Source organism: Providencia huaxiensis (assembly GCF_002843235.3).
In the GTDB taxonomy this organism is placed as follows: domain Bacteria; phylum Pseudomonadota; class Gammaproteobacteria; order Enterobacterales; family Enterobacteriaceae; genus Providencia; species Providencia huaxiensis.
Window position 1 is genome coordinate 4,439,969 of sequence record NZ_CP031123.2, and the last position, 57,671, is coordinate 4,497,639.

General features: G+C 41.7%; 51 protein-coding genes (2 of these 51 running past the window's edge). 40 read left to right on the forward strand and 11 right to left on the reverse strand.

All coding sequences use genetic code 11. The annotated features are described in order from the left end of the window. Together ycaC and dusA are read left to right on the forward strand one after the other, a co-directional pair. Positions 1-574, forward strand: partial view of an isochorismate family cysteine hydrolase YcaC gene (gene ycaC, locus CYG50_RS22125; protein ID WP_004260919.1) — the 3' portion only. The gene continues 53 nt to the left of window position 1, outside the view; only the last 574 of its 627 coding nucleotides appear in the window; the start codon falls outside the window, past its left edge; it ends in the stop codon at positions 572-574. A 213-nt stretch (positions 575-787) separates the two neighbouring features. Further along, complete coding sequence (gene dusA, locus CYG50_RS22130) at positions 788-1,789, forward strand: tRNA dihydrouridine(20/20a) synthase DusA (RefSeq protein ID WP_102139111.1); 1,002 nt, start codon at positions 788-790, stop codon at positions 1,787-1,789. Between the two features lie 54 nt (positions 1,790-1,843). Here the strand turns inward: dusA and CYG50_RS22135 are convergent, their stop codons facing one another. Then, positions 1,844-2,827 (reverse strand): quinone oxidoreductase, encoded by a 984-nt coding sequence (locus tag CYG50_RS22135; RefSeq protein ID WP_102139110.1) that lies wholly within the window; start codon positions 2,825-2,827, stop codon positions 1,844-1,846. 212 nt (positions 2,828-3,039) lie between these two features. On the opposite strand from CYG50_RS22135, the gene dnaB reads away from it, so the two are divergent. From dnaB to CYG50_RS22150, 3 genes are all read left to right on the forward strand, one after another. Further along, a complete protein-coding gene (gene dnaB / locus CYG50_RS22140; RefSeq protein WP_102139109.1) occupies positions 3,040-4,452 on the forward strand; it encodes a replicative DNA helicase in 1,413 nt (470 codons plus the stop codon). Positions 4,453-5,014: 562 nt separating this feature from the next. Continuing rightward, positions 5,015-6,097: an alanine racemase gene (alr, locus tag CYG50_RS22145; protein ID WP_102139108.1), complete on the forward strand. Its 1,083-nt coding sequence runs from the start codon at positions 5,015-5,017 to the stop codon at positions 6,095-6,097. A gap of 102 nt (positions 6,098-6,199) precedes the next feature. Continuing rightward, positions 6,200-7,393 (forward strand): amino acid aminotransferase, encoded by a 1,194-nt coding sequence (locus tag CYG50_RS22150; protein ID WP_102139107.1) that lies wholly within the window; start codon positions 6,200-6,202, stop codon positions 7,391-7,393. Between the two features lie 87 nt (positions 7,394-7,480). Here the strand turns inward: CYG50_RS22150 and uvrA are convergent, their stop codons facing one another. Continuing rightward, positions 7,481-10,315 carry an excinuclease ABC subunit UvrA gene (gene uvrA, locus CYG50_RS22155; RefSeq protein WP_102139106.1) on the reverse strand — a complete coding sequence of 945 codons (2,835 nt, stop codon included), beginning with the start codon at positions 10,313-10,315 and terminating at the stop codon, positions 7,481-7,483. Positions 10,316-10,723: 408 nt separating this feature from the next. Between uvrA and CYG50_RS22160 the strand changes: the two genes are divergently transcribed. Further along, positions 10,724-11,245: a single-stranded DNA-binding protein gene (locus CYG50_RS22160; RefSeq protein WP_102139105.1), complete on the forward strand. Its 522-nt coding sequence runs from the start codon at positions 10,724-10,726 to the stop codon at positions 11,243-11,245. 281 nt (positions 11,246-11,526) lie between these two features. Here CYG50_RS22160 and CYG50_RS22165 read toward each other — a convergent pair whose 3' ends face one another. Both CYG50_RS22165 and CYG50_RS22170 read right to left on the reverse strand, forming a co-directional pair. Beyond that, positions 11,527-11,934: a helix-turn-helix domain-containing protein gene (locus tag CYG50_RS22165; RefSeq protein ID WP_102139104.1), complete on the reverse strand. Its 408-nt coding sequence runs from the start codon at positions 11,932-11,934 to the stop codon at positions 11,527-11,529. A 242-nt stretch (positions 11,935-12,176) separates the two neighbouring features. Further along, entirely contained in the window at positions 12,177-13,349 is a 1,173-nt protein-coding gene (locus tag CYG50_RS22170) for an MFS transporter (RefSeq protein ID WP_102139103.1), read from the reverse strand. Positions 13,350-13,680: 331 nt separating this feature from the next. On the opposite strand from CYG50_RS22170, the gene ivbL reads away from it, so the two are divergent. From ivbL to CYG50_RS22190, 4 genes are all read left to right on the forward strand, one after another. After that, entirely contained in the window at positions 13,681-13,770 is a 90-nt protein-coding gene (gene ivbL / locus CYG50_RS22175) for an ilvB operon leader peptide IvbL (RefSeq protein ID WP_241098802.1), read from the forward strand. A gap of 103 nt (positions 13,771-13,873) precedes the next feature. Next, on the forward strand, positions 13,874-15,571 hold the full coding sequence (gene ilvB, locus CYG50_RS22180) for an acetolactate synthase large subunit (RefSeq protein ID WP_102139101.1): 1,698 nt from the start codon (positions 13,874-13,876) through the stop codon (positions 15,569-15,571). Positions 15,572-15,573: 2 nt separating this feature from the next. Next, a complete protein-coding gene (ilvN, locus tag CYG50_RS22185) occupies positions 15,574-15,858 on the forward strand; it encodes an acetolactate synthase small subunit (RefSeq protein ID WP_102139100.1) in 285 nt (94 codons plus the stop codon). 193 nt (positions 15,859-16,051) lie between these two features. Continuing rightward, positions 16,052-16,714: an alanyl-tRNA editing protein gene (locus CYG50_RS22190; RefSeq protein ID WP_102139099.1), complete on the forward strand. Its 663-nt coding sequence runs from the start codon at positions 16,052-16,054 to the stop codon at positions 16,712-16,714. Here the strand turns inward: CYG50_RS22190 and CYG50_RS22195 are convergent. Then, positions 16,711-17,268 carry a helix-turn-helix domain-containing protein gene (locus CYG50_RS22195; RefSeq protein WP_102139098.1) on the reverse strand — a complete coding sequence of 186 codons (558 nt, stop codon included), beginning with the start codon at positions 17,266-17,268 and terminating at the stop codon, positions 16,711-16,713. The two genes, CYG50_RS22190 and CYG50_RS22195, sit on opposite strands and share 4 nt — an antisense overlap. Before the next feature lie 211 nt (positions 17,269-17,479). Here CYG50_RS22195 and CYG50_RS22200 point away from each other — a divergent pair, with 211 nt between their 5' ends. Beyond that, positions 17,480-18,232, forward strand: a complete 753-nt coding sequence (locus tag CYG50_RS22200; RefSeq protein ID WP_102139097.1) for a sulfite exporter TauE/SafE family protein — start codon at positions 17,480-17,482, stop codon at positions 18,230-18,232. 94 nt (positions 18,233-18,326) lie between these two features. After that, on the forward strand, positions 18,327-19,610 hold the full coding sequence (locus CYG50_RS22205) for an MFS transporter (protein ID WP_333968679.1): 1,284 nt from the start codon (positions 18,327-18,329) through the stop codon (positions 19,608-19,610). A gap of 45 nt (positions 19,611-19,655) precedes the next feature. Here the strand turns inward: CYG50_RS22205 and CYG50_RS22210 are convergent, their stop codons facing one another. Then, positions 19,656-21,344 carry an ArnT family glycosyltransferase gene (locus CYG50_RS22210; protein WP_102139096.1) on the reverse strand — a complete coding sequence of 563 codons (1,689 nt, stop codon included), beginning with the start codon at positions 21,342-21,344 and terminating at the stop codon, positions 19,656-19,658. A 605-nt stretch (positions 21,345-21,949) separates the two neighbouring features. On the opposite strand from CYG50_RS22210, the gene CYG50_RS22215 reads away from it, so the two are divergent. The 3 genes from CYG50_RS22215 to CYG50_RS22225 all read left to right on the forward strand — a co-directional run bounded on the left by CYG50_RS22215 (position 21,950) and on the right by CYG50_RS22225 (position 26,164). Then, positions 21,950-23,296, forward strand: coding sequence for an NCS2 family permease (locus tag CYG50_RS22215; protein ID WP_102139094.1), 1,347 nt, complete (start codon positions 21,950-21,952; stop codon positions 23,294-23,296). 261 nt (positions 23,297-23,557) lie between these two features. Beyond that, positions 23,558-25,207 (forward strand): Na+/H+ antiporter, encoded by a 1,650-nt coding sequence (locus CYG50_RS22220; RefSeq protein ID WP_102139093.1) that lies wholly within the window; start codon positions 23,558-23,560, stop codon positions 25,205-25,207. A 57-nt stretch (positions 25,208-25,264) separates the two neighbouring features. Further along, positions 25,265-26,164, forward strand: coding sequence for a carboxylate/amino acid/amine transporter (locus tag CYG50_RS22225; RefSeq protein WP_116068790.1), 900 nt, complete (start codon positions 25,265-25,267; stop codon positions 26,162-26,164). Here the strand turns inward: CYG50_RS22225 and metR are convergent. Beyond that, positions 26,049-27,005, reverse strand: coding sequence for an HTH-type transcriptional regulator MetR (metR, locus tag CYG50_RS22230; protein WP_102139092.1), 957 nt, complete (start codon positions 27,003-27,005; stop codon positions 26,049-26,051). The genes CYG50_RS22225 and metR overlap by 116 nt on opposite strands. Before the next feature lie 108 nt (positions 27,006-27,113). On the opposite strand from metR, the gene metE reads away from it, so the two are divergent. Next, complete coding sequence (gene metE, locus CYG50_RS22235) at positions 27,114-29,387, forward strand: 5-methyltetrahydropteroyltriglutamate--homocysteine S-methyltransferase (RefSeq protein WP_102139091.1); 2,274 nt, start codon at positions 27,114-27,116, stop codon at positions 29,385-29,387. A gap of 56 nt (positions 29,388-29,443) precedes the next feature. On the opposite strand, the gene CYG50_RS22240 is transcribed toward metE, so the two are convergent. Then, positions 29,444-29,833 (reverse strand): YidB family protein, encoded by a 390-nt coding sequence (locus CYG50_RS22240; RefSeq protein WP_102139090.1) that lies wholly within the window; start codon positions 29,831-29,833, stop codon positions 29,444-29,446. 382 nt (positions 29,834-30,215) lie between these two features. On the opposite strand from CYG50_RS22240, the gene ltnD reads away from it, so the two are divergent. From ltnD to tatC, 17 genes are all read left to right on the forward strand, one after another. Next, entirely contained in the window at positions 30,216-31,124 is a 909-nt protein-coding gene (gene ltnD / locus CYG50_RS22245) for an L-threonate dehydrogenase (protein ID WP_102139089.1), read from the forward strand. After that, positions 31,121-32,398, forward strand: a complete 1,278-nt coding sequence (gene otnK / locus CYG50_RS22250; protein WP_102139088.1) for a 3-oxo-tetronate kinase — start codon at positions 31,121-31,123, stop codon at positions 32,396-32,398. The genes ltnD and otnK overlap by 4 nt, the downstream gene beginning before the upstream one ends. Next, complete coding sequence (gene otnC, locus CYG50_RS22255; protein WP_004260842.1) at positions 32,391-33,032, forward strand: 3-oxo-tetronate 4-phosphate decarboxylase; 642 nt, start codon at positions 32,391-32,393, stop codon at positions 33,030-33,032. The genes otnK and otnC overlap by 8 nt, the downstream gene beginning before the upstream one ends. A 10-nt stretch (positions 33,033-33,042) precedes the next feature. Continuing rightward, positions 33,043-33,822 carry a 2-oxo-tetronate isomerase gene (gene otnI, locus CYG50_RS22260; protein WP_102139087.1) on the forward strand — a complete coding sequence of 260 codons (780 nt, stop codon included), beginning with the start codon at positions 33,043-33,045 and terminating at the stop codon, positions 33,820-33,822. Between the two features lie 12 nt (positions 33,823-33,834). Continuing rightward, entirely contained in the window at positions 33,835-34,602 is a 768-nt protein-coding gene (locus CYG50_RS22265) for a DeoR/GlpR family DNA-binding transcription regulator (RefSeq protein ID WP_004260836.1), read from the forward strand. A 63-nt stretch (positions 34,603-34,665) separates the two neighbouring features. Continuing rightward, complete coding sequence (denD, locus tag CYG50_RS22270) at positions 34,666-35,625, forward strand: D-erythronate dehydrogenase (RefSeq protein ID WP_102139086.1); 960 nt, start codon at positions 34,666-34,668, stop codon at positions 35,623-35,625. A 10-nt stretch (positions 35,626-35,635) separates the two neighbouring features. Then, positions 35,636-37,012 carry a GntP family permease gene (locus tag CYG50_RS22275; RefSeq protein ID WP_094961394.1) on the forward strand — a complete coding sequence of 459 codons (1,377 nt, stop codon included), beginning with the start codon at positions 35,636-35,638 and terminating at the stop codon, positions 37,010-37,012. Between the two features lie 289 nt (positions 37,013-37,301). After that, the gene (gene udp / locus CYG50_RS22280) at positions 37,302-38,060 is read left to right on the forward strand and encodes a uridine phosphorylase (protein WP_042848832.1); all 759 of its coding nucleotides are present in this window, start codon (positions 37,302-37,304) and stop codon (positions 38,058-38,060) included. Between the two features lie 273 nt (positions 38,061-38,333). Beyond that, positions 38,334-39,116 carry a tyrosine-protein phosphatase gene (locus CYG50_RS22285; RefSeq protein ID WP_096865127.1) on the forward strand — a complete coding sequence of 261 codons (783 nt, stop codon included), beginning with the start codon at positions 38,334-38,336 and terminating at the stop codon, positions 39,114-39,116. A 149-nt stretch (positions 39,117-39,265) separates the two neighbouring features. Next, on the forward strand, positions 39,266-39,796 hold the full coding sequence (locus CYG50_RS22290) for a DedA family protein (protein WP_102139085.1): 531 nt from the start codon (positions 39,266-39,268) through the stop codon (positions 39,794-39,796). A gap of 107 nt (positions 39,797-39,903) precedes the next feature. After that, positions 39,904-41,259, forward strand: coding sequence for a DNA recombination protein RmuC (gene rmuC, locus CYG50_RS22295; RefSeq protein WP_102139084.1), 1,356 nt, complete (start codon positions 39,904-39,906; stop codon positions 41,257-41,259). Between the two features lie 75 nt (positions 41,260-41,334). Next, positions 41,335-42,090, forward strand: a complete 756-nt coding sequence (ubiE, locus tag CYG50_RS22300) for a bifunctional demethylmenaquinone methyltransferase/2-methoxy-6-polyprenyl-1,4-benzoquinol methylase UbiE (protein WP_102139083.1) — start codon at positions 41,335-41,337, stop codon at positions 42,088-42,090. Between the two features lies 1 nt (position 42,091). Then, on the forward strand, positions 42,092-42,745 hold the full coding sequence (locus CYG50_RS22305; protein WP_102139082.1) for a ubiquinone biosynthesis accessory factor UbiJ: 654 nt from the start codon (positions 42,092-42,094) through the stop codon (positions 42,743-42,745). Then, complete coding sequence (ubiB, locus tag CYG50_RS22310; RefSeq protein ID WP_102139081.1) at positions 42,732-44,366, forward strand: ubiquinone biosynthesis regulatory protein kinase UbiB; 1,635 nt, start codon at positions 42,732-42,734, stop codon at positions 44,364-44,366. The genes CYG50_RS22305 and ubiB overlap by 14 nt, the downstream gene beginning before the upstream one ends. Positions 44,367-44,480: 114 nt before the next feature. After that, on the forward strand, positions 44,481-44,762 hold the full coding sequence (gene tatA / locus CYG50_RS22315; RefSeq protein WP_102139080.1) for a twin-arginine translocase TatA/TatE family subunit: 282 nt from the start codon (positions 44,481-44,483) through the stop codon (positions 44,760-44,762). Positions 44,763-44,765: 3 nt separating this feature from the next. Beyond that, on the forward strand, positions 44,766-45,308 hold the full coding sequence (gene tatB, locus CYG50_RS22320; protein WP_102139079.1) for a Sec-independent protein translocase protein TatB: 543 nt from the start codon (positions 44,766-44,768) through the stop codon (positions 45,306-45,308). Positions 45,309-45,311: 3 nt separating this feature from the next. Beyond that, a complete protein-coding gene (tatC, locus tag CYG50_RS22325; protein WP_004260806.1) occupies positions 45,312-46,079 on the forward strand; it encodes a Sec-independent protein translocase subunit TatC in 768 nt (255 codons plus the stop codon). Between the two features lie 94 nt (positions 46,080-46,173). Here the strand turns inward: tatC and rfaH are convergent, their stop codons facing one another. After that, positions 46,174-46,668 carry a transcription/translation regulatory transformer protein RfaH gene (gene rfaH / locus CYG50_RS22330; protein WP_102139078.1) on the reverse strand — a complete coding sequence of 165 codons (495 nt, stop codon included), beginning with the start codon at positions 46,666-46,668 and terminating at the stop codon, positions 46,174-46,176. Between the two features lie 165 nt (positions 46,669-46,833). Here rfaH and pepE point away from each other — a divergent pair, with 165 nt between their 5' ends. The 3 genes from pepE to fre all read left to right on the forward strand — a co-directional run bounded on the left by pepE (position 46,834) and on the right by fre (position 49,999). After that, positions 46,834-47,559 (forward strand): dipeptidase PepE, encoded by a 726-nt coding sequence (pepE, locus tag CYG50_RS22335; protein ID WP_102139077.1) that lies wholly within the window; start codon positions 46,834-46,836, stop codon positions 47,557-47,559. A gap of 252 nt (positions 47,560-47,811) precedes the next feature. Next, the gene (ubiD, locus tag CYG50_RS22340; RefSeq protein WP_102139076.1) at positions 47,812-49,287 is read left to right on the forward strand and encodes a 4-hydroxy-3-polyprenylbenzoate decarboxylase; all 1,476 of its coding nucleotides are present in this window, start codon (positions 47,812-47,814) and stop codon (positions 49,285-49,287) included. A 10-nt stretch (positions 49,288-49,297) separates the two neighbouring features. Further along, on the forward strand, positions 49,298-49,999 hold the full coding sequence (fre, locus tag CYG50_RS22345) for an NAD(P)H-flavin reductase (protein ID WP_102139075.1): 702 nt from the start codon (positions 49,298-49,300) through the stop codon (positions 49,997-49,999). Between the two features lie 254 nt (positions 50,000-50,253). On the opposite strand, the gene fadA is transcribed toward fre, so the two are convergent. Together fadA and fadB are read right to left on the reverse strand one after the other, a co-directional pair. Beyond that, positions 50,254-51,420 carry an acetyl-CoA C-acyltransferase FadA gene (gene fadA, locus CYG50_RS22350; RefSeq protein ID WP_102139074.1) on the reverse strand — a complete coding sequence of 389 codons (1,167 nt, stop codon included), beginning with the start codon at positions 51,418-51,420 and terminating at the stop codon, positions 50,254-50,256. A 4-nt stretch (positions 51,421-51,424) separates the two neighbouring features. After that, positions 51,425-53,617 (reverse strand): fatty acid oxidation complex subunit alpha FadB, encoded by a 2,193-nt coding sequence (gene fadB / locus CYG50_RS22355; RefSeq protein WP_102139073.1) that lies wholly within the window; start codon positions 53,615-53,617, stop codon positions 51,425-51,427. 257 nt (positions 53,618-53,874) lie between these two features. Between fadB and pepQ the strand changes: the two genes are divergently transcribed. The 4 genes in view from pepQ to hemG are tightly spaced (at most 60 nt apart) and all read left to right on the forward strand, a layout consistent with a single transcriptional unit that may run on beyond the window. Then, positions 53,875-55,209, forward strand: a complete 1,335-nt coding sequence (gene pepQ / locus CYG50_RS22365; RefSeq protein ID WP_102139072.1) for a Xaa-Pro dipeptidase — start codon at positions 53,875-53,877, stop codon at positions 55,207-55,209. Further along, positions 55,209-55,823 (forward strand): IMPACT family protein, encoded by a 615-nt coding sequence (locus CYG50_RS22370; RefSeq protein ID WP_102139071.1) that lies wholly within the window; start codon positions 55,209-55,211, stop codon positions 55,821-55,823. The genes pepQ and CYG50_RS22370 overlap by 1 nt, the downstream gene beginning before the upstream one ends. Positions 55,824-55,851: 28 nt before the next feature. Then, a complete protein-coding gene (gene trkH, locus CYG50_RS22375; protein ID WP_096865118.1) occupies positions 55,852-57,303 on the forward strand; it encodes a Trk system potassium transporter TrkH in 1,452 nt (483 codons plus the stop codon). Between the two features lie 60 nt (positions 57,304-57,363). Continuing rightward, on the forward strand, positions 57,364-57,671 hold the 5' portion of the coding sequence (gene hemG / locus CYG50_RS22380; protein WP_102139070.1) for a menaquinone-dependent protoporphyrinogen IX dehydrogenase. The gene runs 217 nt beyond the window's last position; only the first 308 of its 525 coding nucleotides appear in the window; the start codon lies at positions 57,364-57,366; its stop codon lies beyond the right edge, outside the window.

The window sequence follows — 57,671 nt, forward strand, 5'->3', positions numbered from 1 at the left end:
TGACCATCAAACGGGTTTATTATCACTGGTTCGCGACCAAGACCCCGATAAATTCAAGAATAGCGTGTTAGCGTTAGCGGATCTTGCCAAGTATTTTAACTTGCCGACTATTTTGACGACATCTTTTGAAGATGGTCCTAATGGCCCGTTAGTGCCTGAGTTAAAAGAAACTTTTCCTGATGCCCCTTTCATTGCCCGCCCAGGCCAAATCAATGCATGGGATAACGAAGAGTTCGTCAAAGCTGTCAAAGCGACAGGTAAAAAACAGTTGATTATTGCCGGTGTTGTGACAGAAGTGTGTGTGGCATTCCCTGCATTATCAGCCTTAGAAGAAGGCTATGAAGTTTTTGTTATTACTGATGCTTCAGGTACATTTAACCCAATCACACGTGATGCCGCGTGGGATAGAATGTCAAAAGCAGGGGCCCAATTGATGAGCTGGTTTGGTGCCGCTTGTGAATTACACCGTGATTGGCGCAATGATGTGGAAGGGTTAGGTACGTTGTTCTCAAACCATATCCCTGATTATCGTAACTTAATGACCAGCTATGCACTGCTTTCTGCGAAAAAATAGTGTGTGACTGAATATTAAAATGACATAATTGGTTTGGAAATCCTCGATATGACATTGCTCATATCGGGGGTTATTTCGTTAAATTAGCTGAGTTCAGCCGCTCGTTTTCGTCATCATCGCACTTAGTTCGCTCTATGCTATAATAGCCTGCTGTTTTTGCTTGGCTCCTTACTTTTTGGGGCTATCCATTTGATTTCAATACACAAGACCACCATGCATCAAAATACCTCAAAACAAGGCTACACCAACCTAAACCGATTTTCCGTTGCGCCGATGCTCGATTGGACAGATCGCCATTGCCGTTATTTTCATCGTTTATTAAGCAAAAACACCTTGCTGTATACTGAAATGGTCACAACAGGGGCGATTATTTTCGGAAAAGGGGACTATCTTGCCTTTAGTGAGGAAGAACATCCGGTAGCACTACAGCTCGGTGGTAGCGACCCAGCCGCATTGGCACAATGTGCCAAGCTGGCGCAAGAACGTGGTTATGATGAAATTAATTTAAATGTCGGATGCCCATCAGATCGCGTACAAAATGGGCGTTTTGGTGCCTGTTTAATGGGTGATGCCCAATTGGTTGCTGATTGCGTGAAAGCCATGCAAGACGTGGTTTCTATCCCGGTGACCGTAAAAACCCGTATTGGTATTGATGAGCAAGACAGCTACGCGTTTTTATGTGATTTTATTGAAACCGTTTCTGATAAAGGCGGTTGTGAGATGTTTATTATCCATGCGCGTAAAGCATGGCTATCCGGCCTTAGCCCAAAAGAAAATCGCGAAATCCCACCATTAGATTACCCGCGAGTTTATCAATTAAAACGTGATTTCCCACATCTGACGATGGCCATTAATGGCGGTATTAAAACATTAGAAGAAGCCAAACAGCATCTTCAACATTTAGATGGTGTGATGGTGGGGCGTGAAGCTTATCAAAACCCGTCTATTTTAACAGCGGTTGATAACCAATTGTTTGGTGAGCACTTTCCTATCACCAATGGTGTTGATGCAGTTAGGGCGATGTACCCTTATATAGAAAATGAATTAACAAAGGGCGCCTATTTAGGTCATATGACGCGGCATATGTTAGGGATTTTCCAAGGTATTCCTGGTGCGCGCCAATGGCGTCGGCATTTAAGTGAAAATGCGCATAAAAAAGGGGCGGATCTAGCCGTTGTTGAGCAAGCTCTGGAGTTTGTCACTCGCGGTGAATAGCTACATATGGGAAAAAAAGCGCCAATTGGCGCTTTTGGGCTGTCATATGGCTGATTATGGAATTAACAAACTCGAACCTTGGGTTTTTCTCGATTCGATAGTGACATGCGCTTTTTGTGCATCTTTTAAAGCAAAAATTTGTGATTGCGGTACATCCACATTCACTTTACCGCTTAAAATCATATCAAATAAGGCATTACTAGCTTGGTCTAGCTCAGCACGGTTAGTCACATAAACGCCTAACGATGGGCGAGTAACGTATAACCCGCCTTTTTGGTTTAAGATCCCCAAATTCACGCCAGTAACAGGGCCTGAGGCGTTACCAAAGCTAACCATCAAGCCACGGCGTTTGAGTGAGTCTAATGAGGCAAGCCATGTGGATTGACCAACAGAGTCATACGCTACATTCACTTTTTCGCCATTCGTGATTTCTTTCACGCGAGCTGCAATGTCTTCTGTTTGGTAATTGATGACTTCCCATGCTCCGGCATCTTTGGCTCTTAACGCTTTATCTGCAGAACCCACTGTGCCTATCATCTTAGCGCCTAGTGCATTTGCCCACTGGCAAGCTATCAGCCCAACACCGCCTGCAGCGGCATGGAACAGAAAGACTTCGTCACGTTTCAGTTGATATGTCTGATGGAATAAATAATAAACCGTCATACCTTTTAATGAGCTGGCTGCGGCTTGTTCAAACGTAATACCATCTGGGAGGTGAGCGACCGCATTTTCAGGAACATTGTGGACTTCGCTATAAGCACCTAGTGGGCCTTGCGCATAAACGACACGGTCACCGGGCTTGAAACCTGTGACATGAGCACCGGTTTTTACAACAACACCCGCTGCTTCTGTACCAAGACCACAAGGCAGATTAGCGACAGGGTATAAACCACTGCGGACATAGGTGTCAATAAAGTTAATCCCGATAGCACGGTTTTCAATTTGAATTTCGTTATCTGCTGGATTTGCTGGGGAGTAATCTACCAAGTTAAGGACGTCAGCGCCGCCATGTTGCGCGAACTCAATACGTTTTGCCATGACAATCTCCAATAAGAACCATTCATTTTAATTACAATAACAATCGTTTTATCATAACGCCATGTTTCAATCAGAAGAATTATAGGTTTGTGCTTTCAGTGATGTATTTTATCTTGTGATGACTTTGCGTAAAGATGCAAAGAAAACCACAAAAAAATAAGATTGGCGTATACTAAGCGCAGATCGTTAATTATAGACTTGGATATTAATGTATGGCTAAAAAACCCTCATCAAATTTCAAAGCGGATGCCCCACGAGACCACCAAATGGAAGGGTTAAAACTTCCACCTCATTCTCTCGAAGCGGAGCAGTCTGTTTTAGGGGGGTTAATGTTAGATAACGAGCGTTGGGATACCGTTTCTGAACGTGTGACTCATGCTGATTTCTTTAGCCGACCCCACCGCACTATTTTCTCGCAAATGCAATTTTTGCTTGAGCAAGGCAAACCTATTGACCTTATTACTCTATCGGAATCACTAGAACAACAGGGTGAATTAGATAGCGTCGGTGGTTTTGCTTATTTGGCTGAGCTATCTAAAAATACGCCAAGTGCGGCGAATATTAATGCTTATGCAGACATCGTCCGCGAACGTGCGATAGTTCGCGATATGATTTCTGTTGCTAATGAAATTGCGGATGCAGGTTATGACCCACAAGGGCGAAGCAGTGAAGACCTCCTCGATTTAGCCGAAACTAAAGTTTTCCAAATTGCCGAATCAAGAGCGAATAAAGATGAAGGGCCGAAAGGCATTGAAGCCATTTTGTCGGAAACTGTTGAAAAAATTGAGCAACTTTACCAGCAGCCTCACGACGGTGTTACTGGGGTTTCAACAGGTTACCAAGACCTCGATAAAAAAACTGCAGGTTTACAAGGTTCTGATTTAATTATTGTGGCCGCTCGTCCATCGATGGGGAAAACCACTTTTGCAATGAACTTGTGCGAAAACGCGGCGATGACGGAAGAAAAACCGGTTTTAATCTTCAGTTTAGAGATGCCAGGTAACCAAATCATGATGCGTATGTTGGCATCATTATCCCGTGTTGACCAAACCCGTATTCGTACTGGGCAACTTGATGATGAGGATTGGGCGCGAATTTCAAGCACGATGGGTATTTTGATGGAAAAGCGCAATATGTACATCGATGACTCTTCGGGCCTGACTCCCACAGAGGTTCGTTCACGTGCGAGGCGTATTTACCGTGAACATGGTGGTTTAAGTTTGATCATGATTGACTACCTACAATTGATGCGAGTTCCTGCGCTTTCTGACAACCGTACGTTAGAAATTGCCGAAATTTCACGTTCACTTAAGGCGTTAGCGAAAGAATTAAATGTACCGGTGGTGGCACTGTCTCAGTTGAACCGAAGCCTTGAGCAACGTGCTGATAAACGCCCAGTTAACTCGGATTTACGTGAATCAGGGTCTATCGAGCAAGATGCGGACTTGATTATGTTTATCTACCGCGATGAAGTTTATCACGATAATAGTGAGCTCAAAGGCGTTGCTGAGATTATATTAGGTAAACAGCGTAACGGGCCAATTGGTACAGTGCGGTTGACGTTTAATGGGCAGTGGTCGCGCTTCGATAATTATGCGGGGCCGGCTTATAACGACGAGGACTAAATACTCCTCATAAATACTCGTCATATTTCGCGCTGTCGCGGTGTTGGCTTCATTCCCTAATCCTAGTCACATACTTGTGTATGCTCCTAGGATTAGCTCAATCGCCGCCTAGCGACAACGCAAACTATTTAGAGTATTGGATTAGAGTATTGGAATCGTCATATTTCGCGCTGTCACGGTGTTGGCTTCATTCCCTAATCCTAGTCAGATACTTTTGTATGCTCCTAGGATTAGCTCAATCGCCGCCTAGCGACAACGCAAACTATTTAGAGTATTGGATTAGAGTATTGGAATCGTCATATTTCGCGCTGTCGCGGTGTTGGCTTCATTCCCTAATCCTAGTCACATACTTTTGTATGCTCCTAGGATTAGCTCAATCGCCGCCTAGCGACAACGCAAACTATTTAGAGTATTAGAACTAGCGTATTAAAATTAAATGATCCATAAAAATAATATCGAATGGAAATTGATATTTTTTAGCGTATAACAAATAGAGAACATATTGGGCTGCCAAAGGGCAGCTTAATTTTTAGCGGGTTTAGAGAAAAAGAACGAGGAAACAATGAAAGCGGCAACCGCATTGATAAACCGCCGCGCTCTGCGACACAACTTGCAACGGGTGAAAGAAATTGCACCAAATAGCCAAATGATTGCAGTTGTCAAAGCAAACGCTTATGGTCATGGGTTAGTAGGGGTTGGTCAGGCAGTAGAAGAGCTGGTGGATGGCTTTGGGGTGGCAAGGCTCAACGAGGCGCTATTGCTGCGGCAACATGGTGTGGTAAAACCGATTGTGTTACTGGAAGGTTTTTTTGAGCAGTCTGACTTGTTGTTGATGGCAGAAAACCAGATTGATACCGTGATCCACTGTATTGAACAACTTGAAATGCTAGAGGCCACCAAATTGCCTTATCCTCTTAAAGTTTGGATGAAATTAGATACAGGCATGCACCGCCTAGGTGTCCTCCCTAAAGATGCTGAAGGCTTTTATCAACGTTTACAACGCTGCCAACAAGTTCAGCTTCCTATCAACATTGTTAGTCATTTTTGCCAAGCGGATACCCCCCATTTACCGACAACTGAAAAACAAATTGCCTGCTTTAAACAGTTTATTGCTGATAAAGAGGGGGAAAAATCCATTGCGGCCTCCGCGGGGATTTTACTTTGGCCAGAAGCTCATTATGACTGGGTACGTCCAGGGATCATGATGTATGGCGCTTCGCCACAAGAGGGGAAAAGTGCACAAGACTTCGGTTTACTTCCCGCGATGACACTAAAATCAACATTAATTGCGGTTAGGAAACATGCGGCAGGGCAATGTGTAGGTTACGGTGAAACATGGTGCAGTGATAAAGAGACTCTGCTTGGTGTTGTTGCAATCGGCTATGGTGATGGTTATCCACGTAACGTACCTTCAGGTACACCCGTGTTAATTAATGGACGAAAAGTGCCTATTGTTGGGCGAATTTCCATGGATATGACCGTGGTGGATTTAGGGTTAAATGCCAATGATAAAGTGGGTGATGACGTTATTTTGTGGGGAAATCAACTACCGGTTGAAGAAATTGCCACACAAACGGGTATTATCAACTATGAGTTGCTGACAAAGTTAACCTCTAGAGTTGCAATGGAATATGTAGACGAATAGCCAGCAAAGGGTTATTTTCAGATAACAACGTAAAAATGGCGCTAAATAGGGCAAATCATCGCTTGGTTTATTTAGCGTAAAATAATGATTAGGAGATGTCCTGTGTTCGAACATGTTGATGCTTATCCGGGCGACCCAATTCTGTCGTTAATGGATGAATTTAATAAAGACACTCGTGAAAATAAAATTAATTTGAGTATCGGTCTTTACTATGATGGTGAAGGGAAAACCCCTGAACTGGCGACAGTCGGTACGGCAAAAGCAGCGTTAAATAAACTGCCAGCAAGCGCATCACTGTATTTGCCTATGGAAGGTTTGAAAGATTACCGTACTGAATTGCAAAAATTAGTATTTGGTGAGGATTGCCCACTAATTGCACAGGAGCGTATTGCTACTGTGCAAACCATTGGTGGTTCTGGTGCATTGAAAATTGGTGCAGATTTTTTACATCAATATTATCCAGATTCCGAAGTGTGGTGTAGTGACCCAACTTGGGAAAACCATGCCTCTATTTTTTCAGGTGCGGGTACAAAAGTGCATTATTACCCATACTTTGATGAAAAAACTAAAGGCGTTAAATTTGATGAAATGTTAGCAACATTCAAAAAATTACCTGCTAATAGCATCATCCTAATGCACCCGTGCTGCCATAACCCAACAGGCTCCGACTTGACTCCTGCACAATGGGATGAAGTCACAAAGGTGGCATTAGAGCGTAAACTGATCCCATTTTTAGATGTTGCTTATCAAGGTTTTGCAGAAGGCATTAATGAAGATGCTTACGCTATCCGAACGATGGTTAAAGCTGGCTTGCCTGTGTTCGTTAGCAATTCATTCTCTAAAATCTTTGGTATTTACGGTGAACGTGCCGGAGGGCTATCCGTTATTTGCGAAAACCCAGATGAGCGCGACCGTGTATTAGGTCAGTTAAAAGCGGGTGTTCGTCGCTTATACTCAAGCCCGCCATCGAATGGCGCAAAAATTGTTGCAGCGGTATTAACCAATAGCGCAGAAAAAGCCAAATGGTTAGCAGAAGTGGAAGAGATGCGTTTGCGTATTTTAGACATGCGTACGGTACTGGTTGATGAGCTGAAAAAAGCATTACCAAACCACAATTTCGACCACTTGTTAAAGCAACGCGGTATGTTCAGTTACACTGGTTTTTCTAAAGAGCAAGTTGCTCGCCTGAAAGACGAGTTCGCGGTTTACTTGGTTGGAACTGGCCGTGTTTGTATGGCAGGCGTCAATCGCCATAATGTTAAACGCATTGTGGAAGCATTTGCTGCGGTTAGCTAATAACTCTTAGCTATCGTAATAATTATCAGGGAGCAAAATACTCCCTGATAATCTTCTTACTTATTTATTTTTTTATAGCCTTTCTACTTAGTAGCCGCGTTCTAAAATCGTTTTTAAGAACCTTGCAGTGTGAGATTTTTTGCACTCAGCCACTTCTTCTGGTGTGCCGGCAATTAAAATTTCACCGCCACCGCTCCCTCCTTCAGGGCCTAAATCAACAATCCAGTCTGCCGTTTTAATCACATCAAGGTTGTGCTCAATCACTACAATGGTGTTTCCTTGGTCACGAAGTTGATGTAAAACGACCAAAAGTTGCTGGATATCAGCAAAGTGCAGGCCTGTTGTCGGTTCATCCAATATATAGATAGTTTGCCCTGTTCCGCGTTTGGATAGCTCTTTGGCTAATTTCACACGTTGTGCTTCACCACCGGATAGCGTCGTTGCTGATTGGCCGAGACGGATATAGGATAAACCAACGTCCATCAGAGTTTGTAGCTTGCGAGCAAGGGCAGGTACGGCATCAAAGAATTCACGAGACTCTTCGATGGTCATATCCAGCACTTCATGGATATTTTTACCTTTATATTTAATTTCTAGTGTTTCGCGGTTATAGCGTTTGCCTTTACATTGGTCACAAGGGACATACACATCAGGTAAGAAGTGCATTTCAACCTTAATGACGCCATCACCTTGGCAAGCTTCGCATCGGCCGCCTTTAACGTTAAAGCTAAAGCGCCCTGGGTTATAACCACGAGTTCGAGACTCAGGCACACCAGCAAATAATTCACGAACAGGTGTAAAAACACCGGTATAGGTAGCAGGGTTGGAACGTGGTGTACGGCCTATTGGGCTCTGGTCAATATCAATGACTTTGTCAAAGTGCTCTAAGCCTTCTACATCCAAATAAGGGGCAGGGGTGATGGTGGTCGCCCCATTTAATTGGCGTTGAGCAATAGGGAATAGCGTATCGTTTATTAGTGTTGATTTACCTGAGCCAGACACACCAGTGATGCAGGTAAATAACCCGACAGGGACTTTTAATGTCACATTCTTCAGGTTATTGCCCTTTGCCCCAAACACCGTCAGCATTTTATCTTTATTAATTGGAACGCGTTTTTGTGGAATGTCAATTCTGCGCTCACCGCTTAAAAATTTACCAGTGAGTGAATCTGGGTTTGCGACAATATCTTCCAGTGTTCCTTGGGCAACAATTTGCCCACCATGCACCCCTGCACCGGGTCCGATATCAATCACATGGTCTGCAGCGCGGATCGCGTCTTCGTCATGTTCAACGACGATCACGGTATTTCCTAGATCACGAAGATGGATCAATGTTTCAAGTAAGCGATCATTATCCCGTTGGTGTAAGCCAATTGAAGGTTCATCAAGAACATACATCACTCCCACTAAACCAGCACCAATTTGGCTTGCTAAACGAATGCGTTGTGCTTCACCACCAGACAAGGTGTCAGCAGAACGTGAAAGTGTCAGATAATTAAGCCCAACATTGACGAGAAATTTCAGGCGATCGCCAATTTCTTTTAAAACTTTTTCTGCGATTTGAGCGCGCTGACCTGTGAGTTTTAGGTTCTGGAAAAATTCCATTGCGTGGCCAATGCTGTAATCTGCGATTTCAGGCAATGTCGTATTTTCAACAAATACAAATCGTGCTTCTTTACGTAAGCGAGTCCCATGGCAAGAAACACATGGACGGTTACTGATATATTTCGCTAATTCTTCACGGACAGCCGTTGATTCTGTTTCTTTATAACGACGCTCCATATTATTGAGCACGCCTTCAAAAGGGTGTCGGCGCACGGTGATGTCACCACGATCATTACGGTATTTAAACTCAATCGTTTCTTTGCCTGAGCCGTATAAAATAATTTTTTGAATGGCAGGGCTCAGAGTGTCATAAGGGGCTTCCACATCAAATTTATAATGCTCAGCTAATGACATCAGCATTTGGAAATAGTAAAAATTACGGCGATCCCAACCCCGAATTGCACCACCCGCGAGTGAGATTTCAGTATTTTGAATGACTCTTTCGGGGTCAAAAAACTGCTGAACACCTAAGCCATCACAGCTCGGACAGGCGCCTGCAGGGTTGTTAAAAGAAAATAGGCGAGGTTCAAGTTCCACCATGCTGTAGCCGCAAACGGAACAGGCAAAATTGGCAGAAAAAACCAGTTCTTCTGCATTGGCGTCATCCATATCTGCAACAATTGCGGTACCGCCAGACAGATCTAATGCAGTTTCAAAGGATTCAGCTAAACGCTGAGCAATGTCATCACGAATTTTAAAACGATCGACAATCACTTCAATCGTATGTTTTTTCTGTAATTCGAGCTTTGGCGGGTCGGATAGATCGCAAACTTCTCCATCAATTCGGGCGCGGATATAACCTTGACTGGCTAAGTTATCGAGTAACTTAACGTGCTCCCCTTTACGTTCTTTAACGACAGGCGCAAGTAGCATCATTCGGCGATCGGTAGGCTGAGCCAGAACATTATCGACCATCTGGCTAACAGTTTGAGCAGCAAGTGGTATGTCGTGATCAGGGCAGCGAGGTTCACCAACACGTGCAAATAATAACCGCAGATAGTCATGAATTTCTGTGATGGTTCCGACCGTCGAACGTGGGTTATGTGAAGTGGATTTTTGTTCAATCGAAATCGCAGGGGATAACCCTTCAATATGATCGACATCCGGTTTTTCCATTAAAGAAAGAAACTGGCGAGCATAAGCAGATAAAGATTCAACATAACGGCGCTGACCCTCTGCATACAGGGTATCAAAAGCTAAAGATGATTTCCCTGAACCAGATAACCCAGTAATAACAATGAGTTTGTCGCGAGGGATGATGAGATTGATGTTTTTCAGATTATGCGTGCGTGCGCCGCGGACTTCGATATTATCCATTTACCACTTCCCGGATGATTTGATATTGAACAATCGCAAGAGACTATTATCACATATTTATGGCTGAATGGATATACAGTATTTCCTATTCGTCATATTTCAAACCGTGGCGGTGTTGGCTGCTCTCTGCGATATCTTCGCTTGCCGCCTAGCCACTGCTTGAACTATTTAGAGTAAGATTTTAATAGTGAAACAGAAAAACAGCGATCTGAATTTATCGAAAAGATAGATGCTGTGCGAATTATTTTATGTCTATACTGAAAATTGGCACGGTAGAATTTCACCAAAAGTTGGAAAGCGTTTCGCAATAACGCTCAGTAGTTTCAATTTCGTGGTGCAAAAAAGCGAGGTCGTGGTAAACTTCACGGCTAATCCAGAGATTAAAATTCAATGCATCAGGAGTAATAAATGGCCAGCAGAGGCGTAAATAAAGTAATTCTTATCGGTAACCTAGGACAAGATCCAGAAATCCGTTATATGCCTAACGGCGGAGCTGTGGCAAACCTGACTCTGGCAACTTCTGAAAGTTGGCGTGACAAGCAAACCGGTGAGATGCGTGAAAAAACCGAATGGCACCGCGTGGTTATCTTCGGCAAACTTGCTGAGGTAGCCGGTGAATACCTGAAAAAAGGTTCACAAGTCTATATCGAAGGTTCTCTGCAAACACGTAAATGGCAAGACCAAAGTGGTCAAGACCGTTATTCGACAGAAGTTGTTGTGAATATCGGTGGATCAATGCAAATGTTAGGCGGCCGTGGCGGTGATGCACCATCACAAGGTCAAGGCGGCCAAGGCGGTTGGGGCCAACCTCAGCAGCCACAAGCAGCACAGCAATTTAGTGGCGGCGGAGCCCCTGCAGCACGCTCATCAGCGCCTGCTCCACAAACCAATGAACCACCAATGGACTTCGATGACGATATTCCGTTCTAATTTATTTACTAATTAGAATACATAAATAAAATAAAGGCTTCTTTGTGGAGCCTTTATTGTTTAATAAATAATAAAATTAAAATCATATATCCAGAAAATTATTTTTTATTAATATGGTAAACTAAATATAAAACTAAAACCTTAAGGCTTTATTAATTTTAAATTAAAAGTTTCTTAAATGAATAGAAAATAAAAAAGCCCCAGTAATTAACTTACATAGGGCTTTGTATTGGTAGTGTTATTAAAAAAGGAAATATAAATTTTATTTTCATATTAGCGTATCAAGCTACTTTAGGTTCCAGTAGTAATGGGTCATTTTGACTTTCACCGGACAGTCGGTAGATTGACGGTGATGTACCTAAATAAGCTCTAAATCGCTTTGCAAAAGATTGCTGGGAGTCAAATTGGTATTTTAATGCAATATCAATAACCTGAAGTTCAGTGGAGCATAGGTCTTTAGCGGCTTCACAGATCCTCCTTCGGCGAATATATTCACCTAAAGGCATACCAACGACTTTTCTAAATACTCTTTGTAAATGCCATTTTGTATATCCTGATTTTAGTGCGATATCATCAAGTAATAGACGACTGGTTAAGTTCATTTCAATCCAAACTAATATTTCATTAACAACTGTAGATTGAAATTCTGTGTATTTCCCATTGCAGGGAACAGGGATTTCTTTATACATAATATCTTCCTATTAGTTACTTTTTAATCTTATCCCTCATTCAGTCAATAGCCAATAAATAAATAGTAAACAAAGTTGAATACAGTTTGTTAATTGGCAAAATAGACAAAATACCGATTTTTAATTAGTTTATAGCCAGTGGAGTTTATCTTAAGGAGATATATTCATCATGATATCGATTAATAATAGATAAAACTATTAGGCTCTCTGAATATAAAACCACCGTACAGTGATGTAACTTTTCATTGGCGTTTGGGGATATATTTTTTTAGCTTCCAAAAACTAATTAAAATGGTGGTGGAAATGACTACAGATAGGGCATTCATCGTCTGCCAACCGAATATAAAGAAAAGAACTCCTGCCCCTAAGCTACCTATTCCTCCGAAGAAATAGATAAGAAAGTCGGTCATTCCTTGCACTTTAGCGCGTTCATGAGCTTCATAGGTATGTGGTAATAAGTTAGTGGTGCTAATTAAAATTAAATTCCAGGCGACACCGACAAAAATACCAGCCAACAAATAATTGTAAAAATGGTTACCTAGCAGGTTCATAGTAGCTGATAAAATTAACAATATGATACCGCAGAAAATAATGCGTTTTGCCCCTAAATGATGGATTAATGTTCCAGTGAAAAATGATGGTGCAAACATACCTAATACATGGAATTGAAATACAATCGCAATAGAGGAAAAGGCGAAATCATGTTGTTTCATGGATAACGGTATTGAGGCAAAGGTGAAAACCACAATGGCATATCCAACCGCGCTAACAATGGCGATTAATTTTAAAATAGGTTGTGAATACAATGCACTGTAGTTGCGTTTGACTAACGCTTCATCCGATGGTGTTTTCTCTATTTTCTTTAATGGCACAACTAATAATAGAATAAATGCGATCACATAGATGGCGGCTAACGTGATGAATGGCCCTGCAAACGGGTGCTCTGCAAAAAATCTTTGGGTAGTAATGGCTAATGTTGGGCCGATTAAGGCGGCGGCGATACCTCCGCTCATGACAAGGCCAATAGCTTTTGCTCGCAAAGAAATTGGTGCTTCTTCGATAGCAGCAAAACGGAATTGTTGTGCAGTACCAATAGCAATACCAGTGAAAAATAACCCGATGGAAAAATAAACTAAATGGCTTTCTATCACGCCCAGAATAGAAAAGCCTGCGCCGATTAACCCACCGATATTACCAATAATAAAGCCTACTCTTCTCGAGTACTTTTGCATTAAAAACGCGATCGGAATAGTTGCTAAGATTAAGCCAACGTATTGGCTTACCAGTGGAATTGTCGCATACGTTGGGTTGATAGCCAGTTTTTCGCCAATAACCACTGCTATAGAAAGGACAATAGCATTTCCTGTGATAAATAATGCAAGTGTGATGGTTAACCACCAAACGGATTTTGGCATATATCCCTCTGTTTATTAATTAAAAATCAATTAGTTAATGTTTCCATCAAGGGCAAACCCCCTTGAGTTGGAGTAAAGGATACAACTTAAAGTTAACTTTAAGTCAAGGTTTTTGCTGGGATTTTGAATGGTGATTAATTCTATATTTTTTTATTTTTCTAGATAATATCTCTACTGGAATGGGGTGTGATGAATGTCGCAATTACCATTCCTTTGGAATAAAACAAGAAAAAATGATTGTCATGCTACGAAATTTATGTTTTCTTAAGAAAAGAAACTGAAAAATAATAATCAATAAATTAGACAGACTAAACAGGAAGAACCCGTGAACATGACTATTCATCATTCCAACCTACTACTAACCGCGCCACGTGCCGCGGTGGTCGTGCGTGTGGTGGTGGTCGTGGGCTTAGCGCCGTAACGGGTACAAATCAACGTAGATTTAGAAACCCCGCCGGCGCAAACCGAGCGGGGTTTTTTATCACTTCTCGCTCGAGTCCGCAGGCTAGCAAAGGATAATTATGATGAGCGAATCGGGCACCACAACACCACATAAAACCCGCTTTACGGGTGCAGAATTAATCGTACATTTACTGGAAAAACACGGTATTACCATCGTTTCTGGCATTCCTGGGGGAGCGGCTTTGCCTTTTTATGATGCATTAGGGCAAAGCCAGAAAATCCGTCATATACTGGCTCGCCATGAGCAAGGAGCAGGTTTTATTGCTCAGGGAATTGCGCGTACCACAGGAAAAGCCGCAGTTTGTATCTCTTCAAGTGGGCCTGGGGCAACAAACTTAGTGACTGCTATTGCCGATGCAAAACTGGATTCTATCCCGCTGGTTTGTATTACGGCTCAAGTTTCTTCGTCAATGATTGGCACAGATGCTTTCCAAGAGGTTGATACCTATGGCATTTCGATTCCAGTGACGAAACATAATTATTTGGTTCGTAATATCAATGAATTGCCACAAGTGATTTGTGATGCTTTTCGTATTGCAGAGTCAGGCCGCCCTGGACCTGTTTGGATTGATATTCCAAAAGATGTTCAAACTGCCACAATTGAACTAACTGAAATACCAGAAGTATTACCGAAAGATAAAGCTCCTGCTTTTGACATGGAAAAAGTTCTGCAAGCGGCTGAAATGATTAATAACGCGAAACGTCCAGTATTGTATTTTGGTGGTGGGGTGATTAGCTCCGATTCTACAGAAACGGCAATCGCATTTGCGGAAAAAGCCTCATTACCAACAACCATGACCTTAATGGCACTTGGTACTATCCCGATGAGGCATCCGTTATATTTAGGTATGTTAGGTATGCACGCTGCGGCAAGTACTAACATGATAATGGAAGAATCGGATCTATTGATTGTTATTGGTGCACGCTTTGATGATAGGGCGATAGGCAAGGCAGAGAAATTTTGTCCTAACGCGAAAATCATCCATGTGGATATCGATAAAGCAGAAATCAGCAAAATTAAGCGCCCAGATATCGCTATTCATGCAGATGCGGGGCAAATATTGGAGCTGTTATTGCCTTTGGTTGAACGTAATGAGCGTGCTGATTGGATGGCGCAAGTAAATCAATTAAAAGAGAAATATCCACTGAATTTCAGTGATGCGGATAACCCGCTGAATCACTATGGCTTAGTTCTGTCTACAGCACGTGCGGCAGGTGAAGATGCAATTGTGACAACGGATGTTGGTCAGCATCAAATGTGGGCAGCTCAAGCTTATCCTCTGTCTCGTCCACGTCAATGGCTGACATCAGGCGGGTTAGGTACCATGGGGTTTGGTCTGCCTGCTGCGATAGGCGCGGCGTTAGCAAAACCTGAAAAAACGATAGTGTGCTTTTCTGGTGATGGCAGTCTGATGATGAATATTCAAGAACTGGCAACCGCAGCGGAACATCAGTTAAATATCAAAATCATTTTAATGAATAACCAAGCATTAGGAATGGTTCATCAACAACAAGATTTATTTTTTGAAAACCGCATATTTGCTGCAGCTTATCCGTACCAAACTGACTTTATCAAAATTGCGGCAGGGTTTGGTTTGCAAACTTGCGATTTAAATAATGAAGCAGACCCTGAAATGGCGTTAGAAGCGATAATGAATACCAAAGGTCCATGTTTGATCCATGCCTTGATTGATGTTAATCAGAAGGTATATCCAATGGTTCCACCGGGTGCAGCTAACATTGATATGATTGGAGCGTAATTATGGTATTTGAACATCATCCGATTGCTTTAGAGCTAATTGTTCGTAACCACCCAGGTGTAATGTCACATATTTGTGGTTTATTTGCCCGTAGAGCATTTAACGTTGATGGCATTCTCTGTATGCCGATTAAAGATAAAGATGAAAGCCGTATATGGCTATTAGTACAAAAAGATGAGCGCTTGTCGCAAATGATTAACCAAGTTGAAAAACTAGAAGATGTTCGAGAAGTACGCTTTAGTGATGATTTGCGCCTCTTCGAAACAATGGAAAGTTATTTGCAGTAATTCTGAGATTAAGTTTATGACCGAATAGCCCATTCAACTGTGTGGGCTATTTTTGTTTGATATTTAATCATAGTGATAAATAGGGTTTCCTAAAGCGAACGAAGGTGGTATAAATTCAGTTGCTGAACAATAATTTTTCGAATGTATTGTGGGTTTCTATTTGGTGAATTGAATAACAAACAGGTATGAATCTATGCAAAATAACATCTATTTATCGAACACTTATCAGTATGAAATCGAAACTTCCTTACTGGCGCAAGGGGAAGATGATGAGGGGCATTGGGTTGCTTTAAAAGATAATATTTTCCACCCACAAGGTGGTGGGCAACCCATGGACACAGCTTGGGTGAATGACATTGCTGTTCGTATTAGGAAACAGTTGGGTGGCTTGATTGTGGCATACTTACCAGAACATGTCATTTTGAGCCAAGATAGCAATGTGGTTGCAAGGGTCGATAAGGAAAAACGTCAGCGTTATGCGGCGCTACATACTGCTGGTCACTTGTTGAATTGGGAATTACGTCGCTTTGGTTGGCTTGCACAAAAAGGCCATCACTTTCCTGATGAATCACGGGTGGAATTTAGCATGATGGAAGGGGATGTCACGCCTTTTGAAGAGCTAGATAGCCAATACATTGAAGATATTGTTAACCAAAGCCTTCATAGTGGGCGAGCCGTTGCAATAAAGCAAAAGGGAGATTTGCGGATCAGCTATATCGACCAAACTGAAGAAATGCCTTGTGGTGGAACACATGTTTCTTCGCTAGATAACATTCAGCATTTTTCAATTAAGTCGATGAAATTTAAAAAGGGGACGTTGCGCATTAGTTATGATGCACAACATGCCGCAATTTAAACGCTATCACTAAGGTGAGAGTAAGTCATGACGACGGTTGCTTGCAGCTCTCCCTCCATACAGAGATAACTATGTGGGAAATCACCACTGAAAGCATAAAAATCTCCCGCTTCTAAGACGATATTTTGGTCGTCATGTAGCCGTAACATGAGTGAGCCAGAATTCACCATAATGTGTTCGTGGGTTCCACTCATATGGGCGGGGCTATTAATGATAGCGCCTCTCTTCATGGTTAATTGCCAAATTTCAGAGATATTTCCCATGCTAATGCGAAACTTAAACTGTTGTGAATACTCTTTTTCATTGGGAGTGGCTTTGAGAAAATAGGGATAGGCCTCATGTTGCCGTGTAAACAGATCGCTTAGTGGAAAGCGCAGGGCAATGGCAATCGACTCTAATGTATCAATGCGTGGGTTTGAATCGCCAGATTCCAACTTGGATAAAGCCGCTTTCGAGATCCCCGATAGACGAGATAGCTCGTTTAGTGAAAGATCTCTTGCTTGCCTAAGTAAACGAATTTTCTGCCCGATTTTTAAATTAATTTTTTTATCCACAATGTGTCTTTACCTGAATTTTAATTTATTGTGCTAGTTCTGTATCACTCAGTGAAGCAAATTATACACTCTTAGTTGTATATTGTATTTAAAGTGGCTATTTTGTTTTTTGATATAGATTTGAAATTTAAAACCCTACAAAAATAAAACTATTTTCTGTATTTGAAAGAACCTATAGTGAGGACGTTAAAAAACGTCTGGAGTTAAGGTCATGCCGTTTGAATTATTATCATTAGAAATGGCGATTTGTTTCTCAACGCTACTTTTTGCTTATTTGGTTTTTGGTATGGCGGGGTTTGGTTCGGCCCTCATTGCAACCCCTGTGTTAGCCATGTATTTGCCATTAAATATGATTGTTCCAATTCTTGCGCTAATTGATCTAACCGCCGCAGTTTTGAACTTATTTAAAGATGGCAAAAATGCGGATTATCAGGAAATTAAATGGATAATTCCATTAATGATAGTAGGGAGTTTAGTTGGCGCTGCGATTTTATTAAAAACACGCCCCGATATACTCGTATTATTACTTGGGTTATTTGTTGTTGGTTATGTATTACATGCATTCTTTTCTAAAAAATCAAAATTACCCTTTTCAAAGGCATTGGTTGTCCCATTTAGTTTAGTGGGCGGTGTTTTTAGTGCTTTATTTGGTAGTGGTGGTTTTATCTATGCCATGTATTTATCGAGCCGAATTGAAGATAAACAACGTTTTCGACTCACTCAAATGACGTTAATTGGGTTTAGCACGCTAACTCGAGTGGTGATATTTTTGGTGATGGGAGTGTATCTCAATCTGGATATTTTATTGATTGCCTTAGCGTTTTCTCCTGCTATGTTAATCGGTACGTGGGTTGGGCGGCATATAACATTAAAAATTTCACGTGAAAGTTTTTTAAAATTTATTAATGTCATTATTTTATTATCAGGTATTGCTCTGCTTTATCGATATTTCTTCGTCCTTTAAGTATTTAGAATATTAAAAATAGTTTTATAAAGATAAATAGCAGAATATATAGGTCGTGTTACAATCATTGCGAACATTATTGGTTTTACTAATAATGATGTGGTTTTTTATTTCTCATAACAATCTATTTTATGGAGTTAAAGTCTGTTATTTTGTTAAAAAGAAACAGATTAATTTCAACATGAGCTCTGATAATCAGCGTTTACAACATTTTCGTCGTTCCCCATCCTTTGCTATTTTTACCATCACAATGAGTATTGCTGTCATTGGTATCGTTATTGGGCTAAGTATTCCAATGGTAGCGCTTAGGCTAAATAATTATGGTATCAATGAGTTGTATATTGGCATTATTTCAGCGGCACCTGCATTAGGCATGTTTTTAATTGCACCTGTCGTTCAACGTATTGTGCGTTGGTCAGGTAAGCGAAAAGCAATGCTATTGGCAACGATTGTTTCTGCCATTAGCTTATTACCATTATTGAGCACATTACCTCTTTGGTTATTATTTCCGTTACGGTTAGTAACAGGCTTGGCGAGCGGTGTGCTGATTTGCTTGGGTGAAACGTGGATTAACGAATTATCGCCTGAAAATAAACGGGGCCGTATTTTGGCAATTTACACCACTGTATTCACAGTAAGCCAGCTACTCGGGCCTTCCTTTATTGCTTATTATGGTGTGGAAGATAAATCCCCTTTATTGATTTGTACGTTGATCCATTTAATCTCTGTGGTGCTATTTATTTTAATGGACCAAAAAGTCGGTGACCGTTTAGCCGAAAATGCCGAAAAATCTAATTTTTCAATTGTTCAATTTGTGAAAATTGCACCGGGTATTTGTGGCGGAATTTTATTTTTTGCCTTTTTTGATGGAACCATTTTATCGATATTCCCAATCTATGGCATGGGAATGGGTCATACAGAAGCGGTTGCCGCATTAATGATCAGCGCTATTCTTGCTGGGGATGCCATTATGCAACTTCCTTTCGGCTGGCTAGCAGACCATATGAATAGAGAAAAATTGTACCGAATCTGTGGCATTATCACACTTGCAGCCAGTCTATTATTGCCTTTCCTTATAACTCAACCTTATCTGATTTGGGTATTACTGTTTGTCTTAGGGGCGACAGCAGGGGCAATTTATACTATTGCGTTGGTGCAAATCGGCCAATATTTCAAAGGGAACGAGTTGATCATTGCTAATGCTGCGGCTGCCATGCTGTGGGGAATTGGTAATTTATCAGGGCCACTACTTGCGGGAATTGCGACTTCAATCTCACCTGTAGGCTTACCGGTGTTATTGGTTCTGTCTGTGACTGTATTTTTATGGTTCACACGAGAAAAATACAGTGCCCAAAAAGTTGAGCAAGTTACCCAATAAGCTCATTTGCGGTGCTCTACTCAGCCAGCGAGCACCGCAAATAAATTACTCAATAACTTTATACACAACGAGGTTTTCTCTGAATTCATCCGGCCGATGATTGTGCCAGAATAATTCCATGCCTTGCGGTGCAGGTTTAATCGTTTTTGAGAGTACAATTAGCCAGCGGCATTGTTCCGGTTTTTCAAACCGATCTTGGCGTTGGTGTAATACCCCCGCGTAGTAGTAGAGCATCGGTGCTTCAGATTCACCAATATTATCAGATGCCATACAATCATTTTCTGTAAATTGGCCAGTTAAATGCTGGTCTAAATCGACAAAAACCCCTTCGAAACCTTTTGCATAGTCTATCCACCCCAAAAATAAGGTTAAAATTACCCCCCAAACAGCACATAAGCCTAATAACCAGTTTTTCATCATATGAAAAGCAGGTGGCATAAAGTTTGGAATAATTTTATTGCGTAAAAACCATACCAATGTAATCAACAGAGCACAGATGAATACAACGGGAGAAAATGCCATTTGGTAGCTCATAGGGAGCCAGCGGCCAAATGGAGCTAGCCATTCTTGTTGATAGCCAGCCAAAGAGATGAAGTAGCAGGCCCATAAAAAAAGAATAAGTACAGACCACAAAACAGCTGCAAAGCGGGCAATATTATTGAGGAGCTTTTCTGGGAAACAAAATAGTGTCTGGCTTCCTAATATGGCCATGGGGGCAATAAAAGGCAGTAAATATAACGCCCGACCAGAAGCTGAAATCTGTAAAAAAACGATACCTAGTAAAGGAAATAGCGCCAATAGAAACTCGTTAGAATTAAATAAACGCTTAACCGGATGCCTTAGAAAATAAGCAACAGCCAGTAAACCAGAAGGAAAGGCAAATAAGGAAACTGCCGCAGGGATCCGGGTTAAATTAGCTTTTGCCCCTAATTTTTCAACCGAAAAACCAAAGAAGCGGCCGATATTATTTTCCCAAAACCACACGATAAACAAATCAGGGTGTTGAAGGTACAGTTGGATAGGCCAAGGTAAAATCGCGATAAAGGCAATTAACCCTGCAGTTAAGCTGTATAACCAAAATTGCTTAGTTCGGCATTGAGCGAGAAAAATTGGCGATAAAAATAGGCAGATCCAGAGAACACCAGGGATAAAAACACCTTTTGACAACATGGTGACGATGGTTCCAAGGGATAACCAAAGTGCAGACATGTGCATTTTTTGTTGTTGTATCAGCCCTAATAACCCATACAAGCCAATAGTCGTCCCTGCCATCAGCGCAACATCGGTAAACATATCATGGCTATGCCTGATAACACCGGGGGCACAAGCATACAGTGCAAAAGCGACCCAAATACGGGTATCGGTGAAGTCTTTGGCATGGAAAAAACGGCGCGCCAAAAGAATAAAAAATGAAAAATTGATCACCGAAAAAAATAAGCTTGCACTACGGGCGGCATCATAAAGTGGGATAAAACTTGAAAACAAATGAGAGGTAATTGCTGCAACCCAATAATAAAGCGGAGGTTTTTCCATAAACGGCTCGCCCGCATTTGTGGGGACTAACCATTTACCTGTTTCATACATAGTTTGAATAATACCAAAACTATAATTTTCATCTTGCTTCCAAGGGCTATGACTATATATTCCTGGTAATAAATACATAGCAAGAAAACTAATGAAAAGTAATAAAATACTCCGCTGTAATATGATTAATGGTGCATTTTTATTTGGCATTTTAATGTGTTTTTACTGGATTAAATTGAAACTATAACTGCAGTTGATAATAATTGAGATTATATACTTAAATATATATTTACTCAGTGAGTGATGGTTATTTTTTTATAAAAAACAATAGGGAACGTATTTTTAGGTACGTTTTTAAATAACGCATATTACCACCAATAAATAAATTTTCAGCTATTCGTTTTGTAAGAAAATAATCTAGGATTGTATCAAAAAAATAACCGTACTTTTTAAACAGACACTATATGAAAGGTATTTAGCTATTTTTACGTAAGGTAAATGTAACTAAAAAGAATTGTTATTTGAAAATAATGTTCATTACATAAGAACCTGGGTATTTAGATGTTAAAAAACAGTTAGTGGGTAAGAAATGCTAAAAATACTTGATCATTCCCCCTGTTTAGAATGATAATTGCTCCCCTCACAATATGTTTTATTCTAGTTTTAAAGCCAAACGATTGCGCAGCTGTTTTTATTGGGTTTTTTTCCCAGTTAGTTTGTTTTTTCTGAAAAACGTAATCGTTTACGTCGATATATAGATTAGTTGTTAGCAGTACTTGAGTGCTTTCGTTTTCCATTAACAGCAGAGGTATACCATGTCAGGCCAACAGGCTTCATCCAGTTGCAAATTGGATTCATTTTTCAAGATAACAGCGCGCGGCTCTTCAGTTCGCCGTGAAATCATTGCAGGGTTAACCACATTCTTAGCGATGGTTTATTCTGTCATCGTTGTACCTGGCATGTTAGGGCAAGCAGGGTTCCCTCCAACTGCGGTATTTATTGCAACCTGCTTAGTGGCTGGCTTTGGCTCTTTATTAATGGGGTTATGGGCCAATTTACCGATGGCGATTGGTTGTGCGATTTCACTCACTGCATTTACTGCATTCAGTCTGGTGTTAGGGCAGCAAATTAGTATTCCTGTGGCACTAGGCGCTGTATTTTTAATGGGGTGTTTGTTCACCATCATTTCTGTTACAGGTATTCGTAGTTGGATTTTACGCAATATGCCAATGGGTATTGCACATGGTACAGGTATTGGTATCGGTTTATTTTTACTGTTAATCGCTGCTAATGGGGTGGGTTTAGTGATCAAAAACCCAAATGCAGGCCTGCCTGTTGCTCTGGGTGAATTTACGTCTTTCCCTGTCTTGATGTCACTCATTGGGTTAGCGGTCATTTTTGGTTTAGAAAAACGTCGCGTTCCGGGTGGTGTGCTCCTTGTTATTATTGCGATTTCAATTATTGGTTTAATTTTTGATCCTGCTGTGAAATATCAGGGCTTCTTCAAGTTGCCTTCATTGGGTGATGACGGGCTCTCATTGGTTTTTAATATGGATATCATGGGTGCATTACAGCCAATGGTATTGCCAAGCTTGCTTGCATTAGTGATGACGGCAGTTTTTGATGCGACAGGTACTATCCGCGCAGTGGCGGGACAAGCGAATTTATTGGATAAAGACGGCCAAATTATTGATGGTGGTAAAGCATTAACAGCAGACTCCGTGAGCAGTATTTTTGCGGGGGCGATTGGTGCATCACCTGCGGCGGTATATATTGAATCTGCGGCAGGTACCGCTGCGGGTGGCCGTACCGGTTTAACCGCAGTGGTGGTTGGCGTACTATTCTTATTGATTCTCTTTTTATCGCCACTCTCTTATTTGGTGCCTGCCTATGCAACGGCTCCTGCATTGATGTATGTTGGGCTTTTAATGCTCAGTAATGTTTCTAAGCTTGATTTTGATGATTTTGTGGATTCAATGTCTGGCTTATTATGTGCGGTGTTCATTGTTCTGACTTGTAATATTGTCACAGGTATCATGTTGGGCTTTGCCGCTTTGGTTATCGGCCGTATTTGTGCAGGTGAATGGCGCAAATTGAATATTGGTACTGTCATTATTGCGGTACTTTTAGTGGCATTTTACGCTTCAGGATTAGCAATCTAAAGTGAATTGCTTCAAGAAGGTGGCCAATGTTGCCACCTTTTTAACTTATTGTATTAATTAATCGTAAAGTCTTAATTTTTTCCCCGAAAATGGATGGCTAGGGATAAAATAGAGAGAAGGCAGTTAATCAAGTGGCTGTGTATGACTTCCACTGGTGGCTGGCTTGGTCTCAATTATCATGGTCTGGACGGTGCTATCTCTTACTATGCGGCGGCAGGCAATTCTTGGTTCTAGTCGCTAGGTTAATTCAGTAAGGGCAACATGGAAATTTTCTTTACTATTCTTATTTTGATTTTAGCTGTCTCTGTTTCAGGGGTGGCCGCTAAAATTCTTCCTATTCGTATTCCTCTTCCTCTCATTCAAATCGCTATTGGTGCGCTATTGGCTTGGCCACAATTTGGCCTACATGTCACCTTTGACCCAGAACTTTTTATGGTTCTGTTAATCCCACCTTTGCTGTTTGTTGATGGATGGAAAACGCCAACCCGTGAGTTCTTTCAAAACGGTCGAGAAATTTTTATTTTAGTGTTGGTTCTCGTATTGGTTACGGTTATTGGGATAGGTTATTTAATTTACTGGTTGATGCCCGGTATTCCATTGATTGCTGCGTTTGCTCTAGCGGCTGTATTATCGCCCACCGATGCCGTTGCATTATCTTCCATTGTTGGAAAAGGGCGTATTCCTAAACGGATGATGAGTGTGCTAGAAGGAGAGGCATTGATGAATGATGCCTCTGGTCTGGTTGCATTAAAATTTGCGGTAGCAATTGCCATGGGAACCATGGTGTTTAGCGCCTCTGGCGTTACCATTGAATTTTTCAAAGTTGCGGTTGGCGGGCTACTCGCAGGTATCATCGTGACTTGGCTATACAGTAAATCATTACGTCTAATGAGCCGCTGGAGCGGTGATGACCCTGCAACCCAAATAGTATTTATGCTATTGCTGCCATTTGCATCATACATGATTGCGGAACATATTGGTTTTTCAGGTATTTTAGCTGCCGTTGCGGCGGGTATGACCATTACAAAATCGGGGGTTATCCGTAACGCTCCATTAGCGATGAGGCTACGTGCTGATAGCGTTTGGTCGATGCTTGAATTTGTCTTTAACGGGTTGGTTTTCATCATGTTAGGGCTTCAATTGCCCGGTATTTGGGAAACGTCTGTTATCCAAGCGGATCTCGACCCAAGCGTAGAAACGTGGATGCTATTTGCCGCGGTGGCAATTATCTATTTTGCTTTACTGCTATTGCGTTTTTGTTGGCTATGGCTGATGAAAAGGTTTAGCCGTTTGTTCTTAAAGAAAAGGCCACTGCAGTTTGCGAACTATACCGTGCGTGAGCTTTGGCTTGCCTCTTTTGCAGGGGTACGCGGGGCGATCACCTTAGCGGGTGTGCTCTCTATCCCGTTATTTTTAACGGATGGCTCGCCATTCCCTGCACGTTACCAGTTAGTATTTATTGCCGCGGGGGTTATCTTATTTTCCATTTTTGCAGGTGTGGTCGCTTTACCGCTTCTGCTGCGTAATTTTAAAGTGGGCGACAAAGAAGCCGATGCCAATGAAATCCGCATGGCAAAAGCCGCAATGGCTGAAGTAGCGATTGTCAGCTTAAATAAGATGCAGGAACGTTTATCTGCTGACGTTGATGAAAAACTCGACTCAGAAGATATCAGTGAAGTTGCTTCCCGTGTGACGGGTTATTTAAGACGACGTACGGCAGGGCAAGATGAAATTGACCATAATTTGCTGATAGAAGACCTTGAACGACGTTTTCGTTTAACGGCTTTACGTGCAGAGCGTGGTGAGCTTTATCACTTGCGCGCCACCAAGAAAATCAGTAATGAGACGCTACAAACGCTGTTGGTCGATCTGGACTTATTAGAAGCCGTCTTGATCGAAAAAGAGCATTAAAACCAAAAAGCGAGTATTCTAGCCAACATTCTTAAGTTTGGGGCGAAATACAGCATTATGTGGTTACTTGTTATCACGACGCTGCTTTGGGCAGCGTCGTTTAGTCTTATCGGCGAATACCTTGCGGGCCAAGTAGATAGTTGGTTCTCAGTATTAGTGCGGGTTGCACTGGCTTCGCTGGTTTTTTTACCTTTCCTACGTTGGCGCCAGTTTAGCGCTAAAGTGATTTCGCTCTATATGCTAGTGGGCGCTTGCCAACTTGGCATCATGTACCTGTTTGTATTCCATGCTTATCAATACCTTACTGTTGCTGAATTTTTGCTTTTTACAGTGTTAACACCGCTATACGTCACGTTAATTTATGACTTATTAGAACGGCAGAAGCTGCGTAAAGGCTACCTGTTTAGCTCATTATTAGCGGTGATTGGTGCGGCAATTATTCGTTATGACCACTTGAGTGAATCTTTTTGGTTAGGTTTACTTTTTGTGCAATTAGCAAATATCTTTTTTGCGATTGGACAGGTGGGGTATAAACGTCTGATGGAGATACATCCGATCCCTCAACATCAGGCTTTCTCATGGTTTTACCTTGGTGCAACGCTAGTTGCATTGCTTGGATGGCTGCTATTTGGTAATAAATCGATGATGCCGACAACGACTCTCCAGTGGGGCGTCTTATTGTGGCTGGGTATTGCAGCTTCAGGCATTGGCTACTTTATGTGGAACTATGGCGCAACCAAAGTGGATGCCGGAACCCTTGCTATTATGAATAACATGATGGTCCCAGCGGGGTTATTAGTGAATTTTGCTATCTGGCAACAACACCCGGATTGGCTGAGTTTTACCATAGGATCGAGCTTAATAGTTGCTTCTCTTTGGGTGCATAAGCGTTGGATCCTTTCGCGGCCTTCACATAAGACAAGTACTCCACAGCGTGATCCGTCGTCGCCTCAGTAAATGCTTCAATAGCTGGCTGGCGCTGTTCTCCTTCACGGCAGGCCGCGTACAGCCGGCTCCACAAACCGCTACCCAAGGTTTTGGTTTTTATTAGCCCTTGTTTTTCAAATGAATCAACCGCCCAGTGAGGAAGTGCAGCGATACCCATTTTAGCAGCGACCATTTGGATTAAAATTAATGTGTTATCGACATTTTTTACGTTAGGTGACACACCCGCAGGTTGCAGAAAATGGCGCCACACATCGAAGCGATCCCGTTGTACTGGATAGATAAGCAACGTTTCATCTGCCAAATCATGGGGGTCAATATGTGGTTTCTTGGCTAGGGGGTGGTCGTTCGCCACAATCAACTTCACTTCATAATCAAACATTGGCGTATAGTGGATGCCTTGATCTGGCAAGATGTCAGAAGTCATCACAATATCCAATTCCCTTGAGAGCAATTCAGGTTGTGGGTCGAACGCCACCCCAGATTTAAAATCCACACTAACTTGTGGCCAAGTTTGTCTGAATTGCTGTAGTGCAGGGGTCAACCACTGAATGCAGCTATGGCATTCAATCGCGATGCGTAACGCACAAACCCCAGGCTCATTACATACTCGAATGGCATCTTTTACTAATGGCAGGACTTGTTGTGCCAACTGTAATAAGACTTCCCCTTGTGGCGTAAAGCGCAAAGGTTGGCTTTTACGAATAAATAACCGGAAACCTAGCCGATGCTCTAAATCACTAAATTGGTGTGATAAAGCAGACTGTGTCTGGTGCAAGTGTGTTGCTGTTGCCGCTAATGAACCGTATTGGCTGAGCGCTTGCAATGTTTTTAAATGTTTTAGTTCGATCATGAGAAACCTTCACGGTGACAATGAAAAATTTGCGCTTGTGCTTTATACAGTACCTGTTGATTATGGATGTGTAAACATCTAGACGGCTAAATATTTTAAGGGGTCAATATGTCTGTTATAAATCATACACTTGGTTTTCCACGTGTCGGTCTAAAAAGAGAGCTAAAACGTGCACAAGAAGATTATTGGGCAGGCAAGATTGACCAAGCCGCGCTATTAGAAACCGGTTATCAGTTACGTGCGCGCCATTGGCAACAACAAAAAAGTGCAGGTGTTGAGCTATTACCCGTTGGTGATTTCGCTTGGTATGACCAAGTGCTGGCAACCAGTTTGCTATTGGGCAATGTGCCGCCACGCCATCAAAATGAAGATGGTTCGATTGATTTAGATACCTTATTTCGTGTTGCTCGCGGTCGCGCACCAACGGGCAAACCCGCTCCCGCAGGTGAGATGACGAAGTGGTTTAATACGAACTACCACTACATCGTGCCTGAATTTCAAAAAGGGCAACAATTTTCCCTGTCTTGGACACAACTGTTTGATGAAGTCGATGAGGCATTAGCATTAGGCCACAAGGTAAAACCCGTTATCATTGGCCCTATAACCTACCTCTGGTTAGGTAAAGTGAAAGGTGAACCGTTCGACCGCTTATCATTATTGAATGAATTATTACCTGTATATCAGGAGATCTTGTCTCGCTTAGCAGAAAAAGGCCTTGAGTGGGTACAAATTGATGAGCCTGCATTAGTGTTAGATTTGCCAGAGCAATGGCAGCAAGCTTATCAGCACGCATATCAAGCGCTGTCAGGTCATATAAAGCTGTTGTTAACCACCTATTTTGATGGTGTGAGCCACCATTTAGACTTGATTAAGCAATTGCCAGTGCAAGGTTTACATGTTGATGTGGTCGCAGGCGCTGATGATATTGAAAAACTACATCAAGTGCTGCCCGCAGATTGGGTATTATCACTGGGAATTATTAATGGCCGTAATGTATGGAAGGCGGACTTAGGTGAAAAATTTTTACAGGTGAAACCGCTCTTAGGTCAGCGTGATATATGGGTAGGAACGTCATGTTCATTACTGCATAGCCCAATCGACTTAAATGATGAGACGCGTTTAGATACCGAAGTAAAAAGCTGGTTCGCTTTTGCTATCCAAAAATGCGAAGAACTTGCTCTGTTAACTAAAGCGTTAAATCAGCCAACAGACAGTCACATTGCTGAATTAGAGACATACAGTGCACCTATTCGAGCGCGTAAAACATCAACTCGAGTGAATAATGCATCAGTGGCTCAGCGTCTGGCTGCAATCAGTGAAGGGGATACTGAGCGTTATAGCCCATATCCACAGCGAGCAGCGCGCCAACGTCAACGCTTTAACTTACCATTATGGCCGACCACCACGATTGGTTCTTTCCCACAAACCAGTGAAATTAGAACGCTACGTTTAGATTTCAAAAAAGGAAATGTGGATAAAACCTACTATCGCACCAATATTAGTGAACATATTAAGCAAGCTATTAAAGAACAAGAAATTTTAGATATCGACGTTCTTGTGCATGGCGAAGCTGAACGTAATGACATGGTGGAATACTTTGGTGAGCACTTTGATGGTTATGTATTTACCCAAAATGGTTGGGTTCAAAGCTATGGCTCACGTTGCGTTAAGCCCCCAGTGATTATTGGTGATATTAGTCGCCCAGAAGCGATAACCGTGGAGTGGGCAAAATACGCTCAGTCCTTAACGGAGAAACCGGTCAAATGGATGTTAACTGGCCCTGTCACTATTCTGTGTTGGTCATTCCCACGTGAAGATGTTAGCCGTGAAACGATTGCTAAACAGATTGCGCTAGCGTTACGTGATGAAGTCGATGACTTACAAAAAGCGGGGATCGGTATTATTCAAATCGATGAGCCTGCACTGCGTGAAGGGTTACCACTGCGCAGAGATGAGTGGGCGGCTTACCTCAAATGGGCTGTTGACGCCTTCAAGCTTAGTGCTGCGATTGCTGATGATGACACGCAAATTCACACTCATATGTGCTATTGCGAGTTTAATGACATCATGGATTCTATTGCGGCTCTGGATGCCGACGTGATCACGATTGAAACATCACGTTCAGATATGGATCTGTTAGACGCATTCGAAGATTTTGATTATCCAAATGAAATTGGTCCCGGTGTCTATGATATTCACTCACCAAATGTACCTAATGTGGAATGGATTGTTGCATTATTAAGAAAGGCGGCGAAGCGTGTCCCGGTGGAACGTTTATGGGTTAACCCAGATTGTGGCTTAAAAACTCGCGGCTGGCCAGAAACTCGCCAAGCATTAGCTAACATGGTTGAGGCAGCGAAACAGCTTAGAAATGAGCAGTAAAATGGTGATCAGCTAGTGTGTCTAAAAGGCAGGGGAAACCTGCCTTTTAGAAAATATTAACCAAATAATTTAGATTTCAGTAAGTTCATACCGATAGAAGCAAGATCGAGGCTTTCAGGAACTTCGCCATTTGGTGTGGCACTATCAACTAATTGAGGAAGATATTTAGCAATCATTTCTGAGGTTGCTTGAGGCTCTAAGCCAACCTGTTGAGCTAACTCTTGGATATTGGCATTTCCAAAAACTTGCATTAATTGGCTAGCATCGATAGGTAAATTATTACCTTCACTGATCCACGATGCAATAACACCACCTAAGCCTTGTTCGTTAAATTTTTCGATAACACCTTGAAGGCCACCTTGCTCCTCAACCCAGTTTATTACTGATTGAAATTGTTGCATTTTGTCGCCTGCAACCATACCCATCATTTGCTCAAATAACCCCATGTTATCTCCTAGGCAATCAGCCAATTTATGCTCTCATCCATAGTATGGAGCATTATTCAAAAAATTGTAGTCGGCTATTTTCAGCAATTTGAGTTTTAGGTCAATAGAAATGATGCATTGAATATAGTGCAGTAGAAAAATAACGGTTTTTCATTTGTGAATTAAATGTGAGTAAACGCAATGAGCATCACATTTTTTATCACATTATCTTGTGAAGGGGGTGCTGAGGGTTTTGTTCATTTAATTTGTTTTGATTCAATTGGTTACGTTTTATTTGTTGGTTTTTTATATTATCTTAAATGTGATGTTAGTCATGTGTTTGTGAATTTTATTGTGTGAAAATTCACAACAGTCACGAAGATTAACAACATCAGGGGTCATTATGGGAAATTTCGTTAATAAAGTTGGCGTGATTGGCCTAGGTTCTATGGGGATGGGGATCGCACAATCTCTTATAAAAAATAACATTCCTACCTATGGATTTGATTTAAACCAAGGTGCTTGCGAAAGCCTACTTCGTGGTGGAGCTGTTGCAGTGGGGCAAAATGCAGCGGAATTCGCCCATGAGATTGACGCTTTATTGTTAGTGGTCGTCAATGGTCGTCAAGTTGAAGCGATTTTATTTTCGGGTGAACAGCCTCTTGTTGAGCAATTACGCCCCGGTACAGTTATTGTACTGCATAGCACACTCTCCGCTGAGCAAACAAAAAATATCGCTCAGCGCCTTGCCTCATATCAATTACCGCTTGTAGATGCGCCTATTTCAGGCGGTTCAATTAAAGCCGCTGAAGGGAAGTTGACCATAATGGCTTCAGGTGAGCCTGCTTTATTTGAGCGGCTTTCACCCGTATTTGACGCTATTTCTGAGCGCTTATATCGTGTAGGGGATGACGTTGGCTTAGGCTCAACCGTCAAAACGATTCACCAGTTATTAGCTGGGGTGCATATTGCTGTTGCTGCAGAAAGTATGGCTTTAGCCGCCAAAGCGGGTATTAACCTTGATGTGATGTATGACATTGTTACCCATGCAGCTGGAAATTCATGGATGTTTGAAAACCGCATGCAACATGTTCTAGATGGTGATTACACCCCAAAATCGTCAGTCGATATTTTTGTCAAAGATTTAGGGCTAGTGATGGAAACAGGGAAAGCATTAAATTTCCCGCTCCCACTAGCTTCAACCGCCCATCAAATGTTTATTTCAGCGAGCAATGAAGGTTTTGGTTTGCAGGATGACAGCGCGGTGATCAAAACATTTAAAGGTATTACTTTACCGGAGAAAAAAGCATGACAGTGAAGTTAGGCGTAATAGCGGATGATTTTACCGGTGCGACTGATATCGCAGGCTTTATGGTGCAAAACGGTTGGAAGGTCGTCCAATTATTGAATGAACCCGATGAAAACACACCGGTACCACAAGATGTTGATGCCATAGTCATTAGTTTAAAAAGCCGCTCTTGTCCTGTCGATGAAGCTGTCAGTGCATCGACCAATGCGTGCAATTGGCTGAAACAAAAAGCGAATTGTCAGCAAATTTTCTTTAAATATTGCTCGACGTTTGACTCAACTGAAAAAGGCAATATTGGTCCCGTTACAGATGCATTGATGGCGCAACTGGGAACAGGCTTAGCATTAGTTTGCCCTGCGTTACCGATTAACGGCAGAACAGTTATTCATGGTCATTTGTTTGTGAATGGCCAGCTACTTAATGAAAGTGGCATGCAGCATCACCCTGTAACCCCAATGACCGACGCAAATTTATTGCGTGTGATGGAAAAGCAATCAAAAGGCAAAGCAGGTTTAGTCAGACTTGATGATATTCAAAAAGGCAGTGACGTTGTTAGCCAAAAACTTGCCGAATTAGCTCAACAAGGTGTGAGTTACGCGGTCGTTGATGGCTTGACGATGGATGATTTGCTTCCTATCGCACAAGCGGTTAAAGCGATGCCATTGTTAACTGGGGGTTCCGGCCTCGGTGCTGCACTGGCCAATGTGGATAGCCAATGTTCATGGGGCGGCACAACGCAACGAGGTGAAAAACCAACAGGTAAAAACAGGAAAACAGTTGTTTTATCAGGCAGTTGCTCGGTAATGACTAACAAACAAGTGCTGGCTTATCAGCAAGTTGCCCCTGCAAAAATGTTGGATGTGGGGGAGTGTTTAAATAACCCTGAGTATGCCAAAACATTGGCAGATTGGGTGCAAGCACAGCAACTAACTGGTTTAGCACCAATGCTTTATGCCACTCAATCACCTGAATTATTGAAACAGACACAAGAAAAATATGGCGCAGCGGAATCAAGTTTCGCGGTCGAGAAGGTATTTGGTGAAGTAGTCGCGCTGTTGCAAGCGAAAGGGTATGACACCTTTATTATTGCTGGCGGCGAAACCTCTGGAAAAGTGGTTCAAAGCCTTGGAACAGAACAATTAAGTATTGGTTCACCAATTGCCCCTGGTGTGCCATGGGTACAGGATTTAGCAAGCGGTAACTGGTTGGCGCTGAAATCAGGTAATTTCGGCCAAGAAAATTTCTTCCAGTTTGCACAGGAGATGTTTAATGAGTGATGAAAAGGCGCTGCGCCAAGAGTTAGTCGATTGGGCTAAATCAATGTTTAACCGCGGCTACAGTAGCGGTGGCGCAGGAAATATTAGTGCTCGGTTACCTGATGGTTCGATTATCGTGACACCGACAAACTCCAGTTTTGGTGATTTAGACCCTAACAAACTGAGTAAGCTCGATGCACAAGGCAATTGGATTGGGGGAGATAAACCGACAAAAGAAGTTTCTATGCATATGGCGATGTATCTGCAACGCCCTGATTGCCAAGCGGTTGTTCATCTTCACTCACCTTGGTTAACGGCGTTGTCTTGCTTGCCGGGGTTAGATACAAAAAATTGTTTGCCTCCAATCACACCATATTATGTGATGCGAGTGGGGAAACTGCCATTGATTGAATACTTGCCACCGGGGGATGACCGAATTGGTGAGGAAATTGCAAAATTAGCACCGACACATAATGCGGTATTGCTATCGAATCATGGCCCGGTCGTGGGTGGTAAAACATTAAGACAAGCTTTCTTTAATGCAGAAGAGTTAGAAGATACCGCTCGCTTATATATCACATTACGCCCACATGGCTTTACAACATTAACGCAAGAGCAAGTTGAACAGCTCGAAAGTCGTTATCCACAAAAGTAGCGAGGCGAAAATGGCTAAATTTGCTGCAAATCTAAGTATGATGTTTACCGAAGTGCCTTTTATACAGCGCTTTGAGCGAGCTGCAAATGCAGGGTTCAAAGGTGTTGAATATCTTTTTCCTTATGAAGAAGATGCCGATGTCATTGCTGGTGAGCTGAGTAAACACCATTTAACTCAGGCTCTGTTTAATATGCCAGCAGGAAATTGGGCACAAGGTGAGCGCGGAATGGCGTCGATCCCCGGTCGTGAGAACGAATTTGCCGAAGGCGTACAGACCGCATTGAAATATGCGAAAGCGTTAGGTTGTAAACAAGTTCATGCGATGGCAGGAAAAGTGAATGATAACTATACACTTGAACAGCAAACTGCGTGTTATATCAAAAACATTCAATATGCGGCCGATGTGATGGCTGAGCACGGTATTCGTGTGCTTATCGAACCCATCAATACCCGTGATATGCCCGGATACTTTTTGACCACGCAAAAACAAGCTGAAGCATTACTGCCTGAAATTAATCGTGAAAATGTCTTTATTCAGTTGGATTTATATCACTGCCAAATTATGGAAGGTGATTTATTGAAAACAATTGAGCGTTTATGGGGTAAATTTAGTCACATTCAGATAGCGTCAGTCCCTTATCGTCATGAACCGGATAGCGGTGAAGTCAATTACCCATGGATTTTTAAGCAATTAGATGAAATGGGTTATGAAGGCTGGTTAGGATGTGAATATCATCCAGCAGGCCGTACCGAAGATGGATTAGGCTGGCTTAAACAAGCAAATTCATAATTAGGAGAACCTATGCTCCCTTCTGAGCGTCGTGATTTTATTTACCGTTACGTGCATGAACATCAAACCGTATCGATCAGTGACTTGGTTGAGCTAATGAATGTCTCTCATATGACAGTGCGACGTGATATTCGGATGTTAGAAGAAGAAGGGAAGGTGCTCAGTATCAGTGGTGGCGTTAAGTTAAATGATGTATTGCGCCAAGAGCTACCTTGGAGTGAAAAGGCACGGTTGCATCATCGCCATAAGCGTGAAATTGGCCAGTTTGCCAGCTCATTAGTTGAAGATGGGCAAGTGGTCTATCTCGATGCGGGAACAACCACCTTTGAGATAGCACGCGTACTTGGCGAGCGTTTTAATTTAACGATTGTCACCAATGATTTTTCCATTATGCAGTACTTAATGAATAAATCGCAGCTAAACCTATACCACACCGGGGGATTAGTGGATAAACGTAACCATTCTAGTGTCGGAAATACGGCTGCGATGATGCTGAAAACGCTCAATGTTGATATTGCTTTTATCAGCACCAGTTCATGGGATTTGCAGCATGGGGTTTCTACTCCACATGAGGAAAAAGTTCAGATAAAACAAACGCTATTGGATGTTGCTCGCCGTTGTGTGCTGGTTTCAGACAGTAGTAAGTTCGGCAAATATGGCATGTTTCGTGTTTGCCCATTGAATCAATTGCACGACATCATTTGTGATGACCAATTGCCAACTGATGTGGTGCAGCGGATAACAGAACAAAACATAAAACTTCATTTAATCAAGACATAAAACATAAATAATCTTACCTAAAACTGCATAGCCAGTTAAAAGGCTATAGCAAGGAGAATTACAATGAAAGTTATTATTACTGGTGGCGCAGGCTTTCTGGGCCAGCAGCTAGCCGCTGCTTTGCTTAAAAATCGCCAGGGTTTAAAATTTGACCACCTTGTTTTAGCCGATATTCAATGCCCTACATCACCGGTTGAAGATGCCAGAGTCAGTTGTGTTGCGTTAGATTTAACGCAAGCAGGGGCAGCTGATAAACTGATTGATGCACAAACCGATGTGGTTTTCCACCTTGCAGCTATCGTAAGTAGCCACGCTGAAAGTGATTTTGACTTGGGAATGAAGGTTAACTTTGAAGCCACTCGCCAATTATTGGAAGTCGCTCGTGCCAAGAACCCTGCAATCAAATTTATGTTCACCAGCTCTCTCGCTGTGTTTGGTGGTGAGCTACCTGATGTCATCACAGACTTGTGTGTCGTTAACCCACAGTCGTCCTATGGCGCTCAAAAAGCCATGTGTGAATTGATGGTCAATGACTATTCACGTAAAGGCTTTGTTGATGGCCGTGTGATGCGTTTGCCAACCATTAGTATTCGTCCGGGTGTGCCAAATAAAGCGGCCTCTTCATTCGCAAGTGGCATTATTCGTGAGCCATTAAATGGGATTGAAAGTGTTTGTCCTGTCTCCCCTGACCTCGCGCTATGGTTATCTAGCCCTGAAACTGTGATTAACAACTTTATTCATGCAGTGAGTATCCCTGCTGAGAAATTCGGTAAATCACGCACTGTGAACCTGCCAGGTATCACCGTTACCGTCCAAGGCATGATTGATGCGTTACGTGATGTTGCAGGCCAAGAAGCGGTAGATCTGATTCGCTTTGAACCTGACGAAGCCATTAACCGTATTGTGGCGAGCTGGCCGGGCAAATTTGATATCAGCCGTGCATTGGATCTCGGTTTCCGTGCCGATGGCTCGTTTGGTGATGCGATCCGTTCGTTTATCACCAACCACGGTTCGTCTAAGTAGGAGATAGCCTATGTCCTATATTCCTATTATTGGCCTCGCAGTGGCCATATTTGTCCTGATCTTTTTAGTATTACGAACGCGTGTTCATGCGTTATTAGCAATGCTAATTGCTGCGGCAATCGCGGGTATATCCGGTGGTTTGACCGCGGCAGAGACGGTGACAGTCATCACAAAAGGCTTTGGGTCAACACTCGGTAGCATCGGTATTGTTATTGGACTCGGGGTAATGATGGGAAGGGTGCTGGAAGTTTCAGGTGCTGCTGAACAGATAGCTTATAGCTTTATCAAATGGCTAGGTAAAAAACGCGAAGAATGGGCGTTAGCAATTACCGGTTATATTGTCAGTATTCCTATCTTCGTTGACTCTGCTTTTGTGATTTTATATCCATTGGCAAAAGCATTAGCCAAAAATGGTAAACGTAGCATACTGACTCTAGGCGTTGCACTCGCTGGTGGGTTGGTGGTGACACACCATACTGTTCCACCGACTCCGGGGCCTTTAGGCGTTGCAGGGATTTTTGGTGTCGATGTTGGCGCGATGATCCTCGCGGGTATGAGCCTCGCTATTCCTTGTGTTATCGGTATTGTTTTGTATGCAAAATGGTTAGGGACTAAGTACCCTGAATTTATGCCAGATGAAACGGGCAGCGAAGACCTGAAAGAAGTTCACGCTCGTTATATGGAAGAAAAAGCGAATAAACCATTACCCAGCCTGTTCTTATCGCTTTTACCAATTATCACACCTATTTTGTTGATTTTCATAAATGCAATCAATGGGTTAATTCTAAAAACAGAATCTTTCCAAGGCATGGAAAGCAATTGGTACTTCCAAACGTTTGAATTTTTAGGCGCACCAATTATCGCATTATCAATTAGTGTGTTGATCTCTGTTTACACATTAATGCCAAAAGCAACAAAAGAAGAAGTCATCGACCGTATGGAAGAAGGCTTACAAGCAGCCGGTATTATTCTGCTTGTTACGGGGGCTGGTGGTGCATTAGGTGCGGTACTGCGCGATAGTGGCACAGGAAATATTCTTGCTGAACATGTAGCAAATCTGCCAATTACACCTGTATTGATTCCATTTATTATTGCAACCTTGGTTCGTTTGATTCAAGGCTCGGGTACAGTAGCAATGATTACCGCAGCATCTATTTCTGCTCCAATCATTAGCCAAATACCTGATATTAACTTATTGGTCGCGGCGCAAGCGGCAACCATGGGGTCTCTGTTCTTCGGTTACTTCAACGATAGCCTGTATTGGGTAGTGAACAGAATGATGGGAATTAAGGACGTTAAACAACAAATCATTGTTTGGTCTATTCCGACCACCATTGCGTGGGCGATAGGTCTAGTTGGAGTCCTCGTTCTTGATGTAATTCTCTAGTATAGCGTTACTATTTTTAGTTCTGCCAAATAATCAAAGCGCCCAGTAATCAGGGGCGCTTTTGTCGTTATGTCAAACTTTCATCTATACTGATGGCAATGGGTGTTAAAGAGAAATAAAATCAATGAACATATGTGATGTAAATCACTAAATAATGAAATCAAACTTTTATTGTTTTCATTAAAGGTGATGTTCATCACTAAAAATTTATCGTTTTCTCGTTATATTACAAATAACGATTAATCAGTATCGACTGATTTAATGATGCCATTGTGTAAAGGAGTTTGAAATGTCCGACGTTTTCCACTTAGGTTTAAAGAAAAGTGACTTACAGGGTGCGACCGTAGCGATTGTTCCTGGGGATCCTAACCGTGTTGAAAAAATTGCACGTCTGATGGATAACCCTGTACACCTTGCGTCATTACGTGAATATACCTCTTGGCGTGGTGAACTTGACGGAAAAGCCGTCATTGTTTGCTCAACGGGTATTGGTGGTCCATCAACATCGATTGCCGTAGAAGAACTGGCACAACTTGGTATCCGTACTTTCTTACGTATTGGTACAACAGGTGCAATTCAAGAAGATATTAATGTCGGTGATGTGTTAGTCACAACGGGGGCTGTACGTTTAGATGGCGCTAGCCAACACTTTGCACCATTAGAATACCCTGCTGTTGCTGATTTTAACTGTACCAATGCGCTTTATGCCGCAGCGAAAGATGCGGGCGCAACCGTTCATGTCGGTGTCACCGCGTCATCAGATACCTTCTACCCCGGTCAAGAGCGTTATGATACCTATACCGGCCGTGTAATGCGTCATTTCAGAGGTTCGATGAAAGAGTGGCAAGACATGGGCGTAATGAACTACGAAATGGAATCAGCCACATTGCTGACTATGTGTTCTAGCAGTAAAGGGTTACGTGCTGGTATGGTTGCGGGGGTTATCGTAAATCGTACCCAACAAGAAATTCCAAATGAAGCGTTACTGAAGAAAACGGAAGGTAACGTATTAAGTATTGTGGTTGAAGCTGCACGCCGCTTACTGTAGTCCGTGATTTACTGGCTCGCTTACTTGGCTTTCACTCGGTTGTGGACAAAAAGTAAGCGGGCTTAGTCCTCTTATATATCCCTTATTTCTCTTTATTTCCTTTATAAATATTACAATTGTTAATTAATTTACAGGAAATATTCTGATCCTCTTATTCGCTAGATCTGTTATTGTCATAAAAACAATTATCAATATTATGTGCCCTTAAATTATTCAGGTTACATTTGTTTTGTTGTTAACTGGAATAAAAGCTGTAGGGCGAAAGGAATTATTATGTCAACAACACCTTATCTTCATCCTTCTGTTTTGCCTTTAAAAGGCGGTATTAACTTCCGCGATCTCGGTGGTAAAAAACTCGCTAATGGTGGAAAAATCAAGCCTGGAGTCCTGTTCCGTTCCGGTGCGTTAGACCGATTAACACAGGAAGACGAAGCGGTTTTACGTTCACAAAATCTTTTCCAAATCATTGATTATCGTGATGAAGCTGAAATCTTAGATAAGCCTGATGTTATTTGGCAAGGAGCGCATTATGTTCATGCTCCAGCAAATCCATTAGCTAAAGAAGTCACCGCGAATTTAGATAAACTCACACCAGAAATATTGGAACAGTTTGATCCACAAGCCTTCATGTTTCGTTTATATGAATTATTACCGCTGAACAACCCTGCTTATCACCAATTGGTCAATTTACTCAAGCAGCCAGAAAAAGGCGGGATCGTGCAACACTGTGCGGTAGGAAAAGACCGTACTGGGGTCGGGTCTGCACTCGTATTATTTGCGTTAGGGGCAGATTTAGACACAGTAATGGAAGATTACTTACTGACTAATGAAACACTTGCGCCATACCGCAAGCATTTACTCGAAGAGCATGCAAAAACGATGGACGAAAGCATTGTGAAAAAATTTGAGTATGTCTATTCAGTACGTGAAGACTTCTTGAGAACGGCCCTAAACAGCATTGAAAGCCATTATGGCAATGTTGACCAATGGCTAGAAAAAGATTTTGGCTTAGGAAGGCAACAACGAGAAGCACTGCAAAGTCAGTTTTTGGACTAAGTTTCACTAACTGTAAGATGAGTTGTGGATGATCCATTTTTCTGTATCCACAACTCGGTTTTTCCAAAGGTGTTTTTGCTTTGTTTAACTTTGATTTACCACTTTTTCGCTACAGTATTCTGATTATCCCCTTATGAAAGGAACTGACCGTGACACTCCATGAAATTGTCACCATTGTGACGGACTTTACACGCGAACATGAAGTATGGGCGCTTCCTATTATTTTCTTTTTGGCGTTTGGGGAATCTCTGGCATTTTTATCACTTTTGTTACCCGCCACGGTGATTTTACTCGCACTTGGTGCTTTGATTGGCGAAAGTAATATTGCTTTCTGGCCAATATGGTTAGCGGCCGCACTCGGTGCTTTCTTTGGGGACTGGCTCTCTTATTGGATTGGTTATCATTACAAAGAAAATGTACGTCATATGTGGCCGATTTCTCGTAACCCACAAATGATTGATAAAGGGCAGCGTTTCTTTGACCGCTGGGGTATCTGGGGCATTTTCTTTGGGCGCTTCTTTGGGCCTTTACGAGCCATTGTTCCCTTGGTTGCTGGGATTTGCGCAATGCCACAACGGCATTTCCAACTCGCCAATATCGCTTCTGCGATGATTTGGGCATTTGGTATTTTAGCGCCAGGGGCACTGGGCCTAAAGTGGTTCGCAAGTTGGATAGGCTAAGCTTGCGAAGCGCTTCGCAAAATTTTCTTTGATAGCTAAATTACCTCTGGACACTTATACAGTATCCCATTACCTTACACTAGACTTTGTAAAGTAAGGATTTAACCGTGGATACCTCTCTTTTATATGCTGTTATTGGGGCGTTGAGTGGCGTTTTAGTTGGTGGTTTAGCCACTTGGTTCTCTATTGCCCAAAAAATTGCGCAAAAAGATCAGGAACTGCAGCAACTCAACCGTCAACTTGCAGCAAGTGACGAAAAAAATATTCACCTTGCGCAATGGAAAGAAGAATATGACAGGCTAGATCAAGAACTGCGTACTCAAAGGGACATCAACCGAGAACAAGAAGCAGAACTTCGCGAGGTCATCACCCGTTTTGAGCAAAACCAGCTAGCAAACGAAGAAAAACAGCGAATTTTACAAAATAGTGAACAACGGCTGACAGCACAATTCGAAAACTTAGCAAATCGTATTTTTGAACAAAATGAGCGCCGTGCATCAGAGCAACAACAGAAAAGCCTATTGGCGATGTTGTCACCTTTTCGTGAGCAATTAGAGGGGTTTCGTCAGCAAGTTCAGCAAAGTTTTGGTGAAGAAGCCAAAGAGCGCCACACTTTAGCCTATGAAATTCGGCAATTACAGCAGCTCAATAATCAAATGACCAAAGAAGCGGTTAACCTGACACGAGCTCTGAAAGGGGATAACAAAATTCAAGGGAACTGGGGCGAAACCATTCTTACCAGAATTCTCGAAGTCTCAGGTTTACGTGAAGGAAGTGAATTTGAAACTCAAGTTAGCATCAATACAAGTTATAATAGCCGTTATCAACCGGATGTGATTATCCATCTTCCTGAAGGTAAAGATGTGGTCGTTGATGCCAAAATGTCGCTAGTTTCTTATGAACATTACTTCAATAGCGAAGACCCACATGAACAGCAACAAGCATTGAAAAACCATGTGGCTTCTATCCGCAATCATATGCGTATGTTGAGTCGTAAAGATTACCACCAGTTACCGGGAATTCGCTCATTGGATTACGTTTTAATGTTTATCCCTATTGAGCCTGCTTATTTACTTGCTTTGAAAGAGGCTCCCGAGTTACTTGATGAAGGAATTAAACAGAATATTATGTTAGTTTGTCCTTCAACATTGTTAGTCGCAGTAAGAACGATTAATAATATATGGCGGTATGAACGCCAAGGGCAAAATGCTCAAGAGATAGCAAACAGAGCAGCGAAAATGTATGACAAGCTGCGTTTGTTTGTTGATGATATGCAAGTTTTAGGCGCCAGTCTTGATAAAGCGAATAATACTTACCTATCGGCAATGAAGCGCCTTGCTCAAGGACGTGGAAATTTAATTAGCCAAGCGGAAAGTTTTAAAGAGCTCGGAGTCGAAATTAAGCAACCTATAGCGCCTCAATTAGTTGAGCGGTCTGATACGCCTAATTGTGCGGAATCTTAGACTTCTGATAGGGTTTTGGCTCAAAGACTGTTACACTTCCTACAAAAGTTTGAATGATAAGCAGGCATAAGAGAAATGACTGAACCAACTAAAGAAACCATTGATTTCGGTTTCCGTACTGTCGGCAAAGAAGATAAAGCTGGCCTAGTAGCGAATGTTTTTCACTCAGTAGCATCAAAATATGACTTAATGAATGATTTAATGTCATTTGGTATCCATCGTATTTGGAAGCGTTTTACCATTGAAGCGAGCGGAGTACGTCGTAATCAGCGAGTACTTGACCTTGCAGGTGGAACCGGTGACTTAACTGCTAAATTTTCACGTTTAGTAGGTGAAAAAGGCGAAGTCATACTCGCAGACATTAATGACTCAATGCTAAAAATGGGGCGTGAGAAATTACGTGACCTTGGTATTGTCGGTAATGTTAATTATGTGCAAGCCAATGCGGAAGAGCTGCCATTCCCTGATAACTATTTTGACTGCATTACTATCTCTTTTGGTCTGCGTAATGTCACCGACAAAGACAAAGCGCTACGCTCTATGTTCCGAGTGCTAAAACCAGGTGGGCGTTTATTGGTATTAGAGTTCTCAAAACCAATTATTGAACCTTTGAATAAAGCTTATGACGCCTATTCATTCCATATACTCCCTCGTATTGGTCAGGCGATCGTTAATGATCCCGATAGCTATCGTTATTTAGCTGAGTCAATCCGCATGCATCCAAACCAAGAAACACTAAAAGGTATGATGGAAAATGCAGGTTTTGAACAAGTGTCGTACACCAATATGACAGGTGGAATTGTCGCATTGCACAAAGGGTTTAAATTCTAAGATGGAAGCACCATCAACACATACCGAAAATCAAAATACAGTTTTGTATTCTTTGATAACAGCATTGATGGAAACCTCTCTTAACCACATGTTGTTTAAAGAAAAAGTTCTACAGCCTGCTAGAATGCGTTTGGCTGGTAAAGTTATGGCGATTGAACTTAAAGAACTGAATAAAACGTTAACACTTGTTTTTGCTGAAAACCATGTTGATGTGTTAAGCCAGTGGGTTGAGCCTGCGGACTGTACCATTAAAACATCCATCTTTACGCTTGTTAAATTGAAAGACAAACAGCAATTAGCTCAACTTATCAATCGCGGTGATATCGTGATTGAAGGGGATATGCAAATTGTGCAGCACTGGTCTTCTTTGCTTGATTTAGCAATTTGGAATCCTGCTCACTATTTATCACCTTATATTGGTGATGTTGCAGCCGAGGGTCTTAGTAAGCTACTGAATAAAGGCGCGTGCCTTGCATCTCATTTAGTAAAACGGCAAAAAACGTATATCAAAGACGCAATAGTTGAAGAATGGAAAATGGCTCCTAGCCAACTTGAGCTAGCTCATTTTAGTGATGGAGTTGAGCAAATAGAAAATTCATTGAGTGCGCTTGAACAACGGTTAAGCCAGTTGGAGGAGAAGAATGACACCCGGTGAAATAAAACGACTTTACTTCATTATTCGGGTTTTTCTCTCTTACGGATTAGATGAGTTAATCCCCAAAATTAAACTAACGTTACCATTAAGAATTGGTCGCTTAGGTTTCTTTTGGATCAGAAATAAGCATAAAGACAAAGCATTGGGTGAAAGGCTTCGTCTCGCCCTACAAGAACTTGGGCCCGTTTGGATCAAATTTGGCCAAATGCTATCGACTCGTCGAGATCTTTTCCCTCCAGCAATCGCAGATCAACTTTCGTTATTGCAAGACAAAGTCGCGAGTTTTGATGGCAAACTGGCACGAAGCTATATTGAAGAGTCTCTCGAAGGGCCACTAGAACAGTGGTTTGATGATTTTGATGAGCAAGCTTTAGCGTCTGCGTCCATCGCTCAGGTTCATACCGCAACATTAAAAGAAAATGGCAAAGATGTTGTCATCAAGGTGATCCGCCCTGATATTTTGCCAATTATTAAAGCTGACATTAAATTAATGTACCGCATTGCAAATTGGGTTCCTTTGTTGCCAGATGGGCGGCGATTAAGGCCAAAAGAAGTCGTGCGTGAATACGAAAAAACATTGATTGATGAGCTGAATTTACTCCGTGAATCAGCAAATGCCATTCAGCTTCGTCGTAATTTTGAAAACAGCGCCATGCTGTATGTGCCAGAGGTCTATCCAGATTATTGTCGTGAAAACGTGATGGTCATGGAACGTATCTACGGGATCCCAGTTTCTGATATTGCTGCGCTTAAAGCGCAGGGAACCAATATGAAACTGCTGGCAGAACGTGGTGTTAAAGTTTTCTTCACACAGGTTTTCCGTGACAGTTTTTTCCATGCAGATATGCATCCAGGCAATATCTTTGTTAGTTACGATCATCCAGAAGATCCTCAATACATAGGGATAGACTGTGGAATAGTCGGTTCATTAAACAAAGAAGATAAACGCTATTTGGCAGAAAACTTCATTGCTTTTTTTAATCGTGATTACCGCAAAGTTGCAGAATTGCACGTTGACTCGGGCTGGGTTCCTTCAGACACAAATGTGGAAGACTTTGAGTTTGCTATTCGTACTGTATGTGAACCTATTTTTGAAAAACCATTGGCTGAAATTTCATTTGGGCAAGTATTATTAAATTTATTTAATACAGCACGCCGTTTCAACATGGAAGTTCAGCCACAGTTAGTCTTATTACAAAAAACACTGCTGTATGTAGAAGGGCTAGGACGGCAGCTTTACCCTCAGCTTGACCTATGGAAAACAGCAAAACCATTCCTTGAGGATTGGGTTCATAGCCAAGTAGGGATACCTGCAATCACTCAAGCATTAAAAGAAAAGGCGCCTTATTGGGCAGAAAAAATGCCTGAAATTCCTGATTTGATATATGGTGCTTTGAGGCAGCATAAATACTTACAGTCGAATATTGACCAATTAACACAGCAATTGAAAAATCAGCGTAATAAACAGCGTAAGTCGCAATTCCTCCTAGGGATCGGGGCGACATTTGTCTTATGCGGTAGCTTATTTTTTATTTCTGACTTAAAGCAGCTAGCCGTGGTATTTATGGCCGCAGGCGCCTTGTCTTGGCTGTTTGGTTGGTGTAAAACAGACGAAAATTAAGTAAACTTTGTTTTGCGACAAGTTTATAAGGCTGTGAACATTTCCGTATTTTGTGTTGGTTGTATATAATAGATCTCATAACATTGATCCCAAAACTATATAGAGGTATTAACAATGGAATCAACTTTTGCAATGGCTGCTTTCGGTAGTCCTTGGCAACTCATTATCATTGCTTTACTTATTATTTTGATTTTCGGCACCAAGAAATTACGTTCTTTAGGTTCTGATTTAGGTGAATCACTCAAAGGCTTTAAAAAAGCGATGAGCGATGATGAAAAAGCAAAAGCAGAACAAGAAAAGCAAGATGCTGACTTCGCACCTAAAAATATTACGGAACAACAGGCTGCTGAGAAGAAAGAAAGCCCAGTTGAGAGCAAAAATAAAGAGCAGGGTTAAACCGTGTTTGACATAGGTTTTAGTGAACTGTTGCTTATTGCAGTTATTGGTCTCGTTGTATTAGGCCCTGAGCGATTACCAGTGGCAGTGAGAACTGTCGCTGGGTGGATCCGTGCGATGCGTTCTATGGCTGCAAATGTACAAAATGAGTTAACGCAAGAGTTAAAATTGCAGGAACTACAGGACACGCTGAAAAAGGTTGAAGAAAAGGCTAATTTAGAAGCACTTTCTCCTGAACTTAAGCAGTCCATGGAAGAATTGCGTACAGCTGCACAATCGCTTAAAAGCGGCTACCAAGAGACAACCAATGATATTGAAACAGAGTTAAACAAAGCAAAAGAGATCACTGACAGTTACGATAGTGCTGTAAAGGAAGCGAAAGATAATACTCAGCAACCTGAGGAGTCTGATCCAAACCCTGAACATGCAGCGAAAATGGCTGCCGTTGTTGAGGATGAAAAACCGGAAGATTCAACAGCTGTAAAAACAGTAGGATCACTCGAAGCTAACGTAAAAAACTCTAATCAAACTGAAAGTGAAAAATAACACATGGCTGTAAATGATACACAACCACTTATTAGCCACCTCATTGAACTTCGCAAACGGCTGCTAAACTGTTTAATTACAGTTTTAATTGTTTTTGCTGCCCTTGCTTATTTTTCAAATGATATCTATCGGCTGGTAGCAGCCCCTTTGATTGATAAGCTGCCAGTAGGTTCGCAAATGAGTGCGACGGATGTGGCGTCAACATTCTTTACCCCAATTAAATTGACAATGATGGTATCGGTTTTTGTATCGATCCCAGTTATTCTCTATCAAATTTGGGCTTTTATTGCGCCCGCCTTATACAAGCATGAACGCAAACTCATGTTGCCTTTGCTTGTTTCAAGTAGCTTCTTGTTTTATTTGGGAATGGCATTTGCCTACTTCGTTGTTTTTCCGCTCGCATTTGGTTTCTTTGTTAAAACGACCCCGGATAGCGTCAACTTTATTCCTGATATCAGTAAATACCTTAGCTTTGTCATGACATTATTCATGGCTTTCGGTGCAGCATTTGAAGTACCTATTGCAATTATTTTACTGTGTTGGACTGGTGTGACTACACCGGAATCACTGAAACGTAAACGTCCTTATATTTTAGTCGGGGCATTTATTGTTGGGATGTTTTTAACACCGCCAGATGTACTCTCTCAAACTTTACTTGCTGTTCCAATGTATTTGCTTTTTGAACTCGGTGTCTTGCTATCCAATTTCTATGTTGGCAAAGGCAGAAATCGACAAGAAGGGGCAGAGGAAGAAGAAAAAGAAGAGTCCTGATTTGCACCAAATAGCTGTTATTTGTAATGTACAATGACAAAAAAGCCCTCTAAAGAGGGCTTTTTATTGCTTGAAACATTATTGCTTGAAACATTCAATCTGTATTTTTTTTAAACTGTGTGTTATCAACTACTTTTGGTACGCTTTTATTTAAAATATTCAGTAAAAGAATAGAACGATATTCACCATTAGGCTCATCAAAAATAGCTTGTACACCCGCAAAAATACCTTCCGTAATTGTAACCTGATCACCATGCTTTGGCATATCTGGTGCAACGGTATAACTAATGGGAGTTTGTTGTAGAAGCTCAATAATTTTTTCGGGGACTTCCACTGGCAATTGGCCAAAACGAATAAAATGGCTGACCCCTCTTGTTGATTGGACTGTTGTTGTATGAATTTCGTTGTGATCAAATTTCACAAATAAGTAATTTGGGAACAGCGCTTCTTGCACAGTCGTTCTTTTCCCTCTAACCACTTTTTCCATTTCAGTCATGGGCGTCATACAAATAACATTCTGTCGGTTTAAATGCTCCATAGCACGCTCAATTTGCCCTCGTTTGCAGTAAAGCAAATACCATTTTTCCATTTTTTTGAATTCCATCTGACAAAACTATGTTTATGATAACAAATTACGACATAACAATGTGACTAATGAATAATGGCACCATATTATTGATACTCTTAGGTCTATATTAATCCAATATATTCTTATGATAACTGTAGTGCAAAAACTAAATCAGTAGGAGACATAATGGATATCTTTTTGTTGAGTAACGGTAAGCTACCAGGCAACCCTGTATGGCTTAGCTACGCCTTACCTCGAATCAAAGAAATGATTGCTCGTAAGAACATAAAGTCAGCAGTTTTGGTTCCTTATGCGGTTCTTCGAGGTTCACATGATGAGAGAGCTGAACAACTTTCGGAAGCGTTGGGAATAAAAGTTACGACAATTGAGCACTTTTCTAGCCCTGTAGAAGCGATTGAGCAGGCTGAATGTATTCTTGTCAGTGGTGGTAATACTTGGTGGCTGAATAAATGCCTACATGAGAATGGGTTGATCGTTGCTATTCAACGTGCGGTTCGTGAGCGTGGTGTGCCATATATCGGCTGGAGTGCAGGATGCAATGTAGCAACTCCAAGTATCCGTACTACGAATGATATGCCTGTTAGTAATGCTGCAATTATGCCATCTCTGGGGCTATTTCCATTACAAATTAACCCTCATTATATTGATGCTCATATTTCTGGTCATATGGGCGAAACTCGTGATGAACGATTACAAGAATTTTGTGTGATTAATCCTCATGAAGTTGTTGTTGCGCTAAGGGAGGGAAGTGGGTTACAAATTAAAGGTAATGAACTTCATTATTTCAGCGGAAAAGATGAAGGTTTTAAACTATTTCAGCATAATAAAACATTCTCAGAACAATTTGATACTTTACTATTAGAAAAATTAGTCCCTTTTGATTGCCAGTAAAATGGTATACTAAGCCAGAAAAAGATTGATTTTAAAGTGTTTTATACTCCAAATAATTCGAGTTACAGGTAGGTGACAAAGGAAGATTGGCGGGGCGCATAGATAAACTATGTGACTCGGCTAGCTGAGAGTAGTCACTTATACTTCAACGAAAAGCGCTGTAACTTGAAGGATTAAGGGGATAGGCTGTAACTTGTAACCTTGGCCGGACGTCTTATAATGAGACTCCCTCTGTAACAGTAAAAGAAGATAATGAAATACCGTGACCTTAGAGATTTCATCTCGCAACTTGAAAAACAAGGCGAGTTAAAACGTATTACAATGGAAGTCGATCCCTATTTGGAAATGACCGAAATTGCAGATCGCACACTAAGAGCAGGGGGACCGGCCCTATTATTTGAAAATCCCAAAGGCTATAACATGCCTGTCTTGTGTAACCTGTTTGGCACAACTAAACGTGTTGCGATGGGAATGGGGCAAGAGGACATAAAAGCTTTACATGATGTAGGCAAATTACTCGCTTTTCTGAAAGAGCCCGATCCTCCGAAAGGCTTTCGTGACCTTTTCGATAAACTACCAAAATTCAAGCAAGTGCTGAACATGCCTGCAAAACGGCTAAGTTCTGCTCCTTGTCAGGAACAAATTTGGGCTGGTGAAGACGTTGATCTGACAAAAATTCCAGTTATGCATTGTTGGCCAGAAGATGCCGCACCTTTAATCACATGGGGGTTGACAGTCACTAAGGGCCCACATAAAGAAAGGCAAAATTTAGGTATTTATCGCCAGCAAGTTCTTGGAAAAAATAAAGTCATTATGCGTTGGCTATCTCATCGCGGTGGCGCTTTGGATTTTCAAGAGTGGTGCCAAGCTCATCCAGGCGAAAAATTTCCTGTTGCAGTCGCTCTTGGCGCAGATCCGGCAACTATTTTAGGTGCGGTAACACCAGTCCCTGACACATTATCTGAATATGCTTTTGCGGGGTTATTGCGTGGCAATAAAACCGAGGTTGTTAAATGCATATCGAATGACCTTGAAGTTCCCGCTGGCGCTGAAATTATTTTAGAAGGGTATATTGAGCCGGGCGAAATGGCCCCTGAAGGCCCTTATGGTGATCATACAGGTTATTATAATGAAATCGATAATTTCCCTGTATTTACCGTGACTCATGTGACTCAGCGTCGTGATGCAATTTATCACTCAACCTATACAGGAAGACCACCCGATGAGCCTGCAGTATTAGGGGAGGCGTTAAACGAGGTCCTTGTCCCTATTCTTCAAAAGCAATTCCCTGAAATTGTTGATTTTTATCTTCCTCCAGAAGGGTGCTCGTATCGTCTTGCCGTTGTGACAATGAAAAAACAATATGCAGGACATGCCAAAAGGGTCATGATGGGGGTCTGGTCATACCTGCGCCAATTCATGTACACTAAATTTGTTATTGTTTGTGATGATGATATTAATGCACGGGACTGGAAAGATGTTATCTGGGCAATTACAACTCGGATGGACCCTGCCCGTGACACAGTGATGATGGAAAACACACCAATAGATTATCTCGACTTCGCTTCTCCTGTCTCAGGGTTAGGTTCAAAAATGGGACTTGATGCTACCAATAAATGGCCTGGTGAGACAGATCGTGAGTGGGGGCGTCCTATCGTAATGACAGAGAGCGTTAAATCTCGCATTGATGATATTTGGGAACAATTAAATATTTTTGATAAAAAATAAGAGGGAAACCATGGCAACTTTAAGCTGTAAAGTAACATCTGTTGAATCTATCACGGATACGGTTTATCGGGTGATTTTGTTGCCAGATGGTCCTTTTCATTTTAAAGCAGGCCAATATTTAATGGTCGTGATGGATGAGCGTGACAAACGACCATTTTCAATGGCTTCTACTCCAAATAATAAAGAAACTATCGAATTACATATTGGTGCTTCTGAGATTAATTTATACGCAATGGCTGTAATGGATCGAATTCTGGATCAGAAACGTATAAATATTGACATTCCTCACGGTAAAGCTTGGTTTCGGGAAAATAGCAGTAACGCAATGATTTTAATTGCAGGTGGAACAGGTTTTTCCTATACCCACTCAGTATTGCTTGCGGCGTTAGCTGAAAACCCAAATCGTGACATAACTTTCTATTGGGGCGGTCGTCAATTGGAGCACTTATACGATCTTGGTGAATTGCAGGCCCTCAGTGAAAACTATCCTAATTTAAAGATCACCCCTGTTGTTGAGCAACCAGACGAACTATGGCGTGGTAGAACAGGAACAGTCCTGAGCGCAGTATTAGAAGATTTTGGCGATTTGTCCAGTCATGATATCTATATTGCAGGTCGTTTTGAAATGGCGAAAATAGCGAGAGAACGGTTTTGTAATGAGCGCGGAGCTAAATTGGAGCAGTTATTCGGTGATGCTTACGAATTCATTTAACCCGTCATATTTCAAATTGTAGGGGGGGGGCTTCACTCATTCGCTCTAGTCACATACTTTTGTATGCTCCTAGGGGCTCATTTGCTTGCCGCCTACCGATAACCCGAACTATGAGGGTTAAGTTTGTTGTGGTTATTTGGGCAAAAAAAGGCAAAAAAAACCCGCCCCTGACTAGGCGGGAACATCGACAAAATACAATGTTTGCGAAAACTAAAACTAAAACTAAAACTAAAACTAAAACTAAAACTAAATTGTTAAACTCGTTCAATAATTGTGGCTATACCTTGGCCGAACCCGATGCACATGGTGGCTAAACCAAATTGTTTATCGTTTTGTTCTAAATGATTAAGCAAAGCTGTTGAAATTCTTGCTCCTGAACACCCCAACGGATGGCCAAGTGCAATAGCCCCTCCGCTGAGATTTACTTTATCATCTAATTGGTTTTCTGATAGCTTCAAGCCTTTTAGACAGGCAATAGATTGCGCCGCAAAAGCTTCGTTTAATTCAATAATATCAATATCATTTAAAGTTAGTCCTGCGCGTTTCAAAGCGAGTTCACTTGCTGGCACAGGCCCAAATCCCATGATTGATGGGTCACAGCCAACAACGGCCATTGCGCGTATTTTGGCTCGTGGCTTAATTCCTTGCTGCGTGGCATAACTTTCGCTAGTCAGTAACATCGCAGAAGCACCATCAGACAGAGCAGATGAATTACCTGCGGTTACCGTTCCACTAACAGGGTCAAAAGCGGGGCGAAGAGCGGCTAAACCTTGGAGATTTGCGTCAAAACGAATCACTTCATCATAATTGACTGAAATGAGGTTACCTGTGGCATCATGGCCACTAATTGGGACGATTTCGTTATTGAACTTCCCTTTTTCCGTCGCTAAGGCAGCAAGTTGGTGAGACCGTAACGCAAACGCATCTTGCTCTTCTCGGCTAATCTTATACATTTTGGCAAGCATTTCAGCGGTTAGACCCATAGCGCCTGCGGCTTTAGCAACGTGTAAAGTCAGCTTAGGGTTGAAATCTATACCATGAGTCATTGGTACGTGGCCCATATGCTCCACCCCACCAATGAGTACAGATTTTGCATCACCCGTCATAATTAACCGACTCGCATCATGTATTGCTTGCATTGATGAACCACAAAGGCGATTTACTGTAACTGCTGGAACTGTATGAGGAATATCCGTGAGCAATGCTGCATTTTTAGCAACATTAAACCCTTGTTCCAGTGTTTGCTGAACACAACCCCAGATAATGTCATCCAATTCTTTTTTACTTGCGTTTGGATTACGTTCAAAAATTGCATTCATGAGGTGTGCAGAAAGGTCTTCAGCTCTAACATGGCGAAATACCCCACCTTTTGAACGGCCCATTGGTGTACGTATTCCATCAATAATGACGACATTTTCCATAAAATTAACCTCTCGCAACTTTTTTGACATCAATCGCCACGACAGGTGGCTGTGGGTAATATCTTGCATTGGTAGCCGCTTTTTCTTTTAAGCCACTAGGCGCGTGATATAGCGGGCTTAAGTGCTGCAAAGATTCCGTCGTTTTCAAGTAAGACTGGCTACCTAAGGTATCTAAATAGCAGAATACTCCCCCTCTAAATGGTGGAAAACCTAAACCATAAACTAAAGCAATATCTGCATCTGAAGGGCTTTGAATGATACCTTCCTCTAAGCAACGAACAACTTCGTTAATCATGGGAGCCATCATTCGAGCAATAATTTCTTCTTTGGTGAAAGTGCGCTTTGTTGGGCAAATAGTAGCAAGTAATTCATCAGTCCGAGGGTCATCAATTTTTTTCGGTTTCCCTTTTTTATCTTTTTCATATTGATAAAACCCTTGGCCATTCTTTTGGCCAAATCGTTGTTGTTCATACATTACATCGATGGCATTTTTTCCGTTTTTCCCCATCCTTTCAGGAAAACCTTGGGCCATAACTTGTTCCGCATGAAAAGCGGTATCAATACCAACGACATCAAGGAGATAAGCAGGCCCCATTGGCCAGCCAAACTCTTTTTCCATGACTTTATCTATTTCTCTAAAGTCAGCTCCATCTTGTAGCAGCAAATTAAAGCCTGCAAAATAAGGAAAAAGTACTCGGTTAACAAAGAAGCCAGGGCAATCATTGACAACAATAGGGGTTTTACCCATTTTATTGGCGTAGGCAACAACCTTAGCAACCGTGTTATCAGAAGTTTGTTCTCCTCGGATAATTTCGACTAATGGCATCCGATGCACTGGGTTAAAAAAGTGCATGCCGCAGAAATTTTCTGGGCGTTTTAGTGATTTTGCGAGGGTTGAAATTGGAATCGTTGAAGTATTTGAAGCCAGTATGGTTTCTGTTGTTACTAAGGATTCAACTTCAGATAATACAGCAGCTTTGACTTTCGGGTTCTCAACAACGGCTTCTACGACGATTTGGCTATTTTCCACCCCGTTGTAAGATAATGAGGGATGAATTGATGATAAGGTTGCTGCCATTTTCGCAGCTGTAATTTTTCCACGCTCAAACTGATTATTTAATAGCTTTTGCGCTTCTTCAATCCCTAAGTCTAATGACTTAACATTAATATCCTTCATTAAGACTGGCACGCCTTTACTGGCTGATTGATAAGCAATGCCACCGCCCATAATCCCTGCACCTAATACTGTAGCATGTGTTGGAATATCAACATGTTGTGCGACTTTTTTACTGTTTGATTTAACTTGTTGGTCATTTAGAAAAATATTCACTAAAGCACGTGCAACATCACTATGCGCTAGAGGAACAAATGCAGCTGTTTCATGCTTCAATGCCTTATCACGAGTGCAGTTTGCTGCTTTTTCTATCGTATTCACAGCAGCCATAGGGGCTGGATAGTGTTTGCCAGCAACCTTGTACACCATCCCCTTAGCGACATTGAAACTCATCGTTTGCTCAATAGGTTTCAATTGTAGAGGATTAAGTTTAGGTTGGCGTTTCTTCTGCCAATTGAAGGCCCCGGTGATTGCAGATTCAATAACTTGCAGTGCTGAGTGTGCGAGAGCTTCTGTACTAACAATCGCGTCAATAAGGCCAAGTTTTAAAGCTTGAGAGGCATCGACATCTTTACCTGCAGTAATAATTTCTAATGCGCTATCTAAACCAATTAATCGAGGTAGACGAACAGACCCACCAAATCCAGGCATGATCCCAAGTTTTGTTTCAGGAAGCCCAATTCGAGCATCAGGTGAAGCGATGCGAAAATCAGTGGATAAAACACATTCACAGCCACCACCTAATGCATAGCCATTAATGGCACAAATCGTTGGAACAGGCAGGTCTTCAATGCGATTAAAAATACTGTTAGCGTAGTGCAACCAATCACTTAGCGTTTCTTTTGATGCTTCAAAGAGTGAAAGAAACTCTTTGATATCAGCACCAACAATAAAAGCGGATTTATCAGAGCGGAAAATTACACCTTGCAGCTCGGTTTGTTGCTCAAGAACAGACACGGCTTCATCAAGTGAAGCAACGGTGTGGGTATCCAATTTGTTAATTGGCCCTGGTGAGTTAAAAACCAGTTCTGCAATCCCTTGTTTCAACCATTGAATATAGATAGTGTCACTTTGATAAAGCATTCTGCTCTCCTCTACGTGGTAGTGTTATCTGGTACGACCAGATGAGTTGAGTGTGACTAGAATGTTAATTAATTGCAAACTTTTAATAACAAAAATGGAAGGTTGGTCACAGCAATTAAGTGAAATAATTAATGTTTTAAATGATAAATTAATTATATATCAATTAATTAGTGCGGGTTTGCAACAGAGCGCATATCCGTTAATAACAGAACGTGGTAAGCTTAATTTTTCTAATTAATGCTGAAAGGTTGAAGGAAATGGAAAAACTGACTGCACTCTACGCTGAACATATTAAAACGTTACAAAACAGAACTCAGCAAGTTTTACAGCGCAGCAAATTAGATGCCATATTGATTCATTCAGGTGAACCCCTACGCATCTTTCTTGATGATAGCGACTATCCGTTTAAAGTTAACCCTCATTTTAAAGCGTGGGTACCTGTCACCGATGTTCCACATTCATGGCTATTAGTTGATGGCGTAAATAAACCTAAACTATGGTTTTATTCCCCTGTTGACTATTGGCATAGTGTTGAGCCACTTCCGAACAGTTTTTGGACTAAAGATATTGAATTAATCCATTTAAAAAATGCGGATGACATTAAAACCTTCCTAACAAGTCTACCGAAAGAAAATGTGGCTTATATTGGTTCGGCAACTGCAAAAGCTGAGTCGTTAGGGATTTCGCTACATAATATCAATCCCAAACCTGTTTTAGATTACTATCATTATCATCGTTCTTATAAAACCGATTATGAACTTTACTGCATGCGTGAAGCGCAAAAAATGGCAGTAAATGGGCACCTTGCCGCTCTCGAAGCATTCCGTGCAGGTATGAGTGAGTTTGATATTAATATTAGTTATTTACAATCAACTGGGCATCGAGATACCAATGTCCCTTATGGTAACATTGTTGCGCTGAACGAAAACGCAGCGGTATTGCATTACACTAAGCTACAGCAAACTGTGCCGAATGAATTGCGTAGCTTCCTTATTGATGCAGGAGCTGAATATAACGGTTATGCTGCTGATATTACGAGAACTTATGCGGCAAAAGGGAAGGATGAATTTGCTGAATTAGTTGCGGATGTCAATACAGAACAGCTCGCTTTAATTGATACAATCAAGGCGGGTGTACGCTATACAGACTATCATGTAGATATGCATCATAGGATTGCTAAAATACTGATTAAACATGATATTATTAAAGGTATTAGCGAAGAGTCAATGGTGGAAAGTGGCTTAACAACGCCATTTTTGCCTCATGGTTTAGGGCACCCGCTTGGGTTACAAGTTCATGATGCTGCTGGCTTTATGCAAGATGACAGCGGTACACATCTTGCGGCTCCTAAAATGTATCCATTCTTACGATGTACTCGTGTTTTAGAACCTAAAATGGTGTTAACTATTGAACCTGGGCTCTACTTCATTGAATCTCTATTATCTGAGTGGCGAAATGGGGAGTTTAGCCAGTATTTTAATTGGGATAAAATTGAGTTTTTCAAACCTTACGGTGGGATCCGTATTGAAGACAATATCGTGATCCACGCAAATCGTATTGAAAATATGACTCGAGACTTACATTTACGTTAATGAAACCTTATTTAATACCGGCTGAAACTATTTCTTTTACAGAAGAGATCAAAAAAAGCCAATTTATTACGTATTTAGCTCATACAGATGGTATTGACGCGGCAAAAGATTATATTCAATCAATTAAAGCTCAATACCCAGATGCCCGGCACCATTGCTGGGCATTTGTCGCTGGTCGGCCTGATGATTCACAAAAGTTGGGGTTCTCTGATGACGGAGAACCAACTGGAACAGCAGGAAAACCCATTATGGCGCAACTATTAGGTAGCAACCTAGGGGAGGTTACCTGTGTTGTTGTGCGTTATTTTGGTGGGATAAAACTGGGAACGGGTGGGCTCGTTAAAGCCTATGGAAATGGTGTCCAGCAAGCATTAAGAATATTACCGACAAAGACAAAAGTACCACAAAAAATCTTTAATTTAGTGTGTGACTATTCGTTGATTAATGCGATTGAACAACTCCTTGCTCAGGTGAATGGCACGGTTTTGCACAGTGATTATAATGAAACTGTCTCTTTACAAATTGCAATTCCTGCTACTCTTGAGCAGGAGGTCAATGATAAATTACGCGATATAAGTCGTGGGGCCTTAGCGCTCACGCCAGAATCGGAATAGTAAACAGTTTTATCAAGGAACCTGCCGAATGCATTTTCGTGCAATAACCCGCATAGTCGGGCTGCTTGTCATTATCTTTTCTTTTACCATGGTTATTCCTGGTATTGTTGCGCTAATTTATCGTGATGGTGCAGGTCGAGCTTTTAGCCAGACTTTTGTTACTGCTTTGCTAATTGGCCTTTTTCTGTGGCTACCAACCCGCAATAGCCGGCACGAACTTAAAGCAAAAGAAGGTTTCCTTATTGTTGTTTTATTTTGGACAGTGCTGGGAAGCGTTGGGGCATTACCTTTTATTTTTTCTGAAAGGCCTAACCTTTCGGTTACAGATGCTTTTTTTGAATCGTTTTCAGGCTTGACTACCACTGGTGCGACAACGCTGACAGGGCTTGATTCCTTGCCCAAAGCTATTTTGTTTTATCGGCAGATGCTTCAATGGCTTGGGGGGATGGGGATAATTGTGCTCGCTGTTGCAATCTTACCGCTTTTGGGCGTTGGGGGAATGCAGTTATACCGTGCAGAAATGCCGGGTCCTTTGAAAGACAATAAAATGCGGCCTCGCATTGCAGAAACGGCAAAAACATTATGGCTAATCTATGTACTGCTCACAATTGCTTGTGCAGTTGCTTTATGGATAGCAGGAATGGATGTTTTTGATGCTATTTCCCACAGCTTTTCGACTATCGCTATTGGCGGGTTTTCAACTCATGATGCCAGTATTGGTTATTTCAATAGTCCTGCGATTAACACTATCATAGGTATTTTCCTGATTATCTCTGGTTGTAATTTCGGTTTACACTTTGCAGTACTAACTGGACGTAGTTTAGGGATTTATTGGCGCGATCCCGAATTTAGAATGTTCATAAGTTTCCAATTTGTCTTAGTGGTCATTTGTACTTTAGTGCTTATGTTTCATTCTGTTTATAGTAGTTTTGGTCAAACGCTTGACCAAGCCTTCTTCCAAGTTGTTTCAATGGCAACGACGGCTGGTTTTACAACGGATAGCTTTTCGGGATGGCCTCTTTTCTTACCAATGCTTCTATTATGTGCTGCATTTGTTGGGGGGTGTGCAGGCTCGACAGGTGGTGGGTTAAAAGTTATTCGTATCTTGTTACTTTTCTTACAAGGTTCGCGTGAGTTAAAACGCTTAGTTCATCCTAATGCAGTCTACACAATCAAACTGGGGCAGCGTGCATTGCCTGAAAGGATCATCGAAGCGGTCTGGGGGTTCTTCTCTGCCTATGCACTTGTTTTTGTCGTCAGCTTATTATTGCTGATCGCAACAGGTGTTGATGAGTTTTCCGCATTCTCAGCAATAGCGACCACACTCAATAACTTGGGGCCAGGCCTTGGGACTGTTGCAGATAACTTTACGTCAATGAATCCAGCCGGTAAATGGATTCTAGTGGTGACTATGTTATTTGGGCGTTTGGAAGTGTTTACTTTATTAGTGCTACTGACTCCAACTTTCTGGCGTGAATAATTGAGTGCAATCTATATATAAGACTATCTATATAGAAATGATAATAATCTAGGAACAATAATGAGCTATTTACTTTTACACTCCAGTACGGATGGGCAAACAAAAAAAATTATTTTAAAAATGGCGGAACAGCTGAGAGGCTTAGGTCGTGAATGTGATATTCGTGATTTAAATACTGACCAACAGCTTAATTTATCAGGCTACGATAAAGTATTAGTAGGGGCATCTATTCGTTACGGGCATTTCAATAAAAAACTACAACGCTTTGTGATCTCCCATCAAAATCAATTGAATTCAATGAAGACCGGTTTTTTTGCTGTAAATTTAACGGCAAGGAAAGAAGGTAAGAATACGGTTGAAACTAACGC

Excerpts from the sequence above, each read along its gene's own strand:
- dusA (WP_102139111.1), top strand. The coding sequence starts at position 788 with ATGCATCAAAATACCTCAAAACAAGGCTACACCAACCTAAACCGATTT.
- CYG50_RS22135 (WP_102139110.1), bottom strand. The coding sequence starts at position 2,827 with ATGGCAAAACGTATTGAGTTCGCGCAACATGGCGGCGCTGACGTCCTT.
- dnaB (WP_102139109.1), top strand. The coding sequence starts at position 3,040 with ATGGCTAAAAAACCCTCATCAAATTTCAAAGCGGATGCCCCACGAGAC.
- alr (WP_102139108.1), top strand. The coding sequence starts at position 5,015 with ATGAAAGCGGCAACCGCATTGATAAACCGCCGCGCTCTGCGACACAAC.
- uvrA (WP_102139106.1), bottom strand. The coding sequence starts at position 10,315 with ATGGATAATATCGAAGTCCGCGGCGCACGCACGCATAATCTGAAAAAC.
- CYG50_RS22160 (WP_102139105.1), top strand. The coding sequence starts at position 10,724 with ATGGCCAGCAGAGGCGTAAATAAAGTAATTCTTATCGGTAACCTAGGA.
- CYG50_RS22165 (WP_102139104.1), bottom strand. The coding sequence starts at position 11,934 with ATGTATAAAGAAATCCCTGTTCCCTGCAATGGGAAATACACAGAATTT.
- CYG50_RS22170 (WP_102139103.1), bottom strand. The coding sequence starts at position 13,349 with ATGCCAAAATCCGTTTGGTGGTTAACCATCACACTTGCATTATTTATC.
- ivbL (WP_241098802.1), top strand. The coding sequence starts at position 13,681 with ATGACTATTCATCATTCCAACCTACTACTAACCGCGCCACGTGCCGCG.
- ilvB (WP_102139101.1), top strand. The coding sequence starts at position 13,874 with ATGAGCGAATCGGGCACCACAACACCACATAAAACCCGCTTTACGGGT.
- ilvN (WP_102139100.1), top strand. The coding sequence starts at position 15,574 with ATGGTATTTGAACATCATCCGATTGCTTTAGAGCTAATTGTTCGTAAC.
- CYG50_RS22190 (WP_102139099.1), top strand. The coding sequence starts at position 16,052 with ATGCAAAATAACATCTATTTATCGAACACTTATCAGTATGAAATCGAA.
- CYG50_RS22200 (WP_102139097.1), top strand. The coding sequence starts at position 17,480 with ATGCCGTTTGAATTATTATCATTAGAAATGGCGATTTGTTTCTCAACG.
- CYG50_RS22205 (WP_333968679.1), top strand. The coding sequence starts at position 18,327 with ATGATGTGGTTTTTTATTTCTCATAACAATCTATTTTATGGAGTTAAA.
- CYG50_RS22210 (WP_102139096.1), bottom strand. The coding sequence starts at position 21,344 with ATGCCAAATAAAAATGCACCATTAATCATATTACAGCGGAGTATTTTA.
- CYG50_RS22215 (WP_102139094.1), top strand. The coding sequence starts at position 21,950 with ATGTCAGGCCAACAGGCTTCATCCAGTTGCAAATTGGATTCATTTTTC.
- CYG50_RS22220 (WP_102139093.1), top strand. The coding sequence starts at position 23,558 with ATGGAAATTTTCTTTACTATTCTTATTTTGATTTTAGCTGTCTCTGTT.
- CYG50_RS22225 (WP_116068790.1), top strand. The coding sequence starts at position 25,265 with ATGTGGTTACTTGTTATCACGACGCTGCTTTGGGCAGCGTCGTTTAGT.
- metR (WP_102139092.1), bottom strand. The coding sequence starts at position 27,005 with ATGATCGAACTAAAACATTTAAAAACATTGCAAGCGCTCAGCCAATAC.
- metE (WP_102139091.1), top strand. The coding sequence starts at position 27,114 with ATGTCTGTTATAAATCATACACTTGGTTTTCCACGTGTCGGTCTAAAA.
- CYG50_RS22240 (WP_102139090.1), bottom strand. The coding sequence starts at position 29,833 with ATGGGGTTATTTGAGCAAATGATGGGTATGGTTGCAGGCGACAAAATG.
- ltnD (WP_102139089.1), top strand. The coding sequence starts at position 30,216 with ATGGGAAATTTCGTTAATAAAGTTGGCGTGATTGGCCTAGGTTCTATG.
- otnK (WP_102139088.1), top strand. The coding sequence starts at position 31,121 with ATGACAGTGAAGTTAGGCGTAATAGCGGATGATTTTACCGGTGCGACT.
- otnC (WP_004260842.1), top strand. The coding sequence starts at position 32,391 with ATGAGTGATGAAAAGGCGCTGCGCCAAGAGTTAGTCGATTGGGCTAAA.
- otnI (WP_102139087.1), top strand. The coding sequence starts at position 33,043 with ATGGCTAAATTTGCTGCAAATCTAAGTATGATGTTTACCGAAGTGCCT.
- CYG50_RS22265 (WP_004260836.1), top strand. The coding sequence starts at position 33,835 with ATGCTCCCTTCTGAGCGTCGTGATTTTATTTACCGTTACGTGCATGAA.
- denD (WP_102139086.1), top strand. The coding sequence starts at position 34,666 with ATGAAAGTTATTATTACTGGTGGCGCAGGCTTTCTGGGCCAGCAGCTA.
- CYG50_RS22275 (WP_094961394.1), top strand. The coding sequence starts at position 35,636 with ATGTCCTATATTCCTATTATTGGCCTCGCAGTGGCCATATTTGTCCTG.
- udp (WP_042848832.1), top strand. The coding sequence starts at position 37,302 with ATGTCCGACGTTTTCCACTTAGGTTTAAAGAAAAGTGACTTACAGGGT.
- CYG50_RS22285 (WP_096865127.1), top strand. The coding sequence starts at position 38,334 with ATGTCAACAACACCTTATCTTCATCCTTCTGTTTTGCCTTTAAAAGGC.
- ubiE (WP_102139083.1), top strand. The coding sequence starts at position 41,335 with ATGACTGAACCAACTAAAGAAACCATTGATTTCGGTTTCCGTACTGTC.
- CYG50_RS22305 (WP_102139082.1), top strand. The coding sequence starts at position 42,092 with ATGGAAGCACCATCAACACATACCGAAAATCAAAATACAGTTTTGTAT.
- ubiB (WP_102139081.1), top strand. The coding sequence starts at position 42,732 with ATGACACCCGGTGAAATAAAACGACTTTACTTCATTATTCGGGTTTTT.
- tatA (WP_102139080.1), top strand. The coding sequence starts at position 44,481 with ATGGAATCAACTTTTGCAATGGCTGCTTTCGGTAGTCCTTGGCAACTC.
- tatC (WP_004260806.1), top strand. The coding sequence starts at position 45,312 with ATGGCTGTAAATGATACACAACCACTTATTAGCCACCTCATTGAACTT.
- rfaH (WP_102139078.1), bottom strand. The coding sequence starts at position 46,668 with ATGGAAAAATGGTATTTGCTTTACTGCAAACGAGGGCAAATTGAGCGT.
- pepE (WP_102139077.1), top strand. The coding sequence starts at position 46,834 with ATGGATATCTTTTTGTTGAGTAACGGTAAGCTACCAGGCAACCCTGTA.
- ubiD (WP_102139076.1), top strand. The coding sequence starts at position 47,812 with ATGAAATACCGTGACCTTAGAGATTTCATCTCGCAACTTGAAAAACAA.
- fre (WP_102139075.1), top strand. The coding sequence starts at position 49,298 with ATGGCAACTTTAAGCTGTAAAGTAACATCTGTTGAATCTATCACGGAT.
- fadA (WP_102139074.1), bottom strand. The coding sequence starts at position 51,420 with ATGGAAAATGTCGTCATTATTGATGGAATACGTACACCAATGGGCCGT.
- fadB (WP_102139073.1), bottom strand. The coding sequence starts at position 53,617 with ATGCTTTATCAAAGTGACACTATCTATATTCAATGGTTGAAACAAGGG.
- pepQ (WP_102139072.1), top strand. The coding sequence starts at position 53,875 with ATGGAAAAACTGACTGCACTCTACGCTGAACATATTAAAACGTTACAA.
- CYG50_RS22370 (WP_102139071.1), top strand. The coding sequence starts at position 55,209 with ATGAAACCTTATTTAATACCGGCTGAAACTATTTCTTTTACAGAAGAG.
- trkH (WP_096865118.1), top strand. The coding sequence starts at position 55,852 with ATGCATTTTCGTGCAATAACCCGCATAGTCGGGCTGCTTGTCATTATC.